The organism is Lyngbya sp. CCAP 1446/10, from assembly GCF_026130175.1.
In the GTDB taxonomy this organism is placed as follows: domain Bacteria; phylum Cyanobacteriota; class Cyanobacteriia; order Cyanobacteriales; family Microcoleaceae; genus Microcoleus.
In genome coordinates this window covers 1-46,489 of sequence record NZ_JAIGNI010000047.1, presented here as the reverse complement: position 1 = coordinate 46,489, position 46,489 = coordinate 1, and the positions used below count along the sequence as shown (strand labels likewise).

Genomic DNA, 46,489 nt, shown 5'->3' with positions numbered 1-46,489 from the left:
CCCATGCCCCATGCCCCATGCCCCATGCCCATAACTAATCAATCGATCGCTTGAGCATTTTTGTCATCGTTAAACTGTCCAAAGGTTTAGAAAACCAATATCCCTGAGCTAATTCGCAGCCTAGTTCCCGAAGCTGTGCTAACTGTTCGGCTGTCTCAATGCCTTCGGCGATCGCATTTAATCCCAAATTGTGAGCCAAAGTCACGATCGCCCGTACAATCTGCAAAGGCTGACCCCCGCTGTCACCGTTTTCCACAGCCCCCAACCTACTCACAAAAGATCGATCGATCTTCAGCGTATCCAGCGGAAAGCGGTGCAAATAACTCAAAGACGAATAGCCAGTACCGAAATCGTCGATCGACAATCGAATATTTCTATCTTTTAATTGGGCGAGCACAATATTGGCCTTCATCACATTTTCCACGATCGCACTTTCAGTAATCTCCAATTTTAAACAGCTCGGATCGCAGCCAGTTTCTGCCAAAATTTCATCTATATATTCGATTAAATTCGGCATACCTAACTGTTTCGGAGAAAGATTGACGCTCATTGTTAATTGCGAAGGGTCAATAATTGGTAACTGGTAATTGGGAATTGGTGATTGATGATTTGTCACAGATAATTGATGATTTGTCACAGATAATTGATAATCTGTCACAAATAATTGATGATTTGTCACAGATAATTGATGATTTGTCACAAATAATTGATGATTTGTCACAGATAATTTTTTCCCTCTTCCCTCTTCCCTCTTCCCTCTTCCTTCTTCCTTCTTCCTTCTTCCTTCTTCCATCAACATTTCTTGCCAAATCCGCAATTGCTGACAAGCTTCCCGCAACACCCAGGCTCCCAGAGGCACGATCAAACCTGTTTCTTCAGCTACAGGGATAAAAGTAGACGGCGGAACTAGACCCCGAACCGGGTGCTGCCAGCGCACCAAAGCCTCAAAACCCTCGATCGCACCGCTGGCGATCGAAATAATCGGTTGGTAGTGCACAATAAAGTGCGAACATTGATCCTTGCTCTCTCCTAATTCCTCCTTGCCCAAAATAGCCAACCGCAGGTCATTTTCTAACTGCAACAGCGACATAGTTTGGTCGTGCATCGCCAAATTAAAGACTTCGTGGCGGGCCTTACCCAAAGCTTTAGCGCGGTACATAGCGATGTCAGCATCGCGTAGGAATTCTTCTGGGTGAGTGTACGAATTCGATTCGCCACTGGCTGTGACTTCGCCTTGACTGAAAACAATGCCAATGCTAGCCGTGGTAAATACTTCGTGCCCTTCGAGATGAAACGGCTTCGTCAGTTCTTTTTGTATCTTTTTAGCTGCTTCGGTGGCGTCGCTGAGGCTCTGAATGTGGTCTAGCAGGATGGTGAATTCGTCTCCCCCCAACCGCGCGACGGTATCAGAAGCCCGCACGCAGGTTAGCAGCCGATCCGCGAGGGCGACTAGCAGTTTGTCTCCTAGAATGTGTCCTAAAGAATCATTAACTACTTTGAAGCGGTCTAAATCTAGGAAAAGTAAACCAAATTTATAATCGGAGGACTGATTGGATCGGCGGATGGCTTGTCCTAGCCTGTCGATGAACAAAACGCGGTTGGGTAAACCCGTCAGCGCGTCATGAAAAGCGCCGTGTAGCAGTTGCCTTTCTACTCGCTTGCGCTCGGTGACATCTCTGATAATAATTTGGGCGGCGGCTAAGCCTTGATAAGTAGCAGGGATGCCGGCAACTTCAACGTCGATTATTTCTCCGTCAATCCGCATTAGTTTTTCTTCGGCAAGCTCGATCGGCTGATTTTCTTCCTCGACTTGCCTGATGCGCTCTCTGGCTTTTTCGACATAGTTTGGATGAACGAAATTCAATATTGGAAAGCCGATGAGCTCTGCCGGAGAGATGCCACCGAGGAGTTTAGCGCCGGCGGCATTGATGTAGGCAATTTTCCCTTGAATGTAAACGGCGATCGCTTCGGGAGATAGTTCTACTAAACGGCGATACCGTTCTTCACTTTCTTGGAGAGATACTATCAACTCGCAGCGCTCTTTTTCGGCTTGCTGGCGTTCGATTTCCATTTGGTGAACCACCAGAATTTTACCGATGCTTTGAGCCATCAATTCTATGATTTCTATTTCCTGGTACTCAAAATTTTTTGTTTTGATTTCTCGCGAACTAAAACTCAAAGTCCCGTAAATTTTATTGTTAACAAATATCGGCGTTCCGATGTAAGATTCCGAATGGCATTTTTGATAAGCTGGATGTTCGCGCATCTCCATATCTGCTCCTATATGAGAATACGAAACTGTTTTTTTTAGTTTAATCACCGGAGCGCAGTAAGTATCGCTGAGGTGCAATTCTAAGCCTGGTACAAAGTATCCTAAATCTGCTTTCGCTGCCCGCACAATAAAAGTTTCATCCTGAACTTCAGCCATGATGCCAATAGAAAGTCCAAACATTAAACAGCCTGCTGTTAGATAATCGGCAACCAGTTCTTCAAAATTTTGATAATGATAAGTTGTAATCCGGTGCAAGTGTTTGAGATTGGCACCGAACGTGGCTAAGTCTTGGGACTTTAAAAATAATTCTTCTTCCGAACGCTGGCGGTCGGTGACATCTGTTTGCACTCCAATAAAGTGAGTCAAGTGTCGTCGCGAGTTGTATACCGGAGCAATAGAAAGTTCGTTCCAAAAAGGTGTTCCGTCTTTGCGAAAGTTACGCAAGATAACTTGGCATTCTTTGCCTTCTTCAATAGCATTGCGTAGATCTTTAACTTCTTCGGGGTAATTAGTATTTTCTCCCTGTAAAAAACGGCAATTTTTTCCAACTAATTCGTCTCTGCTATAACCCGTGATCCGCTCAAAACTAGGATTGACATAAATAATTGGATTATCTGCAACTGTGGCATCGGCGATCGCAATACCGTTGCTGGTACTCTCGATCGCCCGTTCCATCATTTGTAAGCGCTCTTGCGATCGAATGCGCTCGATCGCCGCAGCTAACAGATTGGCGATCGCTTCTACAAAATAAACGTCATCTTGACTGAAAACCCGCTCTTGCTTGCTGTGAACTCCCAAAATGCCCCAGACCGGCGACTCAGCAGTTTTCACTGGTTCTGCTTGTCCCCAGTTCCTTTTCTCCTGTCCCCGATTGCCGGGAACGATCACAGTAACGCCACTGACAGCCCGGTGGTTGTGCAGCAGTGGCGAGTCGCTAAAGCGCGTTTCCACACGCAAATCTGCGACAATCGTCGGTTGACCCATTAGCAACGTGTAACCTGCTTGCGATCGACTAGAAGCGGTGACAGTAGCGCTACCAACAAGGTCGGGCTGCCAGCCCACCCCCGATCGCAGCAGAAAAGCATGGCCAGAAGGCAACAGTTCCAAAAACTGGCAATACTCGACATCTAGGGTTTGGGCAATTAACACCCCAGCTTTGTCCATCAGTGCGGAAAAATCTGTTTCTGCCAGGGCCTGCTGCCCCAAGTAAGCGACGGCCGCTTGCTGGCGAGCCCGCAAGTGGATTGATGTGAGCAATTCCTGCTCCTTGGCGGCGATTAGCTTGCGCTCGGTAATGTCACAGAACACCGACAAAACAGTTTTTTCCGACAGCAATGTCAAATACCGCATCGATACAGTTGCCCAAAACAGCGTCCCGTCAGCTTTTTTGAGGCGGACTTCTTTCTCGCGGACGTGTCCGTTGCAGGCGAGATCCTCCAGCATTTCCTGGCGCTCAGCAGGCTGGTTGTAGAGGATGGATACTTTTTGGTGGTCGATCGACTGGAAGGCTTTAAGCCCGAAAGCCTGACGGCATAAATCGTTGCTATAAAGAATTATGCCGTCAGGCAGACTGCTGACGATCATGGGCATGGGCATGGAATTGGCGATCGTCAGCAGTAACTCTTTGGTTCCTTGCAACTCTTCGTACAAGTCCGGCTTGGCTGCACAGCCCTGACTGTCTTCAGGAATAAAACTTTCCATTTTTGAATTGATCCATTGAGCGGATAACTTTTTTACACTTGTGGTGAGTGAGGATTTCAGATGCAGAGGACGATCGATCGACCGCCACCACATTAATCTTAACCAGAACAATGCAACTCAGCCCCCCAAAACTGATCGGCTGGAGTTTTAGCTGCGCCCCAGATGGAGATCGCATCTGTCTTTGGGATGAAAGTCTACAGTTTCTCAAGTTGCGTTAAATTTTCATGTATAGCGGGGCACTTTGCCAAATGTGCAACGCCAGCCCCTACTCTAAAAAGTAATGTCATCTGCCAACAACTACCCAAAACTATCCGAGGAGAGAGGAGAAATGCTTGAATCTTACCGCCAACAGGCTGCCGAAAGAGCCGCATTGGGAATTCCACCGCTGCCGCTAGACGCCCAGCAAACCTCAGAACTCTGCGAGTTGCTGAAAAATCCGCCACCGGGAGAAGAAGAAGCCTTAATCGAATTATTGCGCGATCGCGTGCCACCTGGAGTAGACCAAGCAGCCTACGTCAAAGCTGGTTTTTTAACCGGCATTGCTAAAGGCGAAATCCACAGCCCCCTAATTGCTCCCAAATGGGCAGTTTATCTGCTAGGGACAATGATGGGCGGTTACAACGTCCAATCTTTAATCGATTTGCTCAATCCCACTGCCGAAATCGCGATTCCCGCCACCGCAGCCCGCGCCTTGAGCAAAACCCTATTAGTATTTGACGCCTTCCACGACATTCTCGCCCTGTCGGATACCAATCCCTACGCCAAGCAGGTAGTCGATTCTTGGGCTGATGCCGAGTGGTTTACCAGCCGCTCTGAACTAGCCGAAGCCATTACCGTTACAGTCTTCAAAGTCCCCGGAGAAACCAATACCGATGACTTGTCTCCTGCACCTCATGCTACCACGCGGCCGGACATTCCCCTACACGCTTTGGTGATGCTCGAAAGCAAGATGCCCGGAGCTCTGGAAACGATCGCCCAATTGAAAGAAAAAGGCCATCCCGTAGCCTACGTCGGCGATGTTGTCGGCACCGGTTCCTCGCGGAAATCGGCGATTAACTCCGTGCTGTGGCACATTGGTAACGATATTCCGTTTGTACCCAACAAGCGCAACGGCGGATATATTCTCGGAAGTGCGATCGCCCCGATATTCTTCAATACCGCTGAAGATTCCGGCGCATTGCCGATCGAATGCGATGTCGCCAAAATGGAAACCGGCATGGTAATCACCATCCATCCCTACAAAGGAGAAATCACCAACGAAGCCGGAGAAATCATTTCCACCTTCACCCTCAAACCCGACACAATCCTCGACGAAGTTCGCGCCGGCGGCCGCATTCCGCTATTAATCGGACGCACTTTAACCGACAAAATTCGCGAAGCTTTAGGAGTAGGAATTAGCCAAATTTTTACCCGTCCAACTATTCCCGCCGATACCGGAAAAGGCTTCACCTTAGCTCAAAAGATGGTAGGGAAAGCTTGCGGTTTGTCCGGCGTTCGTCCGGGTACATCTTGCGAACCAGTCATGACCACAGTCGGTTCCCAAGACACCACCGGGCCAATGACTCGCGACGAATTGAAAGAACTGGCTTGTCTGGGATTTAGCGCTGATTTGGTGATTCAAAGTTTCTGCCATACCGCCGCCTATCCAAAACCAGTTGATGTCAAAACTCACCACGAATTACCCGATTTCATGTCACAACGGGCGGGCATAGCTTTGCGTCCTGGAGATGGGATTATTCACTCTTGGCTAAACCGGATGTTATTGCCGGATACAGTGGGAACTGGTGGCGATTCTCATACTCGTTTTCCGTTAGGAATTTCTTTTCCTGCGGGTTCGGGATTGGTGGCATTTGCTGCCGCCTTGGGCGTGATGCCTTTGGATATGCCGGAATCGGTCTTAGTCAGATTTAAAGGTGAATTGCAGCCGGGAGTAACGCTTAGAGATGTGGTGAATGCAATTCCCTATGTAGCGATTCAAAGAGGTTTGCTGACAGTCTCGAAACAGAATAAGAAAAACGTCTTTTCTGGGCGGATTATGGAGATTGAAGGTTTGCCCGATTTGAAGGTCGAGCAGGCTTTTGAATTGACCGATGCCTCGGCGGAGCGTTCTTGCGCCGGATGCACGATTAAATTGAGTGTGGAGACTGTTTCTGAGTACATTCGTTCTAATGTCGCGCTGCTGAAAAATATGGTAGCGCGGGGCTATGAAGATGCGCGGACGATGATGCGCCGAGTAGCGAAAATGGAGGAATGGCTGGCTAATCCGGTGCTGTTGGAGGCTGATGCTGATGCGGAGTATGTTGAAATCATCGAAATTGATTTGAACGAGATTACTGAACCCATTGTGGCTGCGCCGAATGACCCGGATAATGTTAAGTTGTTGAGTGCGGTTGCGGGCGATCGGGTTGACGAGGTATTTGTCGGTTCTTGCATGACAAATATCGGCCACTACCGCGCCACGGCCAAGGTATTGGAAGGTTCAGGGGAAGTGAAAACTCGCCTATGGATTTGTCCGCCAACTCGGATGGACGAACAGCAACTAAAAGAAGAAGGTTATTACAGCATTTTTGGAGCCGCTGGAGCGCGCACGGAAATGCCGGGATGCAGTCTTTGCATGGGCAATCAAGCGCGTGTCAAAGATGCCACAACGGTGTTTTCAACTTCGACTCGCAACTTCAACAACCGGATGGGCAAAGATGCACAAGTTTATCTCGGTTCGGCGGAATTGGCTGCTGTTTGTTCGCTGTTGGGTCGCATTCCCACAGTCGAAGAATACATGGAGATTGTGTCGAAGAGAATCGATCCTTTTGCTAGCGATTTGTATCGCTATTTGAATTTCGATCAAATTGCTGGTTTTGAGGATGAAGGGCGAGTGATTGCTTTGGAAGATATGCCGCGCATTGAGGATATTTTGGGAATTCCTGAAGGTGTGTTGAGCAAGTAATTCAAGGGCGGGCAATTGCCCGCCTTTTGTTTACAATAAAAGTAGAGTGGGTTTCACCAACTGAGTTTGTAGGGTGCGCAATGCGCACCGGCTGAGCTTGTAGGGTGCGCAACAAGTTATACGAAAGTTGGTTTGACGGTATCAAGACGATGAAACGCAGGTAAATCAGTAGACTTGTGGCAAAAGTCGAAAGTATCTTGAAATTATCTGCGTTTATCTCCGTTTATCTGCCTTATATCTGCGGTTTTCGTATTAATCAAAGATTTATGCAAGAAGTCTAGTGATATCCGGCGCTGCTCAAAGTCAACCGGTGCGCAGTGCACACCCTACAAACTACTAAGTTTATAAATCGATCGCAATTCATATAAATCCGAGAAAGGAGAAAAGTGATTATGTCTGAACAAGCTTTAATCAGTGAAAGTCCAGCGACAACAACTTCAGCGCCAGAAACTCGCATTGGTAATGAAATGGTAGAGTTTCTCAGTGTAATTCAGCAAACTCCGAGAGCATATTGGCCGAATTTGCTTCAGATGATGCGGTTATTTCTGGAAACTGTGACAGTTAAGCCAATAACTCCCGATACTTCGACAAAAGCTATAGCCGAAATTAAGACAATCGATCCCCTACAGCAGCACGAAGCTCTGAGCAAGCTGCTACAGTCTTGGGTAGACGATGGAGATGAACAGGAACAAACAGAAACCGCTGAAGTTCTCCGCAAGGCACTAGAAGAAAACCCCGTGCATATATAGTCCATGAGCAAAATAGTGTTGTTAGATTCTGGGCCTTTAGGAATTGTTACAAATCCCAAAGCCGCCTCTCCTTTATATCAAGAGGGTAAACTCTGGCTGCAATCTTTGCCGCTAAAAGGTTACATTGTAATGCTTCCTGAAATTGCTGACTATGAGGTGAGGCGTGAATTAATTCGTGCAGGTAAGCTGGCAAGTATTAAACGACTTGATGAACTGAAAGCGGAAATTCCATACCGTCCTTTGACTTCGGAGGTAATGCTTTTAGCTGCTCAGTTGTGGGCGGATGCACGAAGCAGAGGAAGGCCAACGGCAGATCCCCATGCACTTGATGGGAATGTGATTCTGGCGGCTCAAGCAATATTGGAAGCAAATCAGGGAAATGAAGTGGTAATTGCTACAACAAATGTGAAGCATTTGTCTCAGTTTGTGGATGCTCGTGAATGGCTATCGATCTGATGAAGCTGGATTATCAGATAAAAAATTCACCAAAAGCCCGTTAGCGAAGCCCTCGAAGAGGATCGCACTTACAGACTTACCCTCTCCCTGATATACTTTCAAATATAAATATTTTTACAGACACCGTTAGCGAGATCAACAGCATGGTGGAAACAGTGGACACAACAGAAAAAACGGACGATCGCACGCAAGCTCGGTTTTGGGGTAAAGTTACAGTCATAGACGCGGGCGATCGTTACAAGATCAATCGCATCGAAGTCAAACCGGGACACCACATCCGCACCCAAATGCACTATCACCGCAGCGAGCACTGGGTTGTCGTCTCCGGTACCGCTAAAGTTATCTGCGATGACAAAGAGACAATTCTCATGCAGAAACAATCAACCTATGTTCCCATGAATACCGCTCACCGCGTGGAAAACCCCGGCGTGATTCCTCTGGTGATGATTGAAATCCAAAATGGCGAATACCTTGGCGATGATGATATTATCCGTTTCCCCCAAGATGCCGCTGACGAAGATTGATCGGGCAGCTTAACGGAAAATTAAAATTACACGCAATTAAAATTATAGGGGCAATTTAGGAAATTGCCCCTACACGATGATATTAAGGTTGTTAAACACGATAGTCAAATATAGCAATTGGCGATCGTCCTACGGCAAAGCAGCATTTTTCAAATCTACATTTGCCATATTGGCATCTTTTAAATTAGCACCAGTCAAGTCCGAACCGTTCAAATTAGCACCGTTCAAATTTGCACCAGTCAAATTTGCATCCCGCAAGTTAACCCCCATCACATCTATTCCCGACAAACTGCCACCCATCAGGCGGACATTAGCTAAATTCGCTACAGACTGGCGAGCATTTCTCAGGTTCGCACCAGCCAAATTCGCACTTTCTAAATTAGCGCCGACTAAATTAGCGCTGGTGAGGTTGGTATTTTTCAAACTGGCAATTACTAAACCAGCCAGACTCAGGTTAGCGCGAGTCAAATCAGCACCCTCCAAATTTGCCCCGTGCATTCTAGCCCCAATTAGGCTCGCACCTGGCAATTTAGCTTGTGTCAGATTTACTTCGTTCAGTTTGGCTTCGTTGAGGTTAGCACCGCTCAAATTTGCACCGCTCAAGTTTGCACCGCTCAAATTCGCGCCGCTGAGATCCCTACCAGAAAGCTGCGCTCCTGTCAAGTCACAGCCGCTACAATTATTAGTTTCTAATAGTTGCTTGACTTGTGATACGTTTTCTGCTTTGACTCCAGAAGCAAAACCGATCGCAATTAGCAGCCCTGTAGTTGTTAAAATTCCAAATTTCATATACTCACCCTCAGCGATATCTCTCTCTCTAATAATATCCAACATTTTTAGAGAGAGTTGGGTGATCGGTCTCTTAGATAAACTGTGACAATCATCACCCTGTTGTGCACAAAAGATGGTATGATTGTGGGCATTTCAATTCTTAATAATTATTGTAAACAATTATTGCTTTTTCAGGAACCAAAAAGGAAAGGATTGCGTCGGCTCTAGGCGGACACCCGTGATATTATTCTGAGCAAAAGTATAGTCCTTATCCTGCCAAAGAGGGATGAAAGGTACATCTCTACCTAGTATGTCCTGAATTTCGCCAAACAAAGCTTTCCGGGTTTCGGGGTTTGGTTCTTTGCGTTGCTTGTCGATCAGTTGATTTACTCGATCGCTATAATAAAACGAACCCTGACCCTGGCTCGCACCCTTTTCGCACCCGGTGGCCTCCGAACCCGTCGCACAATCCAAAAACGGCTGAATGTAATTGTCAGCGTCAAAAAAGTCGGCAGACCAATCCACTAACACCGCAGGATAAATCCCCTTCTCTATATTCTGGAATAAAGTCGGAGATTCAACACTGTTAATTTCTACCCGCATTATCCCGTCCATTTTCTGTTTAGCTAACGCCTCGATCATACTCGCCACTAAAGTTCGTTTTGTGGAACCAGTAGGATGCCAAATTTGCAGAATAAACGGATTCGCGGCCGAATATCCCGCTTTTGTTAACAATTCCTTCGCTTTTGTCGTGTTGGCGTCGCCGTACAGTTCTTTAAACACCGGTTTTTGAACGTCGAAGCTTGTGGGAATCAGACTGTACAGCGGCTGCCCTTGTCCCCCCAGTATGCGATCGGTAATCAGGGGCCGATCCATCACTGCTGCGATCGCCTGTCTCACTTCTAACTTGTCCAGCGGTTTAGACTTCATATTCAGCGTCATATAACTAACCGTACTGCTTTCCCCCGCGATTTCCTGCCATTTCCCTTTTTTTGCTCCCTCGTCCAAGCTGCGAAATTGATCGGCATCCAGAGATAAATAAGCTACATCGATCGCAGCAGTCTGAAAAGTATTGAACAAATTTGAAGAAGTCGAAAGCAGCAAAATGTCAATACCTTGATTAACTGGTTTTTCCCCCCAATACTTGTCAAACACGTCAAACTTGAGAGAATCGCTACCGTACTTCGCCAACTTGTAGCGTCCAGTTCCCACAAATGTATCGGGTTTAAATTTACCATCCCCAATCTCATAAGCTTTCGGAGAAACTGCACAAATACCGGCAAATGTCAACAGGGCTGGAAAAGCAGCAAAAGGCTTTTTGAGTTGAAAAGTTAATTCGTATTCGCCCGTCGCTTTCACCGATGCTACTGCATCACCCAACAAGAAAGACGGACGGCCGCCATTTTTGATAAACCGCTGCAAGGAAAATTCCATTGCTGCGGCGTTAAACGGTGTGTCGTCGTGGAAAATCACGCCTTGACGCAAGGGAATTGTATATGTCAATCCGTCTGCGCTAACTTTTGGCATTGCTGTCGCTAAGCCGGGGATTAACTCAGTAGTTCCCGACTTGTAAGTGTAGAGAGTATCGCCCAAATTGCGCAGCAGTTGTCCTGAGATAACTTCGTAAGCGTCGGCGGGGTCGATCGTCCGCAATTTCAAGGTTGTGCCGATCGTAACGCGGTTATTAACATTGTCGCCGCTCGCATTCACAGATCGATTGGCCCGCTGTCCGCAGCTTGCAGTCAACAAGCAGCACAGACAGAACAGAGCGATAACTTTAATTACTGAAGGTTTTATAGATATTCTCGGCTGCCGCTTGTTGATTCTCATCGTCTTTTATTGACACTCCAAAGTAGTTATTATATTATCAGGACTTACGCACTTTTAGAGGAGAAACCGGGTTTCTTGGTAAATACTCTGTCGCCAAACCGATCGCAGCAGCACCCGATCGCTTCCGCTTGCATCGGAATCATATTTTTTTGAGTAGAAGTCCGAGGAAGGCGATCGCGCGATCGATCTAATTCAGATGTAAGCGGATATGACTAATGACTACTGACTACTGACTACTGACTACTGACTACTGACTAAATTCCCTTGAGGAGCGATCGCCAATCCCGACAGCGTTTCAGGTAAATACGAGCTACCCCATCGTTCGGATTTGTCCGCAAACACTCTTCAAACAATTTTCCCGCTGATCGGAACTCCTGGCGCTCGCACAGTAACATCGCTTCATGATATACGGGCAAATTTTCTAGCTTTGCCGATCGCATTTCCAGCGGATCGGCATCAAATACCTCATAGACTATCACATACTGAGATTTTCCTTTTACCTGTACTTTATCCACAATCCGAATAGCATAATCAGCCGGATTTCGCAACCGTTCCAAAGTCTGCTGAGAAATTAACAGAGGTACGCCATAATCTTTGGTCAATCCTTCAATCCGAGATGCCAAATTAACAGCATCACTAATCACAGTGCTGTCCATTCGGCTTTTGCCACCGACTGTCCCCAGCATCAAAGAACCCGAATTGATGCCAATGCCAATTTTTATCGGGATGTAGCCGACACTTTGACGGTGTTCGTTGTAATCAGTCAGGATGTCTAGCATCGCAATACCCGCTTTCACTGCATCATCTGCGCAGTCGCTAAACAGAGCCATAATCGCATCGCCAATGTATTTATCAATAAACCCGTGATTGCTAGTAATAGCCGGCTCCATCCGCGACAGGTAAGCATTGATAAAATTAAAATTTTCTTGCGGTGTCATAGTTTCCGAAAGCATCGTGAAGTCGCGGATGTCCGCAAACAGCACCGACATTACCTCCTGCACTTGGTCGCCTAAATTGACATCGATAATACTTTCATATCCCAACAAATTCAGAAATTGATGTGGCACAAATCGCCCGTAGGCATCAGTTAAGTCTGATTCAGCATCCAGGGATTTTTCCAGATTTTGATTGAGTTCAAATAATTTATTAATAAATTTATGGCGATCGGCTTCAGCTTGTTTGCGTTCCGTGATATCTTGAAAAACTGCGATCGCAAAAGCAACTTTGCCAGCGTCATCAAAAATTGGTGTTCCCCAACCCTCAATGGGAACTTTTTTGTCGGGTTGATGAACTTCCATATCATCAGTCGTTGTGCTCTCACCGCTCAAAGCTCGGACGAGTGGCAAATTCTGGGAAGGGTAAATAATATCAGTTCCCGCGATATAAATTTGATAAACTTCTGACAAATTATCAACTAAATTTAACGGTACAACCCCTTGACCAAGTAACTGCTTTCCGGCGTGATTGACGTAGTAAGGTTTGCCTTCAAAATCGAGTACAGCCACACCTACCGGAATCGCTTCGAGAAATTGAGCCAGCTTGACTTCACCTTCTCGCACCGCCTCCAATGCCCGATCGCGCAACTCACTTTCCACCGTATCGGAATGTTCAGCAGTATTTTCCAGCAAAATTTCCAGATCCGCTTTTTCCTCCTTCAAGTCTTCCACTTGCTGGCGCAATCTTTCTATTTCTAAAAGTAGCTGTTCTCTAGATGGTTGTTCTTCCAGCATAACTCGAAAATTTGCGCATCGACTAACAGAAAATTGCTCAACAGCCCGTACCCTAAAAGTCATTGTGTGTCTATAGTAATTCCAACTGCAAAGCAGGCATCAAGCGCTGCAAATTCTTCAAAGATTTACCTTGCCAAGCTATACGTTGAGAGCCTTTTACCGCCATTGTTATCCCGGCTTTTTTGCGCACCTCGATAATAAACTTCGACAGCATATTGATGCCAGAACTGTTCAAAAATTCTAACTGCTGCAAATTGAGGGTAATTTTCGCCTGTTCCACGTCGGCTACCTCGCCCAGCAACTGCACTATCGGCGCGTAGTCTTCGGCCCCGCTCAGCCTTAGAGAGCCAACAAAACTCACAGTTGCCGTTGCCGGATCGTAACAGATCTCGTAATCTTCCGTTTTAATTTCCATTGTCAGCAAAAAAGTTCCTTAGATATGATCGATCGCCCACTCTTACCTATACTCTTAATTGCACCATAGTTGTCACCGTAATTACTTCCGGGTCTTTTTGCACGGTCTGGAACTTCCAGCCCATTTTGGCGGTATAATCGCTGAGCATCGTCAGCAAGCCCAATCCAGAATCAGTAGAGCTCTCGTCAGCAGCATTTTTTTCCAATTGCTCAATGTACAGCTCGCTCGGATCCGAGGCTAGCAACTGCCGAATGTAACCCTGAAACTGATCCACAGCTTGGGGAGAGATGCTGTTAGCAACTGAGAAAATCAGTCCGTCGCTCTTTAATTGTAGTTTAATGTCGATCGGGTACTCCGAGGTTTCATCATTAAACTTCATCGCATTCTCTAATAACTCGTTAGCAATGTAGCTCACAGCGCTTTTTATTTCAGCTTGTCTGTCAATTGTCGAGGGGTCGTCTTCGTTTCCAGGGAAAAAAGTCGTCAAGTAGTCAGCCAGAAAATCCGCCGACAAACCGTTGTTCCGCCACCGCTGCTTGAGGGGAATCGAACTCGGAGAAAATCCAATTATTAAGTATTCCTGGCTGGGAGTCGGCTCGATGAAATCGCCGAAAGTTTGAATCATGTCCATGACCAACTACCAATTATGAATTACCAATTACCAATTACTCTAGCTTCATTCCTAGCAAGTTGAGTTAGCTATTTTTGTTTAAGTACCAGCAAAGTGATGTCATCAAAAACTTTTTGTTCGCCAATGTGCGATCGCACGTCGTCAATTACAGCGTGCCTGATTTCTGTTGCCGTTCGCTGCCAATTAATCTGTATTACCTCTATTAACTTCTCTAAACTATAAAGCACTTTATCCATATTTTCAGCCTCCGTAATCCCATCAGTATACAGCACTACGATATCTCCTGAATGCAACTGTACAATTGTTTCAGCAACAAATTCAGCAATATTTGCATCCAGCCCGATCGGGAAACCCAAATCGATCGTATCAAACCGCTCCACAGAACCGTTACACCGCACGACAATCATTTCTTCGTGCTGGCCGCTCAACTTCAGCATTCCCTGCTCATAGTCTAGCAAAGCAAGGCTGGCATTTTTGTCGCATTTCATCCGCTGCACATTATCATAAATTGCACTGTTAATAGCACTTAAAAATCTTACCTGATCTGGTTCATTGTAGGCGAGCAAAGTTCGGACTGCCGTTTGAACCATAATCATTAAAACGCCACTCTCCAATCCATGTCCCGTCACATCGCCAATGCCAATTTTTACTCTACCTTCGTGCTGTAGTACATCGTAATAGTCGCCGCCTACTTCATCAGCAGACTCCATGAATCCCGCAATATCAATCCCACAACTTCGTTGAGTTCTCGGTCTTTCGGTAGCAGCATCTGCTGAATCTTGCGAGTGACATCTAGTTCGGCACTCATCCGTACATTTTCGGCTTTTAGGCGATCGTTGAGAACGCTAATTTCTTGGTTTGCACCAACCAAAGCATCGGCAATCTTGTTAAATGAACTTACAACTTGTCCGAGCTCATCTCTGTTATCCAAAATAATCTTGTAACCTACATTGCCATTTGCCATCTTTTTTGAGGCTTCGTCAAGCACAAATACTGTTTGCATAACTGACCTATAAAAAGATACAAATAGATAAATAACCATTGCTAAAATTATTGACACAAAAATTAAAATTATCTGTTTTTTTGCCACAAAATTATCAATGCGTTTTTGCAGAAGAAAATCTAATTCATTGAGATTTTCGTCCCACAGTTGAAAACTTGAAGCAATAACTCGATCGCTGCCATCGAGATAGGCATAATATTCCACTACGGCTGTGGGATAAATCAGTTTATCTATTTGCCCAGTTAGCTGCTCTACTACCGAGTTAAATTTTCTCAAATGCTCGCTTAATTTCGGTCGCAGATTCCCGTGAGGGTTATTGTGAAATCCTACTTCCATATTGATTGCTAAATCTTTATTGAGTTCTCTCAATTTGTCCGCCAAAGTAATCAGTTTCGCTCTTTCTTCAGATGTCGCATCCGAGCGTAAGCTATTTTTGCGAGAAATTAGCCTAATTTCTGACAAGAGTTTTTGCATTTCTGGAATCTTCAGCAAAGTGGCATCCATCAAATAATAGGTATCTAAATCAGGGTCTAATATTAGATTGGAAGTATCGCCGACATGAGCGCTCAACTTATTAATATTTGCGGCTAATTTATGATAGACAAAATCGTAAGTTTCTAAACTCCACTGACTGCGACGAAGTTTAAAATTTTGCCAATCTTGATAAGTGGCATTGAATTTTTGAGTAGAAAATAAAATTTTTCCTAACTGGCGATCAATCTTTGCCAAGGATTGAAAGTTGGCGTCTATCTTAGCTTCTAAATTTCCGCTGGGATCTGGCTTGCTAAAATTGGGATTTAAACCCTGATAATTTAACTGTTGAAGTTTCGGTATATATTCCCTCAATTGGCGCAGCGAGCGCAGGTATTGATTACCGTAGATTTCTTTTTGGGCAAAATCAACCCTGCTGTTGATTTCGGAAATCAACAGGTACATCACCAAGGTTAACGGAATCGCAAATAAAAAACCAATTAAGGTAAATTTTTGAGGATAGCTCAGTCGATTCATTAAATGGATTCCCAGGGATTTTTTGTTCATAATCAATACATTTAAACAAAATTGTACTAAAAAAGTAACGAGCGCTACTAAAGTATTTTGGGAATCGCACTTGAAAACCAGAATGCTACAATTAATCAGCGATAGCTGGCTTAATTTGTAATGCGTTCCCATCCTGTTGCAACAGATTGTGCGGCATCCCTTTGATATCGGCGGCTCAGCTCGCCTCCCACAGTCTAAAACAGCTTCTTGTGTTTTGGAAAGATGAATAGTCATTTGTAGTGAGATTTTGGCCCAAAATCCGATTATTTTCAGAATATTTACTTATGCCTAAGTTTTTCTCGATACCGCGAGACTAAAAGTAAAAATTAAGTAATAGCTGGGTAGTGCAAGTTTCCACAAAATACAAGTGCCGGCAGCGAGTATAAAATACTTGTGCTGCACGACTGGCGTCAACTGGGCTCTGCACAAAGGAACCAACAACACCAGCAACAGTGTCTAAATAAGTATCTGGAGTTGAGTGATCGGGAGCGATCGCAAGAGTGTAAAGTGAGAAAGAGGGCTTATGATGAAACCAATCTCCGAAAATAACTCTAAAAACAGTCAAAACCGAGGTAAAAAGCAGCCAAATCCTTTAATCTTGGCTTTAGTGCTCACAGGAATTCTCGCATGGGAAATGTATCCGGTGCTAATACACACCGCTGCGGCTAACGCGGGTGGTCTAAAACATTCCCTCGCCCAGTTGGAAAAGCAAGAGAATCCAACGGCGGTGTTAAAAAACATTAGCTATTCTGGATTGGCACTAAATAGTTTAATTTCCGAACCGGGCAATTTGGCCGAGGGTACGCGCCAAAATCCCCCGAACCAATTGCCCGCAACCTTAGCAGCAGCAGTTCGCCAAGACTTGTCACGCCAAACTGGGATTGCTGCTGACAAGTTGAAAGTAACTGAATCGAGCCGGCAAAGTTGGCCGAATACTTGTTTGGGAATCGTAAAAGCTGATGAAATTTGCGGCCAAATGATTGTCGAAGGTTGGCGGGTTGTGATTTCTGATGGTCGCCAAACTTGGGTTTACCGCACTAATGCTAGGGGAAATGTGTTGCGTTTGGAAAAGAAAGCAGGTTAGGAAAATCTTAGCCGGTTCCACAAAAAGATGGGACGTACGGTTGAAACCGCGCCTACAAAAACGAAGTCCGCCTCCGCGGACTGAAGAAAATAACGTAATTTCAATTGCCGACTCTTCTTCAACCCGCGCACCATCCGGGTTTTGTTTGTGTAGAAGCGGTTTCAACCGCCCGGTCTTCTGAAGAAAATAACGTAATTTTAATTGCTCTTCTTCAACCCGCGCACCATCCGGGTTTTGTTTCTGTAGACGCGGTTTCAACCGCCGTCTTATCTTGGGAGTTTGTTTCTTTCAATAATCCCACCGCCCAACAGTACATCTCCGTCATACCAAACAGCGGCTTGTCCGGGGGTAATGCTCAACTGTGGTTCGTCAAAAATCACCTTGACCCTTGTACTACTGGCTTTTTCGTCTGCTTGTGAGGATTCTACAGGAATAATTGTAGCGGGGACGGGTTGCGATCGATAACGAATCTGTACAGAAGCCCGAATCGGAGCCGTCGGTTGAGCGACAGAAACCCAATTTACCCGATCGACATTACACTCAGATTCTACCGCCAACTGGCGATCGCCCACAATCACCCGATTAGCACCAGCATCAAGTTCAATCACATATAGCGGTTCCGGTGCAGCGATGCCGAGTCCTTTCCGCTGGCCAATGGTGTAGTGGTGCACACCATCATGCTGTCCGAGCACCCGCCCGGCCTTATCTACAATGTCACCCTTTTGCGGCGCAATGTACTTATCCAGAAAAGCCCGCATCGAACCGTTACTTTCCACCAAGCACAAATCCTGACTTTCCGGCTTATCAGCGGTTGTCAAGCCAAATTCCGCCGCAATTCTGCGAGTTTCAGTCTTGGTAATTTCCCCCAAAGGAAACTCCGTACCTGCGAGCAAATCTTGTGTTAAATCATACAAAAAATAAGACTGATCTTTGGCTGGGTCGATCGCCCGTAGCAACTGATAGCGACCCGTAGCAGTATCATAGGTAATGCGAGCGTAGTGTCCCGTCGCAATCTTTTCAATACCGAGTTCTTCGTGAGCATACTTGAGCATCGGCCCAAACTTCACAGTTTTATTGCACTGCGAACAAGGCAAAGGCGTAACTCCTGCACTGTAACCGTCCACCAAAAAATCGACAATACTTGCCTTAAAGACTTCACGGCTATCAACAATGTGGTGGGGAACGCCCAAATCTTCGCAAAGTTTAGCGGCATCGACCATTCCCTCAGAGCAGCACTGACCTTTGCCTTTCATCAGCCACAGCGTTAAACCCACCACTTCATAGCCCTGATGGTGTAAAATTGCGGCTGCTGCGGAACTATCGACCCCGCCGGAGAGGCCTACAACAATCTTGTTCATGATAGAGAGAATTTGCTATTTTACTGTTACTTTGTGCGATCGAGCTAATCGATCATACCACAAATGTACTACAAAATGGTACTGCTGCTGTTAGCTGAAATTTTAACACTAATTAAGTAAAGCCACCTAATTAAACGTAAAATACCGATCGCTCAAAGGCTTACTGTGTATCTCTTACTTCTTCATTCTACTTCTTCCTTCTTCTTCCTTCTTTCTTCTTCCTTCTTTTCACCCTGAGCGAAGCCGAAGGGCCTTCTTCCCTCTTCCTTCTTCCCTCTTCCTTCTTCCCTCTTCCTTCTTCCCTCTTCCTTCTTCCTTCTTCCTTCTTCCTTCTTCCCTCTTCCTTCTTCTTATGATTATTCAAAAATTTGTTGTCACCGCCGACCAAATGCGGCAAATAGAAGCGAGAATATTTGCTGCTGGAATGCCAGTCGCAGCTTTAATGGAAAAAGTCGCCGGATTGATTGCTAAACGCATTCAGGCGCTGTTGAAGGAAGAGCGAAGTTCGGCAACGAGCAATGTACGGGATTTAACGGATTTAACCAATAGGAGGAAAAAGGGAGAAGGGCAAAAAATTGTTAATTTTCAATTGCCAGTTATCGGCGTATTGGTTGGGCCGGGACATAACGGCGGTGATGCTTTGGTTGTGGCTCGCGAATTGCACTTTCAAGGATTTTCCGTAGTTATTTACTGCCCGTTTTCTAAGCTTAAAGAACTCACCAAAAGTCATGCTGATTATGCGCATTCTTTAAATATTCCCTTTGTTGACAAAGTTGAATCACTAAAAAACTGCGATTTGCTCGTAGATGGTTTATTTGGCTTTGGATTGGAACGAGAAATTACTAATCCCACCGCCGCAGCTATTGACGAAATAAATAATTTAAACATACCCATTTTTAGTATAGACATTCCATCGGGAATTCATACAGATACCGGAGCAGTTTTGGGGACTGCAATCAGAGCAAAACATACATTGTGTTTGGGATTGTGGAAAATGGCATTTCTGCAAGACAAAGCGTTAGAATATATCGGCAGTTCGGAATTAATTGATTTTGATATTCCCGTCCCAGATATTGCAGCAATATTGGGCGATTCGCCATCAATCCAACGCATTATTAAAGCATCGGCAATTCAGCATTTGCCATTGCCCCGATCGCCAATTTCGTACAAATACACTAACGGTCATTTACTAATTATTGCAGGTTCTGGTCGGTACAGCGGAGCGGCAATTTTGTCAGCATTGGGAGCAAGGGCTAGCGGTGTGGGAATGCTGTCAATTGCTGTTCCTGAGTCGATTAAACCGATGTTGAGCAGTCAGTTGCCAGAAGCTTTAGTTATCGGGTGTCCTGAAACCCCAAATGGTTCAATTAGCGAGTTGCCGATAGCGATCGATTTGGGTGTCTATGATGCGATCGCAGTAGGGCCTGGTCTGACATTGGAAGCCGCGATCGCTGTAGAATCTGTACTGGAGTGCGATCGACCTTTAGTTATAGATGCCGACGGTTTAAATATTCTCGCTCAACTCGGCACAGTCCCGATTTTGTCGGAACGCTCAGCACTGACAATTATCACACCTCATCCGGGCGAATTTAAGCGTTTGTTTCCCGAATTAGCGGACGAAATGGGCGAGGATCGAATTGCCGCAACTCAAGCAGCGGCTGAGCTTTGCGGTGCAGTGGTATTGCTCAAAGGAGCTAAAGTTTGCATCAGTTGGAGCGATCGGGGCGATTCCCTAGGGGATAGCTGCGCCGCGCGTACCATCACCTATATCAATCCAGAAAGCACCCCAGCCCTCGCTAGAGGCGGCAGCGGCGATGTTCTGACTGGTTTGTTGGGGGGACTGTTGGCAAGTGCGATCGCCCGCAAATCCCCCCCCGAATCAGTTGCTGCAACAGCAGTTTGGTGGCACGCCAAAGCCGGAATCATGGCTGCCAAAGAACGGACAGAATTAGGAGTAGATGCCTTTACATTGACACAGTATTTAATTCCTACATTACGAGAATTTTGAGGGCGATCGTCCTACTCGCTGCCATAAATTCGTATCGCACACCGGGATCACTTGGCTTTGCCTAATGCCCTAATTATCCTTGATAGGAATGTTGTGCACCGGAAGGGCGATCGCAAATTCTGTGCCGATTCCCGGCGCTGAAACACATTCTAAACTTCCCCCGTGTTTTTTTGTGACTATATCGTGGCAAATTGGCAGTCCCAATCCGGTTCCTTTACCTTCAGCTTTAGTTGTAAAGAATGGCGTAAACAATTTTCGTTTGATGTCTTTTGACATTCCAAGTCCATTGTCAGCTATCCGAATCTTTACTGTACGATTTATCAGTTTTTCGCTGCTGTTTTCCGCAGAGGTCGAAATTGTAATTATATTGGGATTGCTCTCAATCTGTTTGTAGGTTTTACCAAAATTAGATTCTTCCAAAGCATCGATCGCATTAGCGATCAAATTCATAAATACCTGATTCAATTGCCCCGGATAGCATTCTATATTAGGCAATTCCCCGTAGTTTTTGATGACTTGAATCGTGGGGCGATGGCTATTGGCTTTGAGTCGGTGCGACAAAATCATTAATGTGGTATCAATTCCTTCATGAATATTTGCTGGTTTTTTCTCAATCCCGTCGCTACGCGAGTAATTTCGTAAAGATTGCATGATGTCGCGGATGCGATCTGTTCCCAATCTCATCGAGTCAATCATCTTCGGCAAATCTTCAACTAAATATTCTAATTCAATCGCTTCTATTTCATCTAAAACTTGTTGACCCGGATCAGGAAAGTTGTCTTGATAAACCTGGACTAAACTTATCAAATCGCTAACATAGTCTTTGGCATGATGCAAGTTGCCAGAAATAAAACTAACGGGATTATTCACTTCGTGGGCAACTCCAGCAACCAGTTGTCCGAGTTGCGATATTTTTTCAGTTTGAACTAATTGTGCTTGAGTTTGTTGGAGTTGAATGAGTATTGCTTCTAAATCTTCAGCTTTTTGTCTCAATTGAGCTTCCGATGTTTGCACAGCTTTTTCGGCACGTTTGCGATCGCTAATATCGCGATTAATTACCAGGGCGTGGGGTTGCGCATCGTACTCAAAAAAGTTTGCTTTTACCTCAACATCGCACAGCGTACCATCTTTTCTCTGTATGACTGCTTGACAGCTAAATTCTTGGCGTCTTCTTATAGTTTGTTGCCATTCGGCGAATAAATGCAGATACTCTGGGAGAATGTAATCTGGCGGAGTTAAACGCAGTAATTCCTCCTGAGAATAGCCATAAATTTGACAGAGTGCGGGGTTAGCTGCGATGAATTTACCGGTATCCAATTCCATCAGCGAAAGTCCGTCTACTACTGTCTCAAATATGCTGCGGTATTGTTGTTCTTTTTGGATGAGTTCGACTTGGAACTGTTGCAGGTTTTCGAGAGATTCAGTCAACTGGCGGGATTTGTGTTGTTCGCGGGCGTAGAGGCGGGCGTTTTCAATGGCGATCGCCGCTTGCGTCGTTAACAGTTGCAACAGTTCTAGCCGATCGCGCGTAAATGCTCCAATCGCCATATTATTCTCTAAATACACAATGCCAATCAACTTAGTTTGATACAAAATCGGCGCGCATAAAATCGATTTGGGTTGGCAATTCTGAATGTAAGTATCCGCTTGGTAAATTTTTTCTTGACTTGCATCGCTCAATACCAGCGGTTGCTGAGTTATCCCAACATACTTGATTATAGAAATAGCAACATCCGAGCTATTTTCAACCAGCATTGACTCCTGAAATGTGGCTGATGTCATGCGGTTAGTATCCGAGACTTCAACAAACAGTTGCCCGTCTCTTTCTAAAAGAATACAACCTTTTTGCGCGCCAGCGTTTTCTAAGATAATGTGCAGCAGTTTCTTCAACAATTTTTCTAAGACAATTTCACTATAAATTGCCTCAGATGCTTTGATTACTGTTGCTAAATCTAAGACATTAGCATGACTAGATGTACTCGCGGTTACAGTTGCAGCAATTCGCAACTCAACAGCTTCAGGAAATAAATTGGCATAATATTGTTCGAGTTGACGGACTTTCGCTGTAGCGCCCCACTGGAGATAGCAAACTCTGGCATCGTTGAGGTAATTTTTGACGAAAATAAGCCGATTTTGAGAGAAATAAAATCGGGCAGCTAATTCATTAACGAGTGCGGCATCTTGAATGAAGCCGTTTTCTATTGCGAGGGCGATCGCACTATCGTAGCATTCTGCCGCCTCATACTTTTGTCCCGACAACCGCGCCACTTCGGCCCGGATGGCTAAATACTTGTGCTGGTAATTTGCAGGACAGTTTTTCGCAAATTCTCGAAGTTCTTCCAGACTCAGGTTAAGCTGTTCTAGGTAGATTTGGCGATTCTCGCCCTCGCTGGCATTTGTACAAGCAGCAGCCAGGGCTATAGCCCGGTGGAAGCAAAAAACCGGACTCAGGAAAATCCCCGCAACACCAGGCAAGAATTTAGCACCAATATTGGCATATTCTAATGCTCGATCGACCTCGCCAAACCAATTCGCCACGGTTAGTTTGTAGATATAAACCACACAAGAAGTCATCAAATCTGCCGAGGCTTCAGCAAATTCTAATAGCGACTCTTCGTCGATGAAAGTTGGGGGATTTTCTGCACTCTCGGCAGCACGAGTAAGCCGAGCAATTGCCGATTTATTTAGCATAAAAAATGCTAGCATATTGCGGTCAATTTTTTGCAAAACAGGTATAAATTCCTCAATAACAGCGGTGGTTTTTTGCAGCGATTCATTGCCGTAAAAGCTGAACCAAAGACAATTAATCGCAGCATATCCCGACCACTGATAAGCACCTGTCTCTAAACCGCTATTAAAAGCTTTGACGATAAAAACCTTGGACTCATCAATATGTTTGATGTAGTGCAAACAAGCCCCCCACAGCAAGAAAATATAAGCACTTAACTCTTTAGCATCCCAGCGTTCGTAGAGAGTTAAACCCAGTTCTCCTGCTGCCAAACCAGCCTCAATTTCGCCATATTTAACAATCAAAGTAAAGGCATACACAATGTAGCCAAAGGCGGAAATCCGGCAGTTACCATGTTCGATTGTCGCCTGCACAAACTTCATCGCGCACAAAAATTGAGCGTTGGGACTGGTAAAGTAAGCAATGGGGTAAAGTTCTTTCAAAATCCGGTGGGCGGCGAGTTGCAGCGGATCGGTGAGCTCTGGTAAATCGGCTAAATTGGCGATCGAACCCCCAATCATCTCCTTCGTCTTTGCCAACTCCCTAAGCAAATACCCATCATCCGGGTCAGCTTCAAACTCAATTCCCAACAATTGCAGCGTTTCGATACCTAACTGATAAGCCGCAGGCAAATCATTTTTCATCCGCAGACAAGTCATTTTCAACTCATTAATCCGACACCGCTCTAACAATGTCTGAGTTGGAGGCAAAATGAAGTCTAGAATTGCCAAAGCCTCGTCATTTTTCCCATTCAAATATTCAGCTTCGCCCAATTCAAAATACAGCGCCCAAGTTAACGCATAATTATCTTCCCAGCTTTGTGCCGATAAACAGTTGCAGCCCGACTGGAAAAAACTCAGCGCCGTTTCAAACGCAGAAGCAGCTTTCGCAGTTTTGCCAGCCTGCAAATTTAACTCAGCTAATTCATACTTTTCGCTCAACTCGGAAATCAACCCGCCAGCAAAATTCAAATGATTGACAATATCAAAAATTCGTTCTTGCCGTTGGGATGCGGTACTTCTGTGCAACAACAAACGCCCGATCGCCAAATGAACAGGTTCTTTCTGTGCGTCAGGAATCATGGCATAAGCAGCTTGCTGAACGCGATCGTGCATAAATTTGTAGCACACATCTCCAGCCGTTATCCCCAACTTTTCCAACTCTTCCGGCTCAAATACTTGCGGAATCCGATAGCTATTACCTACAGGTAAAATCAAGCCCACCTGTAACGCTTCCCACAAATCCTGCGCTGTTTGAGTCCAAGATTGTCCGCTAGCCACCGACAGTACATCCAAACTAAACTGATTGTCTGTACAAGCCGCTAATTGCAAAATTCGCTGGGTTGCAGTTGACAAAGTTTTAATTTTATTCACCATCAAATCGACAACATTTTCTGAAATATCCTGGCGTTGAATATGTTTAATATCCCACTGCCACTCAGCAGCCTGCGGGTGAAATCTCAACCAGCCTTTTTGATGCAAATACTTCAGCATTTGCTTGAAAAAAAATGGATTTCCGTCAGTTTTTTGCACTAGCAAATTCGCCAGCGGACTCGCTGTTTCAGCAGCACATCTCAAAGTTTCAGCAATTAGTTGAATGGCGCTGCCAATTGCTAGGGGTTCTAAAGTAATAGCTGTTATCGGAATGCCCGCAGCTCGAATTGCTTCATTCGCTAGCATCAATGGATGCGTCGGGCTGACTTCGTTATCCCGATAAGCAACAATTACTAGCAAGTAAGGGATTTTTGCGAGGCCATTTTGTTGATATAAATTGACTGTTGCAGCATCTATCCACTGGCAGTCGTCGAGAAACATTACTAAGGGATGTTCGGCGGTGGCAATTGCTTGAAGTAACTGCTGCATCACTCGGTTGAAGCGGTTTTGAGATTCGATCGCCCCCAGTTGTGCTACGTCTGGTTGCGGGCCTAAAATTAATTCTAATTCGGGGATGACTTCGATCGCAATTCGAGCATTCGCATCCAAAACTCGCAGCATTTTTTCTCGCCACGACTCAATCTGAGCTTGGCTTTCAGTCAAAATCTGCTGCACCAAACTCCGCATGGCTTGATTGAAACAAGCATAGGGAACATTGCGCTTGAATTGGTCAAATTTGCCCGAAACCAAGTATCCGCGCTGCCTGGTTAAATTACGCAGAATTTCGTGGACTAATGCTGATTTACCAATCCCGGAATAGCCACCTACCAAGACAATTTCACTGCTGCCTTTGCTAGCGCGATCGAAGGCTTGCAATAATTGTGTTATTTGTTTTTCTCGCCCGTAAAGTTTTTGTGGAATTAACAACTGACTCATGGCATCTAGTTGTCCGGGAATAAAATTAGAAATTTTCCCTGAATCCTCGATTTGATTCTGGCAGCGTTCTAAATCAGCTAACAATCCGGTTGCTGTTTGATACCTGTCTTCGGCATTTTTTGCCATCAGTTTTTCGGCAATTTCTGCCAAAACTGGGGGGATTTGCGGATTTAATTCTTGAAGGGGAATTGGTTGTTTGGCAATGTGACAGTGGACTAATTCCAGCGGTTCGTTGCTGGTAAATGGCAATTTTCCTGTCAGCAATTCGTAAAAGGTTACACCTAGAGAGTAGAAGTCGCTGCGGTAGTCTACAGCGCGATTCATCCGCCCGGTTTGTTCCGGGGACATATAGGCGAGGGTTCCTTCTAGGCGATCGGGATTTTTTAAGTTTGGCGTTTCTTTGTTTAACCGCGAAGCAATGCTAAAATCTGCAAGTTTTACTTGCATTGTTTCGGGGTTTATGATAACATTAGCTGGTTTGATGTCTTTATGAATGATTTGATTTTGATGCAGGAATACTAAAGCTTTTGCTAATTGGATGGCGATGTTTAAGAATTGGGCGATCGGCAATTGGTAACGCGCAGTTGCTGCTTCCACAACAGTTGTGCGAATCGCAGCGCTTTCCCCGCCGTCTGCAAGCGGTTGTGTCTCATGCGTTGCAGAAATCCTGCCAGCATTCCCGGCTTTTGCCATCCACTGTTTGAGCGAGATGCCGCCAAAATCTTCTAAGATTAATACTAAGCAGTTTGGGTGAATTTCTAGGCGATCGACTTTTACGGTGTGCTCGCAATCGAGATATGCGGTGATCTGATATTCGTGTTTTAAGCGAGTTATCTGTTCTAGGGTAGGATATTCTGTATTTAAAACTTTGAGGATGGCAGGCAGTCGGTTTGCGATCGATACTGCACGATAAATAGCTGTGTTAGTTCCTTGGTGGATGAGTTCTTGTAAGTCATAACTAGCAATTCTCAAAGCTGGGAGCATAAATTTTGATTCCCGTCAATAAATTAGTTTATAACTCTACAGTGCACTATGCAGAATTAGAAGCAAGAGAGTGAAATTACGGACAAACAAAAATAGTGAATAATGATGGTGAATACCCGGCGGTTGAAACCGCGGCTATACAAACACTCACGAGCCTCCGCGGGTTGAATAGCCGACGGTGAAAACCGTATGTCCAAACTAGCGCTTGATGAACTTTTCTAATTTTTGAGCCATCTTCTCTACAATTCCCTCCGAAGTATCTGATGCTTCTGCTTCAACACGCTTGACAGTATCGTCTGAAAGATTCAGCAACTGCACTAATTTTTGATAAGCTGCGGCTTCGTCAGCGTTAATTTTGGGTTCATCGGGAGTGCGAGAACTAGATGCAATCACTTCATAGCCAAGTTGCAAGACTAATTCTTTTTCCTCTTGAGTTTCTAGTTGGTGAATCAACTCGTCAAGGGGGATATTTTGCATGATGTAATCCCGCAATTCCTGTTGCATTTGTTGTCCATCGGCATCTGGGGCAAACAAACGGCAAAAGCGATCGAGCATTAAATTAACTTCTTCTGTCGCCAGTTCGCCGTCAGCCCAGGCCATTGAAGCAACAATTCTCAGCAGGTTCATCTGGCGGGGCGTAATTGATGGAGGTGGTGGGGTTTGCATAGTTAAAATTGGTAATTGCTAATTGGGAATTGAAAATTGGTCATTGGTCAGTAGTCATTGGTCAGTAGTCATTGGTCAGTAGTCATTGGTGATTGGTGTCAACTGAATATCTTATGTAGTACCAGTCTGCCGTTTGACGATTAGGGCCTCGATCCCCCCTAACCTCCCTTCCCAAGGGAGGGACAAGAAAGAGCATTTTCAAATTCCCCCTTGCTTTCGGGGGATTTAGGGGGATCTAGACTATGCTATAAGCGAGAGATACAAGGGTTTTAGGCGATTGTTGACACGGCTTTGGGAATTGAAAATTGGGAATTGAGCGTGATTCCTTTTTGTCTTCCCCTTCCCCTTCCCCTTCATTTATGTCACAAATTCGATAGGGGAACACCCAGCCACCCCATAAAGTTTTGTTTCTGAATAGGGCTTGGTCGATCGACTGGTACGATCGAGTAACGGCCTGGGCGCGGTGTGGCGAGAGTAACAAGACAAGTCCGCAGTTCGTCTTGGTGAAACACTGTCACCTCTACTGTGTCACCAGGCTGATAATCTTTCAGCCTCTCGCCCGCTTGTTCGGCATTTACTCGAAAACCTGCGATCGCCAGTAACTCGTCCCCAGCGTCAATTCCGGCCAATTGTGCCGGAGCTCCTGCTTCGACAAATTTAACCATTTGCCGCCCGTTTTCCGTTCCCAACGTCCAACCAATCCGAGGCGTTTGGTCAGTTTCATCTACCAAAATTTGCAGCCCGAAAGGTTCCAGATATTTGTGGTAAGGCAATTCTTCTGTGCCGTCTACATAGCGCGCAAAAAAGTCGCTCAAATCCATGTCGGCTACAGACTCGATCGCACTTTGCAACTGTTCGGGAGTAAAGCCTATTTCTGCCGGTAGCGAGCGAGCATTTAACTGTCCATTTGATGTTATTTGCCCCGGCTTAGCCTCTGTTTCCGATTTTTGGTCAAAATCTTCATTTTCAGCATAATGACCATTCCCAAACTGCTGCCACATCAAACGCATCACATCGTCGAGCGATCGGGCGTTACCATGTTTTGCCCGAATCAACAAATCCAGCAAAAACGAAACAAGTTCCCCTTTCAAATAATAGGAAATCTGCGAATTATCGCTATTAGCATCCCTCCGATAAAGTTTAATCCAAGCATCCCAGCTCGACTCGCTCGCAGGCTGCACCTTCCGCCCCGGAGTCATTTGCAAACGAGTGATTTCTTTGGCAACATTTTGGAAATAACCTTTCACGCTGTAGATCCCAGCTCGAAACGGAATCACCAAATCGTAATAACTGGTCGTGCCTTCAGAGAACCACAGAGAAGGAGTATAATTCTCTTGTTCGTAGTCAAATACTTCCAGAGCTTTCGGTCGAATGCGTTTGACATTCCAGAGGTGAAAAAACTCGTGAGCCACCAATTGAATAAAGCGTTCGTACTTTTCCTTAGCCCGAAAACCAAAACGCGAATAGTTAAGAGTACAGCTATCTTTGTGTTCCAAACCACCAAAGCCAGAGCCAGACAAATGCAGCAAAAACACATAGCGGTCGTAAGGCAAACCGCCGAACATTAGAGCCTCGACTTCGATCACTTTTTGGATATCTAGAATCACGCGATTTGGTTCTAAATTGCCTTTACCCCAAACTACAAGCTGGTGGGGTTTTCCCATTACTTCAAAATCGTAGGCATCGTGACAGCCAATCTCAAAAGGACTATCGACAAGAGTGTCAAAATCCGCAGCAGCAAAAGTAAGATTATCGCCCGAAATAGGTGGTAAAGTTGTCACCGTGCGCCATTCCGGCTCAGGTGGCACTACTGTCACCGTATAGCAGTTGTGTTCAAAACCGGGTACAAAAAAGCATAGAGCCGCCGGATTGAAATAACCGTGAGTCGAGTCTAAATGATTGGTTCGCACTGTCAGTTCGTTAGCAAAAATCCGGTAGTAAACCGTGACATCTGAAACTGAATTTGTCTCGATTTGCCAGTGATTTTTGCTAATTTTGCGCCAAGGTAAAGCTCGATCGCCCGATCGCGAGCTAAAATCTTGCAGGTGGCGGGCGTACTCTCTAACCAAGTAAGAACCTGGAGTCCATACAGGCATTTTTAAATCCAGCACCGGCTCCGACCAACCTTGCACGCGCAAAGTCACTTCAAACAGGTGGGATTCAGGATTGGGCATCGCCACCGAATATTGAATTATCGGTGCTGTTAGTTGTCCGCTCGCGCGGCCGGCAGCGGAGGAGGTATCAAAAGAAGTGACATCAGTCATTGACTTGCCAAATTAATCAAGTGCTTGAGGTTGATCAAATGGATAGTTTGGTGCTCTGGATCGATTTTGATCCAGCCTTTACTATCGAGTTTTTGCATAATCTTGCTGGTTTCATCTAGGGCGATACCTGTCACATCAGCTAAGTCTTGATAAGGGATATTGAAGATATCTCTGCCCTCAGCAGTTTTTTGACCGTAGCTTTCTCCCAGCTCGACTAAAGTATTTGCTAGTTTAACCGCTGGCTGGCGGTTCTGTAGTTGAGAGCGGAGATTGGTTTGGCGCAGTCGCCGCACCATCAGTTGCAGCATCCGGTGGTGCAATTGCGGATCTTTAAACAGGGTTTGGATAAATCGCTGAGCCGTGACGCTGATTAGCCGCACGGGGGATAGAGCAAGTACGTCATTCGATCGCGGAGATTCGTCAAGAATGGCCATTTCGCCGAAGAAGGCTCCCCGTCCTAAAATAGCCATTGATACAGCTCGATCGTTTGACAGGAGCCGGACTTTGACCCAGCCTGAAACCACAAAATAAATCGCGTTACCCCAAGAATCCTCCATCACCACAGCTCGGCCTGGGGGATACTCATGCTTAACGGCATTTGATAGCAGCCCTCCCAAGGTTTCTGGGTTAGCACCCTTAAATAGAGGGAATAGCTCACTGAAAGCTTCTGTCTTCATGCAAACTCGCGGAGGTGGGAAATATGATTAAGCGACAGCCAACAACTAGGGAGCGATCGATGTTCGAGAAAACAAACAATCTGTTGCTGCTATACAAGATTGACACAAAGCAAACGAGACTGACATACAGGACAGACAAATGAGAAACTTACGGACGATCGCTCCTGTAATTGATAATAATGGTGTAGAGGCGCGGTTCGCGTAAAATTGGCAGATTCTTTAATCCTCAACGGTTTTAACAGCATCCTAGTGCCTGTTGAACTTTGGCCAACAGAGCTTCTATGTAGTCCGGCCAGCCGATCGCGATCGACTGCGTGTGCGCCAAAGTCTCTGGATCGATCGCATCTGGAGTCCACCTCAGCGGTTGACCTTGCAAGTCGCAACAAACCAATCCGGCTGCTAGAGCTAGAGCCACAGGGCCGGCAGTATCCCACACTTTAACTCTGCCGTTGAAATACAGGTACAAACCGGCTCGACCTTGTATGATTTCCATCACTTTTAGGCCAAAGCTGCCCAGGGAGTAAAATTCGGCTTCTGGGATGCTGTGGGCGATCGCGCGGGCGTAGTTTTTCTGGTCTCTGTCGCCGAGAATAATTTTACAATTTTCCACTGTCGGAGCGGGAGGTTGGCAAAGTGCGATCGGCTGCGGCGCTTGATTTCCCACAGTTTGGAACAATCCCCAATCCTTACCACCAAAATACATTTGGTCAAAAGCCGGGGCGTAGATCCAACCAGCCACGGGTTCCCCGTCAAGCAGCAGCCCCACCATCACAGCGTAGTGCTGTTTTCCCTGAATAAATTCTTCAGTCCCGTCGATGGGATCGATGCACCAGATGCGCTGGTAATTAGCCCGATAAGCTGCTCTAGAGGCGACGTTTTCCTCGGTAATCATGCCGTCTTCAGGAAACAAAGCGCTAAATACTGCTGATAATTGTCGGTCTAAGTAGCGATCGATACTCGTCACGTAGTCCTCTGGGCCTTTCTCGGAAACTTCAAAAGGTTCCGCTGCAAGCTTGTGGGCTTCTTGACCACACTCCCGCATGGTGTAGCGAATTTTTTCGTCTTGCTCAGGAGAAATATACATGAGGTTAAACATAAATGCTTCGGCTAACTTCAGCATAAAAGCTTAAGTCATTTGAATCGACCGATCGACCCTTATTGCTGTTTTTGACTCCTACAGGATTGGCGCCCTGCTGTCCTTAAAACCCGGTTTCCCAGCCCAAGATCCGACAGCGGTTTCAACCGCTAGGTCTTTTGAACCCAAGCTTATTTGGGTTTGGTGGGAAGTGCGTACCATAAATCCCGTCCTCCGAGTGCGCAATCCCCACCATAAATCTGACACACGAATCATCCTTCATTCATTTGACAGTTGACAGTTCACAGCAACCTCTACCTAGAAGGAAGAGGATTGGAGTAATGAATAGTCTGATTTTAATTTCTCCCGATCGGGGTTCCGGCTTTAAACCAATTCTTTCTGGTAAAGTGCGCCCATAAGCACCCTAAAATTATTTAACAGTCTCACACAAAAATCAAAAATCAAGACTCCCGTCCACTCGCCCACTTATCCCGCCATTTCACAGTCCCTTCCGAAGCCAAAACCCAGCGGCGACAAACCAAATTTTCTCGCAGTGGCGACAATCCTTCCCGCAGCAGCGCATACTTATAAGAAATCAACTTCCCCGCACTTTCATTAAAAGGAATTTCCCCAAACCAAGTATTAGTATTGATATACTCCAGCGGGTAAGCCTTACTAATATCCCAATTTCCCAATTCAGGACAATCTCCAATCACCACAATTCTTTCCCCAGGCTGACTTTTCACACTGTTAAGCTGCGCCCGCACAATAGTTTTCGCCTTAACTCGCTCTCCCACGCGACTAAAAATCATTACTTCCCCCGCGCCCAACTCTAAATTGTACAGCATCCCCTCTTTAACTTCAAACTTGCGGCGCGATAAAACCTCCGTATGCTCTCCATCAGGCAGTTCAGTATCAACCGCTTCAACATTCACAGAATCGCCGCGATTCATCGCCACAAACACCACAGAATCGCGATAGCGGCGCACGTAACAATAAACATCAGCAGTTAGATATTTTTGCCACTGACTCCCCATCGAAATAGCAGGATTCAGCCGCCGCAATCCAGACAGCAACCGCACATCTCGATAAATCGGCGAATCGGTATCCCACTTTTCCATCATCGGGCGATTGTAAGGGTCATTTCCCCCTTCTGTATCATCGTGCAGATACTGTTCAGTGCCGTAATAAATGCAGGGAATGCCACGACTCGTCATCATTAAACATATCGCCAATTGCAACATTTGTCGATCGGCATTCAACGACTGAAACCTCGGCATATCGTGATTGTCAATAAAAGTAATCAACTCCGTCGCCCCGTAATAGCGATGATCCAAGTCCAGAACATCCTGAATCAACTGAAATCCCGCTTCAGCCCCCTGTCCCAATACTTCTCGAATTGCCACGCACAGCCCAAAATCTAAAATAGTCATCCCTGACTCATTGACAAATTCCACAGAAAGGTCATTTCTCGGATCGCTGTAAATCCACTCGCCAAAAATGAAAACATCAGGTCTGTGCATTAAAATGTCAGCAGTAAATTCCTGCCAAAACCAAATCGGCATATGCTTGACCGTATCAACCCGCAAAGCATCAACACCTCTGTCCAGCCACTGTTTAATTGCTGACTTAATATAACTGCGGTAGGCAATATTGTTCTCATTGAAAGTCGCCAAACCAGACAGTTCGCAGTTTTGGACTTGCCACTCATCTTCCCAGTTTTGGACTTCGCCATAGTGGTGATACCAGTTATTTTTATCTTCATTAAAGTCAGCTATTTTGACGCCATCGTCGTAGAGTTCCCCTTTTTTACCGCTAAAATCCGGGTTGCTGTGATTGCAGACAATATCCAGCACGAGTTTCATGTTTCGCTGGTGCAACTCGTCTACTAATTTGTCAAATACGGTATCTTTGGTTTCTTGTGTTTGGTTGACAGAAGGATTATCACCTTTGGCAATAAACCGGGGATTTAGCCTCTTAAAATCTTTAGTCCAGTAGCCGTGAATCGCAGCTTGTTCGACAAATAATGCTTCTACTTGCTCGAACAGCGGAGTCAGCCAGACTGCGGTAACACCCATATCTTTTAAGTAATCGAGTTTGTCGATAACTCCTTGCAAGTCGCCACCCCAATATTTGCCCCAATCTTTGCCTTCTGGATCGTAAAGTTCAGGGTTTGGGCCTTCGTTATTTGTGGGGTCGCCGTCCTGGAAGCGATCGACTACAATGAAATAAATTGTTTCTTGTCGGAATTCAATGTCTCTGGTGTAGAGGAATTCTAAATCGAGTTCGCTTTCTGGCTTAACTTCTTGTACCAGAGACTCAATTTTTTCTTCAGGTTGGGTAGTTTCGTATTGAGAGGAAGTTTGATTGGGAGTGACTGGTGTCATGAGATTTATTTTTTGATACTGTAAGATTGGTCAGTTATTCGGAGTGAGAGTCGGAGGTAGCTTTCCGGTGTGACTGACTTTTACAGCATAATACGTAATTTACTCGTTTAATAAAATCTTCCTTTAGACAGATGGCGAAGTCCTCTATAGGTTAGTAGTGAGGACTGAAGTCCTCTCTTGTTTGATGAGGGCTGAAGTCCTCACTACTAACCAATTTGATTGTGGTTGGTAGTGAGGACTTCAGTCCTTCCTTTCTATTCATCCCGCAAGTTTTGGACATCTTCAACACTCAAACCAGTAGTTTGACTAATACCAATTTAATGTGAAGTTACATATATCTCGATCCCCCTAAATCCCCCGAAAGCAAGGGGGACTTTGATCGGAATCTTGTCCCCTCCTGATTAAGGGGGGCGCCAGGGAGATCGGATTCTATGCAGCCTCATAAAAAATTGGTATAATAGTTTGATTGTCAAGGACATTGAGAAGTTGCCTAGCAATTTCCAGAGCCTTTTCTCTCATTCCTAGCGCGAGTCCTTCTTCTAGTCCTTGTTCTCGCCCTTCTTCTAGTCCTTGTTCTCGCCCTTGTGCGAGTCCTTCTTCAATTCCCTTTCGCAAGATTCCCTGCTGATCCATAATATACCTCTCGCGATCTTCTAAATTTTTCAACTCTTCAGCATTCAAGTTAGTTTCATTAGCAATCGCAAAAGCTTGTTGTATTTCCGAGACATTTTCCATTGTTGACGGTACTACTTCCAAACTGGGGGCATTTTTCATAAAATAAACCCACTTATCAGTCAAAGTTTCCAACTGATCCAATTGTTTGTTGAATTTCGGTAATTCAATAAAGATCATTTCCATCCCTGGATCTGGATACTCAAATAAACGCTTTTTCTCCTTGAACACAAAGTGAGAAATTACTTCCCGGTCATTGTCAAACATTTCAAAATCTGTAATTGTCAAAGCAATTACAGGTTTTAACTTAAAGTAACCTTCGCCGCGAATCAGTTGTGTCGAGTAAGTTTTCGCAGCATTATAAACCACCCGTTTCGCAAAAGATGCCACATTTAAAACTTGCATCTCGATAATTACAGTTGCGCCTCCTGCAAGTCTAGCTTTGACATCCAGGTAAGAGTCTTTGAGATACTGGACTCTCGATGCTAAATATGGATCGATAATTTCCAAGTCGGCAATGGTGGGATTGCCGTTATAAATCATGGCATTGAGAAAGCTGATTAAGATTGGTTTGCTTTCGTTGCCACCGAAGATTTTTTTGAAGGCAAAATCAATTTTTGGATTAATGAATCTCATTGTTAGTTTTCTCTCTTTCTTAAGGATTGAATGAATCAATCAATCGAGCAATAACAATCAAAACATTTTCAAATTTGCTTAGTGCTGTGGGTATAGCTATATTTTACGATATTGCGATCGCCCTACCGACAACAATTCACAAGCTTAACATTGAAATGGGACGATCGCCCTTTCGATCGCATCAGTAACCAGAAGGATCGCCCCAACTCAACCCAAAGCCTAACGAACTACAGCCACCTCCTCAACTTCCACCTCAGAATGCTCCACCCGGAACACATTTGCGCTCAGGTTAGCAACAATTTGTTTCCCCTGTTGCGTTAGTTCCAAATAGCCGATCGCATTTTTCACATACCGATAAACCACATTCCAATAAAACTTAGGATACCCCTCCCGCAAATCCGCCGGATTGCGATACCCCAAGATCTGATTTTGACCAGTTTCCTCAAACTCGTAAAACAACCCAGCAAGCTTTTGCAAATATCGCGGATCGCTCAACTGACCGATTAAATCCGCCGCCCGAACCAAACCCGGATAATTCACAGTATCTTGATGGTCATCATCCGCAGGAACGGGGAAACGAGTTAACTCAATATTCTGCTTAATAATCTCAGCATCAATCAGTCTGTGCCCCCCAAAACGCTCCTCAATAAACATCTTTCCCCGATCGACATGATAAGGCGTTAAACTAGCATCAGTCGCCCCCCGATGTAGCTTTAATTTCATGTCGCCTATTCCCGTCGCATACAGTCCCAAATCAGTTCTATCTTGCTGGCACACGCCCTTAACATACCCGATATCGTGGCACAGCAAAGCTATGTGGAAATGCAGCCAATGTTCGCAGGAAACACCACCTTCGCGGATGTGCTTCCCGCGCAGAATTTCTTGTCCCACCAATGTCACTAAAATAGTGTGTTCTACATTGTGGTAAAGAGCATCGCTATTAGCAATATTTTCCAAAGCCATAGTGGCTACCCAAGCAATAATCTCGCCATAGTCAGATTTGAACCCGCCGTAAGTGTGGCGGTAGCCTTCAATCAGCCGATTTACAAAAGCGTTAATCAGCAGTTCCGTTGCGTTAAACATATTCACTTCCCTGAGCCAAAGTAGCTTGTTAAATTATTTTTATAGTTATTGTTTTTGCTGTTATCGTTTGGTGTTAGTTTTGACTTAACAGCGACGATGGATGCCTGCTCCGCTCTAGAGGCATCCACTGATATTATCAACGATAATCGCTGAAATTAGCGATCGAACAACTAGCAGAGCGATGCACCCCGTAAATAATTGATCTCAACGGGCGATCGAGGTATAACACCCCTCAATCAACAGTACGGCGTTACATCTTCCCCGCATACGTCAGCCAAAAACGAGAGCGATCGAAAACGCAACCCCACTAATTGCTCATACAGAGGATTCAGCTTACACATAGGCGGTATGTGGAAAAGATGGTGTCCCCATAGCTGGATATCTCTCTCAAAAGGACATCGTGCGGGTATAAGTTGGCACAACCACGCACGCTACTTGCCGATCGCCCACTGCAATGCTATCTACCCACTCTCGCACTGGTTGGACGAGGCGATCGCCAAAACTTAAGTATTAGCACTGATTTTTAGGAAAAATATTTGTAGTCGAGTTCATAGTTTACCTCAGTAATTATTCTTAACAAAAAGTTCTAAATCACCTCATTTAATCATCAACCAAACCTGCCGTTACCACAGTGAGCTGAATAAGCTTTTCGCGTGACACTCACAGCCCCAAAATGTGATATATCAAGCTCAAAGTTGTGATTATAAGTCCGCAAAAGTGTGAGACAGATCACCGCCTTGACCTGCGACATCATGTATGTTAAGATATATAAAAAAATAAATATCATTTGCAAATCTACGCCTCTGCTTTACCCTGCTAGTTACCTGCGATGTATTACCCGCTCAATTTACTAACATAAGGTTTCAGGGAATGATTAAACAAAAAGATAAATATGCCGACCTTTCTCAACGCCCCCACACAGATACCGTGCTGGAAAAACTCCCTGTAGAAGTTAAAGCTTGGGCCGAAAGTTTACCTTGGAACCAGCGGCGCTACGTGTTGTCCCTTTCCTACATATTGTGCGCCTCTACTCCCGACTTGCAAGCAGAATTTTTAGATGACTACACAGCCGACGGCTTAGTCTCAAAAATGTTTGAAGATGTAGATACTCTCTACCGAGTTAAAGAGTATTTAATCAGATTTCAAGTCAAAAAAGAATTGAACGAATCTGATTTAAGAAGCTACATCAAACAATTTTACATCCACTCAGCTCAACAATCGCGCCGAGAAACCGACCAATATTTAGAATCCGCGCTCCGATTTGTCTTGAGTACAGAAGAACGCAATAATGTTTTTAACTACATTTTGGGTTTTGAGTTTATTAAGATTGTGTTTCAAATGAGCTGGTTGCAACATGAAAGATTAGCCAGACTGCAAAAAAGTCAGTCGCAGTTTATTGAAAGCTACATCAAGCCGATTCAACACGCCCACAGAATTAATGGCATAATTGTACCGAAAGATGAGAGAATCTTTTTTGCCAGACGCGCTTATTACGTTCAACAGCCTAACATTTCTTACAGAAAACTCATAGAGTTAGTCATGGCTACTTTTACTACAGAAATGGTGACTCACTGCGGATTTTCTATAAGTCGCCACTCCCAAGCTCTGCGCTTTGACTGCGATTACATTTACGATCCCGAACCAGAAGAAGCAAGATTTCCTACTGATTTGCAATTTATTAATTGACTCTACGCAGTAAAGTGTGCACGGAGTGTTACACCCTACGTTGCTTTTTCTCTTTACCTTTTTATTTTTACTTTTAGTTGCGTGTTGCGCCGAGGATAGTTTTTGAAGCATCGGACTTCTAGTTGGCAGTTAACAGTTGACAGTTAACAGTTGACAGTTAACAGTTGACAGTTGACAGTTGAGTGCGAAGTTTTGAGGCAGGGGATTTAAGCCCCTGCCTCAAAACAATCCACCTAAAGGTGGGGGCTTAAATCCCCAGTGCTTTGGTTAAAACCTGGTTTTTAAGCCGGATTTGATCTAAAAGAGGATGGCTGTATCACTTAGCCTTCCGCTTGCATTTCTTCAATGTCAAACCAGCTAACTATCACTCCCGCCAGCGGAATAGCCAGAAAAATGCCTAAAAGTCCTGCTGCTCTCGCGCCTACTAACAGTGCAAAAAATACCACTACCGGATTGAGGTTAAGCGAATTTTGCATGAGTCTCGGATGAATAAAGTTGTCTTGAATTTGCTGCAAAACAATGCAAACTGCCAATACTTTCAAAGCCAGCCACACACTTTGAGACAATACAATAAAACAAACTAAGCTAATTCCCAGTGTCGCTCCTATCCCCGGAACTAAATCAAACAATCCGATAATAAATGCTAAAATTAAAGGAAATTTCACGCCTAACAACAGGAAAACTACAAAGCTTGCTGTTGTCAAAAATAACATTAACAAAATTTGTGCCTGAAAAAATCCTAAAAAGTTTCGCTCTATTGTTAAACTTAAACGCCTGTGGAGGTGTCGGGGTATAAATTTGAGAACCAACAGCCACAGCCTCTCTCCATCAAGTAACATGAAAGAAGCCACCACCATAATTAATATTAAATTCAATAAATTGGTTAAAAATACTTGTAAAAAAGCAATACTCCAAACAACTCCAGCCAAAGCTTGATTTCGCAGTTGTTCCTCAATAACTTGCAGGTTGACTTGCAGGTTTCTCGCCCGCAAGAATGCTTCGATGCGATCCGACAGAGGCGCCAGAGCATTCAAAAATTCAGTCATGCTGTCAATTAATTGCTGTCCTTGAGATAAAAGAGTGACGCCTACGGTGACGGTGAGACCGCCAAAAACTAAAATGGTGAGCAAGACAACCAAGGCGACAGCTAAACTTCTCGGTAACAATCGCTGGAGAGTTCGTACCGGATAGTTGAGCAAAAAAGCCACGAGTGCAGCAATCGTGAAAACCGCGACTGCGGTTTCAAAGTAAGCTAAAAGTTGCAGTCCAGCCCAACCTGAAGCAAATAAAAGCAAAAACCGGACTAAGGCTAAATTGCTTACCATATTCCAAAAATTGGGAGGGGTTCTTTCTTGCTCTTTCACAGGAGTTTTCACGAGTTAATAATAGCTCAAAAATATTGCAGAGTCTTCTTTGAGAATCGCACCCAAGATATCTCTGCGGCTATCCCCCTCAAGGCAGAAAACAGATGTCGAAGGAAGAAGGAAGATGGAAGAGGGAAGAACGAAGATGGAAGAGGGAAGCAAGGAAGAGGGGAGAGGGAAGCTAGGAGGAAGGCAGTAGGCAATGCTTTCTCACTTCTGTCTGAGGTAAGGTGGGTTCTCTTCACTATGAGTTCGATCGCCCCGAATGCCGAATCAAACACAAACTCGATCGAACAAACAGCCTTTTTGACTATAAAACCGCCTCGTCCACTCTTTGCGGTGCCAGCATTTGCCGCTTTCGGGCCAGCAACTAACACACAAACGATCGAACTTGTTGGCGCCGAAACACCCGGTTTCATTGCCAGCCACCCAAAATTTTAACTCTGCCCTGTGGCAGATAGTACGAACCGGTCAATTTTTGGGATACTAGAAACTAGCACTCAACTTAGCTGAGGAACAAACGTGCTGCTATCAAAAGGCTTTGAAGTAGAAATGTATACCGGCACGCCCGAAGGCGAGGTTGTCGGTCTGTCCGATCGCATAGTCGCCGATTTAGAGGGATTTGTGCGGGAGCCTGATAGTCGCAATGTGGAGTACACGACGGCCCCGCTGTGCAGCTACGATCGCCTGCTGTGTGCCCTAGTCAAGCCGCGAGTCCGGCTGCGCGAGTATCTCAAACAATTGGGCGACTATACATTGCTCCCCGGAAGTACCCTATCTCTCGGCGGAAGCGATCGATTTTACAGATCAGATCCCAACAATCCCTATCACACCTACATCGAGCAAACCTACGGTACGAAAGTCGTCACCGCCAGCATTCACATCAACATCGGCATCTCCCAACCAGAAATGCTGATGCGCGCCATCCGCCTCGCCCGCGTCGAAGCACCGCTTTACCTTGCCATGAGCGCCTCTTCTCCCTTCCTCGACGGCGAAGTCACTGGCTATCATTCCACTCGGTGGGGTTTGTTTCCCAAAACTCCCGCCATCGTCCCCCTGTTTGAAAGTCACAAGCATTACATCCAGTGGACTGAAGAACAGCTAGAACTCGGCAGTATGCAAAATGTCCGCCATTTGTGGTCTGCTGTGCGCCCAAATGGCGATCGTCGCCCCTACTGTCTCAACCGCCTCGAACTGAGAATTTGCGATCTCGAAGTCAATCCTCTGGCTTTGTTGGCCATCACTGCCCTGCTAGAAGCTCGCATTTGGCAGATGATGGAAGACCCCAGCTTAGACCCCTTAGAACTCAGCACCTTGCCCGCAGCCACCCGCAACCAAGACTTAGTTGCCCTCACCGACGCCAACGAAATTGCTGCATCGCGGCAAAGTTTGGATGCTGAACTCATCCACTGGCAAGATGGCAGAAAGATTTTGGCGCGAGATTGGATTGAGGAAATTTACCAGGAAGTCTGGCCTTTTGCCAAAAAACGCGGCTTTAGTTGCTTTCTCTCGCCGCTCAAAAAGATTCTCCGGGAAGGTAACACCGCCCAGCAGTGGTTGAAACTTCACGATCGCGGTTTGGACACCCGCAGTATTATTCTCCAAGGGATTGATGGCATGGCTCACCAAGAATTCGAGCTCGAAGACAACTTGTGCGCCCAGTTAGTTGCTTGAAAGGGAGCTATCAAAAACAAATCAGAATATTTAATCAATGGGAGGACGGACACGATATAACTAAAAGCTATGAATTTTCTCTACCTTTGGGTAGATTTCTACATCTCCCAATAGCTGTAAATTCGCGCTTTCAGTTATACTGGTTCCCCCCCAAAAAATGTAACGGTAAGCAAGCTCCAAACCCTTGTGTAATCAATTATCCCCAATCTCAAATCTCAAATCTCAAATTGTATTAGCTTCATGCCCCAACTTGTCTTGATTCACCCGCAAATCCCCCCGAATACTGGCAATATTGCCCGCACTTGCGCTGCCACAGGCACGGAACTGCATTTAGTCGGCCCGCTGGGGTTTGAAATTAGCGATCGCTACCTGAAACGGGCAGGCTTAGATTATTGGCCCTACGTCAATCTCCACTGCCACGAAGACTTAGCGGCTTTTCAAATATGTCAGCAGGAGCGCGGAGGGCGATCGATCGGATTCAGCACTGGCGGGCGATGCAGTTACACTCAATTCCAATTTCAATCCAGCGACTGGTTGATGTTTGGCTCGGAAACTGTTGGCATTCCTCAATTCGTCTTGGATGCCTGCGATGCCACAGTTTTTATTCCCATGAGCCAGCCTGGAGTCAGGAGTTTGAATCTCTCTGTCAGCGCCGCTGTAGGTTTATTTGAGGCTAAACGACAGTTGGGCGAGCTGGGATAAATCTCGATCGACAGATACATACGCATATAGATATTTAATAGCTGTCGGGAGCAGCCAAATCTCCCTTTAAATATAAGAAATTTGTATCAAAGAGGTGAAAATCTAGATAGCGGAGATTAATATATTTTATGAATCCAAAAACAGATTGTTATCAGTAATACCAAATTAGTCGCTGCGATGATGCAAACACAAAAATAGAGGATTTCAGGGATTGAATGCGTCAGGGATCGCCTGCTTGTGCCTGAAGGCTATTGATATCTAGTAAATATACGGTTGTAGGTTGTCCGGAATTTAGCATAGAGTCGGACAATAGGTGAGAGTCTTAGTCTGTGTGAGAACGCATATTTTATGTATTCGTTCCACCTATTACGGTGTAAGGCTTTTGGGGTGTAATTGCAGCGGGTTTGACCGAGAATTTAAAAAATTCTGACGTGCAAGCTTGTCTAAATTTAAAAAGCAAGGTAATCTTGCCTAAGCACGATCGCTTTCAACAATCAGAATTTTTTTGGTTGTTGATTTAAATTCAGCATCATGCGATAACCTTGAGTGTTTCCAAGGACAGTTAGCGCTTCTCAGTAGGAGGTCGTTTTTTTGAAACGAACATATCCCCAAATTAAGCCTGTTCAGGCTAGTGAAATCGACAGAGACGGTTCTGCGGAACCGTCCAAGCAGACAACGCTCAGCACTGGCAGAGTTCGCTCTCTCGCCACGATCGGGCTGGCAATATCGGTAGGTGCTTCTGGCATCCTGCTGCCGAGAAACGGAGACAGCGCTCGCGCGTCTGAACTCACACCGACAGCAGAATCTACCGCTGAAGTACAGCCAGTATCGGCCAACGGGCCCGCGACCTCCGCACAAGTTGACGGTTCCTCAACCACACAACTAGGGGTTAAGGTTCAGCAGGGACAAACCCTTTGGGATCTGTCTCGGGACTATGAAATTGAACCGAAAGCACTAGCAACTGCTAACGGCATCAAACCCGATACCGTACTCCAAGTTGGCCAAGAATTAAGGATTCCGCAGGCTCTAGAAGCCTCGCCACAAGAGAACCCTGGCAATACTGCCGCGGTCAATCCCGAACAAACATTAAATCTGATCGGCTCCGAGTCGTTGGATAGTGCAGCCCTGTCTGGGCAGCCAACCACAGCGCCTGAGCTGGCGACGACGGTACCGGCACAAATTTCGATCGACAGCCCGAACGCAGACGGGGCGATCGACAGTTTGAAAAAACAGGAAAACCGCACCACAGCATCAGGTCGGCCCCTGTTGGACTCTGAGGTGGGAGTAAATTCATCTACACCTGCTGTACCGACGCTGGCATCCCCCGAATCTGCCACCTCGTCAGCAATTCCTGACCTCAGGGCCACACCTGTAATTCCCAATGCTACGGTGGGTCAAGCAGCATCGCCCGATCGAGCATTCGAGTCCATTGAACAGTCTCTGGTAACACCGAGTTTGCCTTCCGCTGTGGTAGTCTCCCCAGCAGGCAACAGTAGCGCAGCGCCAGCCCAAACGCTCTACAACGTGCGTCCGGGAGATACGTTGGATGCGATCGCCAGTAGTCACGGCGTATCGCCCAAAGAGCTGATCGCCGTCAACAAGCTCGGCAATCCCAACTTATTGAATGTCAATCAACGGCTGAAAATTCCCAAAGTTGGGTCAAATAATCCAGCGGTGCAGGCGACAGCCCCTGATTCTGCCTTTAACTCTACATCTGTCTGGTCGGCGACTTCTGTTCCCGCATCTTTGAACAAGAGCTCGTCTACCCCATCCACAGCCAGTGCTGGCGTTGCAGCACCCGCGCCCACAGTCGCGGTTGTCTCTCCCTTGGCGAACTTGGAAGGTCTGAACAATATTTCAGCGCCGATGGTTCCCCAAATTAACAGCATTCCGCTAACTCAAGTTTCTCAAACCATTAGCGACACCAGAAAGCTGGAACTTCAAGGCGAACCAACATTTACAGGTGCCGTTGACACCAGCGCCCTGCCCCAGCCAGCAAGTGCAACTGCTACCACCGTCGCTGCTGCATACCCGCAGCCGATCAGCTTGCAAAATGTTAGTAACGCCCAGGGTTTAAATGCCACTCCCACGAGCGCTTTACTTGAGTCGAATGCGGAGGATCTACCCACCGCTACCGCTTTCAACCCTTATTCCGAACGCTTGAGGGCAGAAGTTGTCAGGCTGCGAGAGGAATATCGCGCCTCGCGCAATTCGATCGGCGAAAATGCAGTTTCCCTGGCTCCAACTGACGGGCCGGAAGCGAAAGTCGCCTTGGGCAACCCGTCTGAAGAACTCCCAAGTGTCAATCCTGACCTCTACACCCCGGAGTACGCTGGGGCGGTGCAGAATGAAGTCAGCAGACCGCCGTCTAGAGCTTGGTCAGAGCAGGTTCAGAAGCAGCAAGAGCGTTTTGACCCCGCTCGTGCAGCCGAACTGGAACCGATCAACCTGACGCCGAACTCTACCTCTACTCAGGAACGGCCGGTAGTGGCAACTGCTCCTTTGGGTTCCGATGGTTACGACCCCCTGAGCAACCCGTCTTTGGGACGCATGGTTTCTCCAGAACTGCCTCCGCTTTCGGGCGCTGATACTTATCTGCCTAACGGCGGCAAACAGCAGTCGGCTAACGGGTTTATTTGGCCGGCTAAGGGCGTTCTCACTTCTGGCTACGGCTGGCGCTGGGGACGGATGCACAAGGGAATTGATATTGCAGGGCCGATCGGTACGCCAGTTATGGCCGCCGACAGCGGGGTGGTTACCTATGCACAGTGGAACGATGGCGGCTACGGCTATCTGGTGGAAATTACCCATGCAGACGGCTCAGAGACGATCTACGCCCACAACAGCCGAATTTTGGTGCAGAAGGGTCAGAAGATCGAGCGAGGCGAACAGATTTCAGAAATGGGCAGCACCGGGTTCAGTACCGGGCCGCACGTGCATTTTGAAGTCCATCCCGCCGGACAGGGTGCTGTCAATCCAATGGCTTTTCTGCCTGACGATACCTCCAGCGCTTCTCGGTAACGACTGGTCGGAAGTTATGGGTTTTGAATGATTACCAAAACTCATAACTTTTATTATAACTCATGAGAAAATCTGTAGTTTGAAATCGAGACATAGCTCGCCCTACCGTGCTATGATAGTAAATCGTGAAGTAAGTTTGGCTCAGTGGCGCAGTGGTTAGCGCAGGGGACTCATAAGCCCAAGGTCGCAGGTTCAAATCCCGCCTGAGCCATGATTTCATCCACAAAAACACGCTCTCTATTTTGAGAGCGTGTTTTTTTGATTTTTTGACAAGATACGTGTAGTCGTTATGACTATGATATATTTGTAACAGTTCGTAAAAAAAGGAAACAAAATCTATGACGAGTGAATGCCTCCGGGTTGGTCAAGCTGCACCGGATTTCGCAGCAACAGCCGTAGTGGATCAGGAATTCAAGACAGTTAAACTGTCAGACTATAAAGGCAAAAAGTATGTAGTCCTGTTCTTCTACCCCTTGGACTTCACCTTTGTCTGCCCGACTGAGATTACAGCATTTAGCGATCGCTTCGAGGACTTCAAAAAAATCGACACCGAAATCCTTGGCGTCTCCGTTGACAGCGAATTCTCTCACTTGGCTTGGATACAAACAGACCGCAAATTAGGCGGTGTCGGCGACCTCAACTATCCTTTAGTTGCCGATATCAAAAAAACCATTAGTTCCGACTACAATGTTCTTGACCCAGAAGCAGGCATTGCCCTCAGAGGTCTGTTCATCATCGACAAAGAAGGCATCATCCAACACTCTACTATCAACAACCTTGCCTTCGGCCGCAACGTAGACGAAACCCTCCGCACTCTGCAAGCTATCCAACACGTCCAGTCTCACCCCGATGAAGTTTGTCCCGCCGGCTGGCAGCCCGGTGACAAAACAATGACTCCCGATCCAGTTAAGTCTAAGGTATTCTTTGCTGCGGTTTAAGCACATTGTATAGTTGTGGGACGCGGCAGGCGTGCTCATTGGTCTCAACTTAAGGTCAAACCTAGTCACTGCTGTTTGACGATTAGGCCTTAGATCCCCCCTAGCCCCCCTTAAGAAGGGGGGAACCGGAAGCATTCAAAGTCCCCCTTTTTAAGGGGGATTTAGGGGGATATAGACTCGGCAACAAACCAGAGATACAAAGGTTTTATGGCGATTGTTGACACTAATGACCAGTGCCGTGTCCCTACGTGCAGGGGCATTCGTTTCACCGGATTTTCAATTACCAATTACCAATTACCAATTACCAATCCCATAATTAGGAAATATGCTGACTTCTACTGATTTTAGCGGCTTGTTAAATCAGCGGTTTTTCCAAAATTTATTGCCTGTTCCCGCCACTAATGTGCTGAAACTGGGACAGAGAACGCCAGATTTTGAATTGCCGGATATTAATAATGGCAAATTGGTGAGGCTGTCCAATTATCGGGGCGATAGACCGGTAGTTCTGGCTTTCACTCGAATTTTTACTGAAAAGCAATATTGCCCTTTCTGTTTTCCTCACATTAAAGCCTTGAATGAAAAGTGGGAACAGTTTGCCGATCGCAATATAGAATTATTGATGGTAACAAGCACTGACGACCGCCAAAGCCAAATAGTGGTGAGAGATTTAGGCTTAAAAATGCCTCTGCTGTCCGATCCAACCTGTCAAGTGTTTCGGGCTTATGAAACCGGTCAGGCTTTGGGTGCTCCTTTGCCGGCTCAGTTTGTTTTGGATGCAGACGGAAAACTCCTCTTCAAACATTTGTTCTCCTTCATAGACCACAATGCTAGTGTGGAAACTTTGCTGAAATCTTTCGATAATTGACACTCAAGCGGGAGTCAACGCCACGCTCGATTCTTGCTTCTATGAATCGACTTGCCGATGCAGAATTACTTCAACATCGGTAGCGGTCAATTCTCCACAAGCGTTCAAGGTATTGTTACCCCAAGTTCCGGTATGCCCTACCGTACTTAATCCCCGACTTAGGATATTCTTAGCTGCATTGTGATCACGGTCTAAAACACATCCACATCTACAAACGTGAGTTCGTGTTGATAGACTCTTCTTA

General features: G+C 45.8%; 34 protein-coding genes and 1 tRNA gene. 14 read left to right on the top strand and 21 right to left on the bottom strand.

Features of this window, described 5'->3' with window-relative positions; genetic code table 11:
• Positions 1-34: 34 nt before the first annotated feature.
• Positions 35-3,973 carry an EAL domain-containing protein gene (locus K4039_RS19185; protein ID WP_265237526.1) on the bottom strand — a complete coding sequence of 1,313 codons (3,939 nt, stop codon included), beginning with the start codon at positions 3,971-3,973 and terminating at the stop codon, positions 35-37.
• Between the two features lie 328 nt (positions 3,974-4,301).
• Between K4039_RS19185 and acnB the strand changes: the two genes are divergently transcribed.
• The 4 genes from acnB to K4039_RS19165 all read left to right on the top strand — a co-directional run bounded on the left by acnB (position 4,302) and on the right by K4039_RS19165 (position 8,646).
• Positions 4,302-6,917, top strand: coding sequence for a bifunctional aconitate hydratase 2/2-methylisocitrate dehydratase (acnB, locus tag K4039_RS19180; protein WP_265237523.1), 2,616 nt, complete (start codon positions 4,302-4,304; stop codon positions 6,915-6,917).
• Between the two features lie 392 nt (positions 6,918-7,309).
• Positions 7,310-7,666, top strand: coding sequence for a hypothetical protein (locus K4039_RS19175; RefSeq protein WP_265237521.1), 357 nt, complete (start codon positions 7,310-7,312; stop codon positions 7,664-7,666).
• Between the two features lie 3 nt (positions 7,667-7,669).
• Positions 7,670-8,122, top strand: a complete 453-nt coding sequence (locus tag K4039_RS19170) for a nucleic acid-binding protein (RefSeq protein WP_265237519.1) — start codon at positions 7,670-7,672, stop codon at positions 8,120-8,122.
• Between the two features lie 143 nt (positions 8,123-8,265).
• Entirely contained in the window at positions 8,266-8,646 is a 381-nt protein-coding gene (locus tag K4039_RS19165; protein ID WP_375339817.1) for a cupin domain-containing protein, read from the top strand.
• A 129-nt stretch (positions 8,647-8,775) separates the two neighbouring features.
• Here the strand turns inward: K4039_RS19165 and K4039_RS19160 are convergent, their stop codons facing one another.
• The 7 genes from K4039_RS19160 to K4039_RS29970 form a co-directional block, all read right to left on the bottom strand.
• Positions 8,776-9,435 (bottom strand): pentapeptide repeat-containing protein, encoded by a 660-nt coding sequence (locus K4039_RS19160; protein WP_265237517.1) that lies wholly within the window; start codon positions 9,433-9,435, stop codon positions 8,776-8,778.
• 162 nt (positions 9,436-9,597) lie between these two features.
• Positions 9,598-11,247: an ABC transporter substrate-binding protein gene (locus K4039_RS19155; protein ID WP_265237516.1), complete on the bottom strand. Its 1,650-nt coding sequence runs from the start codon at positions 11,245-11,247 to the stop codon at positions 9,598-9,600.
• Positions 11,248-11,501: 254 nt separating this feature from the next.
• Positions 11,502-12,977 (bottom strand): adenylate/guanylate cyclase domain-containing protein, encoded by a 1,476-nt coding sequence (locus K4039_RS19150; protein WP_265237514.1) that lies wholly within the window; start codon positions 12,975-12,977, stop codon positions 11,502-11,504.
• A 70-nt stretch (positions 12,978-13,047) separates the two neighbouring features.
• Positions 13,048-13,392: a hypothetical protein gene (locus K4039_RS19145; protein WP_265237513.1), complete on the bottom strand. Its 345-nt coding sequence runs from the start codon at positions 13,390-13,392 to the stop codon at positions 13,048-13,050.
• Between the two features lie 46 nt (positions 13,393-13,438).
• Positions 13,439-14,017, bottom strand: a complete 579-nt coding sequence (locus tag K4039_RS19140) for a DUF6272 family protein (protein ID WP_265237527.1) — start codon at positions 14,015-14,017, stop codon at positions 13,439-13,441.
• Positions 14,018-14,091: 74 nt separating this feature from the next.
• A complete protein-coding gene (locus K4039_RS19135) occupies positions 14,092-14,733 on the bottom strand; it encodes a PP2C family protein-serine/threonine phosphatase (protein WP_375339816.1) in 642 nt (213 codons plus the stop codon).
• Positions 14,712-16,034, bottom strand: coding sequence for a hypothetical protein (locus tag K4039_RS29970; protein ID WP_375339815.1), 1,323 nt, complete (start codon positions 16,032-16,034; stop codon positions 14,712-14,714). The genes K4039_RS19135 and K4039_RS29970 overlap by 22 nt, the downstream gene beginning before the upstream one ends.
• A gap of 553 nt (positions 16,035-16,587) precedes the next feature.
• On the opposite strand from K4039_RS29970, the gene K4039_RS19125 reads away from it, so the two are divergent.
• Positions 16,588-17,148 carry a hypothetical protein gene (locus K4039_RS19125; RefSeq protein WP_265237511.1) on the top strand — a complete coding sequence of 187 codons (561 nt, stop codon included), beginning with the start codon at positions 16,588-16,590 and terminating at the stop codon, positions 17,146-17,148.
• A gap of 266 nt (positions 17,149-17,414) precedes the next feature.
• Here K4039_RS19125 and mnmA read toward each other — a convergent pair whose 3' ends face one another.
• Complete coding sequence (gene mnmA / locus K4039_RS19120; protein ID WP_265237510.1) at positions 17,415-18,506, bottom strand: tRNA 2-thiouridine(34) synthase MnmA; 1,092 nt, start codon at positions 18,504-18,506, stop codon at positions 17,415-17,417.
• Between the two features lie 187 nt (positions 18,507-18,693).
• On the bottom strand, positions 18,694-18,870 hold the full coding sequence (locus tag K4039_RS19115; protein ID WP_265237508.1) for a hypothetical protein: 177 nt from the start codon (positions 18,868-18,870) through the stop codon (positions 18,694-18,696).
• Here K4039_RS19115 and K4039_RS19110 point away from each other — a divergent pair.
• Complete coding sequence (locus K4039_RS19110) at positions 18,859-20,514, top strand: NAD(P)H-hydrate dehydratase (RefSeq protein WP_265237506.1); 1,656 nt, start codon at positions 18,859-18,861, stop codon at positions 20,512-20,514. The genes K4039_RS19115 and K4039_RS19110 overlap by 12 nt on opposite strands.
• Positions 20,515-20,583: 69 nt before the next feature.
• On the opposite strand, the gene K4039_RS19105 is transcribed toward K4039_RS19110, so the two are convergent.
• The 9 genes from K4039_RS19105 to K4039_RS19065 form a co-directional block, all read right to left on the bottom strand.
• Positions 20,584-26,535 (bottom strand): ATP-binding sensor histidine kinase, encoded by a 5,952-nt coding sequence (locus K4039_RS19105; protein ID WP_265237503.1) that lies wholly within the window; start codon positions 26,533-26,535, stop codon positions 20,584-20,586.
• A gap of 198 nt (positions 26,536-26,733) precedes the next feature.
• The gene (locus tag K4039_RS19100; protein WP_265237501.1) at positions 26,734-27,201 is read right to left on the bottom strand and encodes a TerB family tellurite resistance protein; all 468 of its coding nucleotides are present in this window, start codon (positions 27,199-27,201) and stop codon (positions 26,734-26,736) included.
• Positions 27,202-27,563: 362 nt separating this feature from the next.
• Positions 27,564-29,465: a M61 family metallopeptidase gene (locus tag K4039_RS19095; protein WP_265237499.1), complete on the bottom strand. Its 1,902-nt coding sequence runs from the start codon at positions 29,463-29,465 to the stop codon at positions 27,564-27,566.
• Positions 29,462-30,142 (bottom strand): Crp/Fnr family transcriptional regulator, encoded by a 681-nt coding sequence (locus tag K4039_RS19090; protein ID WP_265237497.1) that lies wholly within the window; start codon positions 30,140-30,142, stop codon positions 29,462-29,464. Before K4039_RS19090 ends, K4039_RS19095 begins: the two co-directional genes overlap by 4 nt.
• A gap of 235 nt (positions 30,143-30,377) precedes the next feature.
• Complete coding sequence (locus K4039_RS19085; RefSeq protein WP_265237495.1) at positions 30,378-31,262, bottom strand: 3'(2'),5'-bisphosphate nucleotidase CysQ; 885 nt, start codon at positions 31,260-31,262, stop codon at positions 30,378-30,380.
• Between the two features lie 416 nt (positions 31,263-31,678).
• On the bottom strand, positions 31,679-33,604 hold the full coding sequence (locus K4039_RS19080; RefSeq protein ID WP_265237493.1) for an alpha-amylase family glycosyl hydrolase: 1,926 nt from the start codon (positions 33,602-33,604) through the stop codon (positions 31,679-31,681).
• Between the two features lie 429 nt (positions 33,605-34,033).
• Entirely contained in the window at positions 34,034-34,912 is an 879-nt protein-coding gene (locus tag K4039_RS19075; protein ID WP_265237491.1) for an Rpn family recombination-promoting nuclease/putative transposase, read from the bottom strand.
• Between the two features lie 219 nt (positions 34,913-35,131).
• Positions 35,132-35,995: an Npun_R2479 family HD domain-containing metalloprotein gene (locus K4039_RS19070; RefSeq protein WP_265237489.1), complete on the bottom strand. Its 864-nt coding sequence runs from the start codon at positions 35,993-35,995 to the stop codon at positions 35,132-35,134.
• A 236-nt stretch (positions 35,996-36,231) separates the two neighbouring features.
• Positions 36,232-36,417, bottom strand: a complete 186-nt coding sequence (locus K4039_RS19065; protein WP_265237487.1) for a Mo-dependent nitrogenase C-terminal domain-containing protein — start codon at positions 36,415-36,417, stop codon at positions 36,232-36,234.
• Positions 36,418-36,865: 448 nt separating this feature from the next.
• Between K4039_RS19065 and K4039_RS19060 the strand changes: the two genes are divergently transcribed.
• Positions 36,866-37,681 (top strand): cobyrinic acid a,c-diamide synthase, encoded by an 816-nt coding sequence (locus tag K4039_RS19060; RefSeq protein WP_265237486.1) that lies wholly within the window; start codon positions 36,866-36,868, stop codon positions 37,679-37,681.
• Between the two features lie 320 nt (positions 37,682-38,001).
• On the opposite strand, the gene K4039_RS19055 is transcribed toward K4039_RS19060, so the two are convergent.
• Positions 38,002-39,045, bottom strand: coding sequence for an AI-2E family transporter (locus tag K4039_RS19055; protein ID WP_265237484.1), 1,044 nt, complete (start codon positions 39,043-39,045; stop codon positions 38,002-38,004).
• Between K4039_RS19055 and K4039_RS19050 the strand changes: the two genes are divergently transcribed.
• From K4039_RS19050 to K4039_RS19020, 7 genes are all read left to right on the top strand, one after another.
• Positions 39,034-39,486 (top strand): hypothetical protein, encoded by a 453-nt coding sequence (locus K4039_RS19050; RefSeq protein WP_265237482.1) that lies wholly within the window; start codon positions 39,034-39,036, stop codon positions 39,484-39,486. The genes K4039_RS19055 and K4039_RS19050 overlap by 12 nt on opposite strands.
• Positions 39,487-39,567: 81 nt before the next feature.
• On the top strand, positions 39,568-40,719 hold the full coding sequence (gene gshA / locus K4039_RS19045) for a glutamate--cysteine ligase (protein ID WP_265237480.1): 1,152 nt from the start codon (positions 39,568-39,570) through the stop codon (positions 40,717-40,719).
• A gap of 240 nt (positions 40,720-40,959) precedes the next feature.
• Positions 40,960-41,421 (top strand): tRNA (cytidine(34)-2'-O)-methyltransferase, encoded by a 462-nt coding sequence (locus K4039_RS19040; RefSeq protein WP_265237478.1) that lies wholly within the window; start codon positions 40,960-40,962, stop codon positions 41,419-41,421.
• 591 nt (positions 41,422-42,012) lie between these two features.
• Entirely contained in the window at positions 42,013-44,442 is a 2,430-nt protein-coding gene (locus tag K4039_RS19035) for a peptidoglycan DD-metalloendopeptidase family protein (RefSeq protein WP_265237476.1), read from the top strand.
• Positions 44,443-44,580: 138 nt separating this feature from the next.
• Positions 44,581-44,653: transfer RNA gene (locus K4039_RS19030), tRNA-Met, on the top strand.
• A gap of 127 nt (positions 44,654-44,780) precedes the next feature.
• Positions 44,781-45,380, top strand: a complete 600-nt coding sequence (locus K4039_RS19025) for a peroxiredoxin (protein WP_265237474.1) — start codon at positions 44,781-44,783, stop codon at positions 45,378-45,380.
• 325 nt (positions 45,381-45,705) lie between these two features.
• Positions 45,706-46,245 (top strand): peroxiredoxin, encoded by a 540-nt coding sequence (locus K4039_RS19020; protein ID WP_265237472.1) that lies wholly within the window; start codon positions 45,706-45,708, stop codon positions 46,243-46,245.
• Between the two features lie 39 nt (positions 46,246-46,284).
• Here the strand turns inward: K4039_RS19020 and K4039_RS19015 are convergent.
• Positions 46,285-46,489: transposase (locus K4039_RS19015; RefSeq protein WP_265237470.1), on the bottom strand; the 205-nt coding region annotated here is incomplete at its 5' end.

What these genes read in the sequence shown, in the direction of transcription:
- K4039_RS19025 (WP_265237474.1), top strand. Translation starts at nt 44,781, where the DNA reads ATGACGAGTGAATGCCTCCGGGTTGGTCAAGCTGCACCGGATTTCGCA.
- K4039_RS19090 (WP_265237497.1), bottom strand. Translation starts at nt 30,142, where the DNA reads ATGAAGACAGAAGCTTTCAGTGAGCTATTCCCTCTATTTAAGGGTGCT.
- K4039_RS19175 (WP_265237521.1), top strand. Translation starts at nt 7,310, where the DNA reads ATGTCTGAACAAGCTTTAATCAGTGAAAGTCCAGCGACAACAACTTCA.
- K4039_RS19060 (WP_265237486.1), top strand. Translation starts at nt 36,866, where the DNA reads ATGATTAAACAAAAAGATAAATATGCCGACCTTTCTCAACGCCCCCAC.
- K4039_RS19165 (WP_375339817.1), top strand. Translation starts at nt 8,266, where the DNA reads ATGGTGGAAACAGTGGACACAACAGAAAAAACGGACGATCGCACGCAA.
- K4039_RS19075 (WP_265237491.1), bottom strand. Translation starts at nt 34,912, where the DNA reads ATGAGATTCATTAATCCAAAAATTGATTTTGCCTTCAAAAAAATCTTC.
- K4039_RS19135 (WP_375339816.1), bottom strand. Translation starts at nt 14,733, where the DNA reads ATGGAGTCTGCTGATGAAGTAGGCGGCGACTATTACGATGTACTACAG.
- K4039_RS19100 (WP_265237501.1), bottom strand. Translation starts at nt 27,201, where the DNA reads ATGCAAACCCCACCACCTCCATCAATTACGCCCCGCCAGATGAACCTG.
- K4039_RS19070 (WP_265237489.1), bottom strand. Translation starts at nt 35,995, where the DNA reads ATGTTTAACGCAACGGAACTGCTGATTAACGCTTTTGTAAATCGGCTG.
- K4039_RS19145 (WP_265237513.1), bottom strand. Translation starts at nt 13,392, where the DNA reads ATGGAAATTAAAACGGAAGATTACGAGATCTGTTACGATCCGGCAACG.
- K4039_RS19020 (WP_265237472.1), top strand. Translation starts at nt 45,706, where the DNA reads ATGCTGACTTCTACTGATTTTAGCGGCTTGTTAAATCAGCGGTTTTTC.
- K4039_RS29970 (WP_375339815.1), bottom strand. Translation starts at nt 16,034, where the DNA reads ATGAATCGACTGAGCTATCCTCAAAAATTTACCTTAATTGGTTTTTTA.
- K4039_RS19170 (WP_265237519.1), top strand. Translation starts at nt 7,670, where the DNA reads ATGAGCAAAATAGTGTTGTTAGATTCTGGGCCTTTAGGAATTGTTACA.
- mnmA (WP_265237510.1), bottom strand. Translation starts at nt 18,506, where the DNA reads ATGAACAAGATTGTTGTAGGCCTCTCCGGCGGGGTCGATAGTTCCGCA.
- K4039_RS19155 (WP_265237516.1), bottom strand. Translation starts at nt 11,247, where the DNA reads ATGAGAATCAACAAGCGGCAGCCGAGAATATCTATAAAACCTTCAGTA.
- K4039_RS19110 (WP_265237506.1), top strand. Translation starts at nt 18,859, where the DNA reads ATGATTATTCAAAAATTTGTTGTCACCGCCGACCAAATGCGGCAAATA.
- K4039_RS19095 (WP_265237499.1), bottom strand. Translation starts at nt 29,465, where the DNA reads ATGACTGATGTCACTTCTTTTGATACCTCCTCCGCTGCCGGCCGCGCG.
- acnB (WP_265237523.1), top strand. Translation starts at nt 4,302, where the DNA reads ATGCTTGAATCTTACCGCCAACAGGCTGCCGAAAGAGCCGCATTGGGA.
- K4039_RS19185 (WP_265237526.1), bottom strand. Translation starts at nt 3,973, where the DNA reads ATGGAAAGTTTTATTCCTGAAGACAGTCAGGGCTGTGCAGCCAAGCCG.
- K4039_RS19080 (WP_265237493.1), bottom strand. Translation starts at nt 33,604, where the DNA reads ATGACACCAGTCACTCCCAATCAAACTTCCTCTCAATACGAAACTACC.
- K4039_RS19140 (WP_265237527.1), bottom strand. Translation starts at nt 14,017, where the DNA reads ATGATTCAAACTTTCGGCGATTTCATCGAGCCGACTCCCAGCCAGGAA.
- K4039_RS19105 (WP_265237503.1), bottom strand. Translation starts at nt 26,535, where the DNA reads ATGCTCCCAGCTTTGAGAATTGCTAGTTATGACTTACAAGAACTCATC.
- K4039_RS19040 (WP_265237478.1), top strand. Translation starts at nt 40,960, where the DNA reads ATGCCCCAACTTGTCTTGATTCACCCGCAAATCCCCCCGAATACTGGC.
- K4039_RS19150 (WP_265237514.1), bottom strand. Translation starts at nt 12,977, where the DNA reads ATGCTGGAAGAACAACCATCTAGAGAACAGCTACTTTTAGAAATAGAA.
- K4039_RS19125 (WP_265237511.1), top strand. Translation starts at nt 16,588, where the DNA reads ATGATGAAACCAATCTCCGAAAATAACTCTAAAAACAGTCAAAACCGA.
- K4039_RS19160 (WP_265237517.1), bottom strand. Translation starts at nt 9,435, where the DNA reads ATGAAATTTGGAATTTTAACAACTACAGGGCTGCTAATTGCGATCGGT.
- K4039_RS19085 (WP_265237495.1), bottom strand. Translation starts at nt 31,262, where the DNA reads ATGCTGAAGTTAGCCGAAGCATTTATGTTTAACCTCATGTATATTTCT.